The sequence below is a fragment of the Nostoc sp. genome (genome assembly GCF_036917355.1).
Taxonomy (GTDB): domain Bacteria; phylum Cyanobacteriota; class Cyanobacteriia; order Cyanobacteriales; family Nostocaceae; genus Nostoc.
The window spans coordinates 1-57,671 of record NZ_JBALDP010000004.1 but is presented as its reverse complement, the minus strand read 5'-3'; the positions used below and the strand labels follow the sequence as shown (position 1 = coordinate 57,671).

The following is a 57,671-nucleotide window of genomic DNA, read 5'->3' as shown; positions in this document are numbered from 1 at the left end:
AACTTTGGTTAATTAGGCGAATATGATGTTACGCCACTTGCTCTCCTTTTCCAAAAGGAGAGGCTAGCGCCAAAGAAAAAGACTCGCGATGCTTGCTGGTATAAGCATCGCAGTTGCTTTTATAGCAGGTTCTCCAAAAGAGTACAAGTCACAATAGTTTTATATTTGTTGCCTGACTTTGCCTTTCGTATTAAAATTTTGAAGTAATGCTTCATGGTGAATGCAGTCAAACGTTCAATTCGGATATTAAAGATGCGCCCCTGCATGTCTGATTTTCTATATCACCCTACAGAATTTATCTTATTCCATTTCCAACCCCTTTTTGTGGTGGATTGTACTTGGGGTATGTGGGGGCGGGCGATCGCTTAGGTGCGATCGCATCACTGGTTAACTATCTACTGGGTGCAAAGAGTTGGCTCGTATGTCATCCTAGATTTATGAGAGTTAATTCAGCGATGTCTTTGGTTTTAGTATTGAAAGGCTTTTTCCTTTTAGTATTTACAGACTTCTGAGAGAAATTAAAATCTCTACACAGTGATGATTTTGGAGAGAATCGATGTCAATTTATGTAGGTAACCTCTCTTATGATGTTACACAAGAAGATTTAAGTGGTATTTTTGCAGAATATGGTACTGTAAAGCGCGTTCAAGTACCTACTGACCGTGAAACAGGTCGTCCGCGCGGCTTTGCTTTTGTGGAAATGGGAACTGAAGCTGAAGAAACCGCTGCTATTGAAGCTCTAGACGGTGCTGAGTGGATGGGTCGTGACCTAAAAGTGAATAAGGCTAAACCCAAGGAAGACAGAGGTGATAGAGGTTCCTTTGGTGGTGGTAACAGAGGAGGATACGGCAACCGCGGCGGTGGCGGTGGCGGTGGCGGACGATACTAACCTTGGAAATAAAAACTTACCAAGAGTCTTAAGGTCAGACAAACAAGAGTCTGTCTTTTTTTTGTAATGTTACCGCCTGCATAACCATTAGACCTCTTGCAAAAAGCACTTTTGCAAGAGGTGGGAAAAGGGTAAAGGTTAAGGGGGAAGGGCAAAATACAGAACCTTTCCCTTTCCCCCTTCCCCTTTTCCCGACTTCTGCAAGAAGTCTATTGATGAAGTCAACTTAGTAGGAGAAATAATGACCCAAGTAATTGTAGGTGACAATGAACACATTGAGTCAGCCTTACGACGATTTAAACGAGAAGTTTCCAAGGCGGGAATTTTCCCAGACATGAGAAAGCATCGTCATTTTGAAACACCCTTAGAAAAACGCAAGCGCAAAGAAGTTGCCAAGCACAGACAAAGTAAGAGAAGTTTTCGTAATTAAGGGCTGAGATACAGCAGAATTCAGAATTCTGAAGTCAAACAAGCTTTATACCTTGCTTTGAGACTTAGCTTGTGTACTTCACCTTCCTTGAAATCCGCTGTAAATATGAATGAATTCCCTCATAGATTCTATGAGGGTTTTCCTTTTGTCTATTTTAAAATCAGGAAACCTAAAGAAACGCTAAAATCAAGTCAGCCTTTGTATTGTAGCGGTTGTGTCCCACATCACTCAGAGTGCGGTTCACTGCATAAATCCTGATTGTCAACGTCCTTATCCTCAGCCTTGGGGAAACAAATTTTGCAACAGCTGTGGCGCACCGCTAGAGTTGTTAGACCGCTATGTTCCACTTCAGCCATTAGGATCGGGAGGATTTGCTCAAATTTACACAGTTTGGGATGAAAAAACTCAAACTGAGAAAGTGTTAAAAGTGTTGGTAGAAGATTCGCCCAAGGCACTGGAATTATTTACCCAAGAGGCAGCAGTTTTATCCAGTTTGCACCATCCAGGTGTCCCCAGAGTCGATGCCGAAGGATATTTTCAGGTACAACTGTTTAACCCCAAACCGCACCAACTGCCTTGTTTGGTAATGGAAAAAATCAATGGGCGGACTTTAGAGGAAATATTAAAAAAGTTTCCCCAAGGCTGTCCAGAGAGTTTGGTTTTAAACTGGTTTGCCCAAGCTGTGCAAATTTTACAAGAATTACACAAACGTCAGATTCTTCACCGGGATATTAAACCTTCTAATTTAATGCTGGGTACATCTTCGCCATCTTTAACCCCATCTCCAGGGCAAACAGAGGGCGATCGCTTGGTGTTAATTGATTTTGGCGGGGCGAAACAATTTAGTGCCTCTAAACTGCGTTCTAAGTCTAGTTCCACACGATTATTTTCTTCTGGCTACAGTCCGCCAGAACAAGTAACTGGAAGTATTGTCGGGCCAAGTGCCGATTTTTATGCTCTTGGTCGAACGGTGATTGAACTACTAACAGGCAAATACCCGCTAGACTTGGAAGATCGGCAGACGGGGAAATTGCGCTGGCGAAATGCGGTGAATGTAAACCCGCAACTAGCAGATTTACTGGATGAGATGGTGCAGGAAGATGTGCGATCGCGTCCAGCAAATGCAGCTATAATTCAAAAACGTTTGGCGAAGATTTCTCAACCATTACCGCCGCCAGGGTTATTTGCCCAACTGCGAGACAAGATTAAGCAAGCCTCAACGCAAGTTTCCCAGAGATTTACACTGATAACACAAACTATTGAACAAGTTTTAGCTAACTTTAGCCTAGCTGTCACCAAAACCGTTATTTTTATTGCTCAGACAATCATTAAAATTTTCCGAGCTTGTTTGGCGACAATTTGGGCGATCGCACTCAGTACTATCGGCGCTTGTTTTGGTGCGATCGCTGGTTTTATTTTGGCCTATCGTACCAGCTTGGGGCCTCAGGTTGTGGAATTGATTGGGAGTCAGCTAAATCAATTAGTGCCAAATACTCAACCCGTCTTCGGGGCAGATATTTTGGTGTTCGTCGCCGCAGGCTGGGGAACCGCATGGGGACTGACAGTATCTGGGTGTTTTGGTCAACGGCGGCGGTTTTTAGTGGCTTCCTTGATGGGCATAATTAGCTATGGCTTCGGCTGGTTAATTTTGCAATTAATCACCCCAAAAGATAGCGGCGAGGGCTTAATGGCAGTGATTTTAGTGGCAGTTTGCCTACTCACCTTGAGTTTAGGACTTCGCAGCCATCATGTAGTGTACGCTGTGTTCGCGGCCTTTGGCAGTGCGATCGCCTATGCATTTTTGATTCTTTTGAAGTTAGCACCTCCGATCTTCCAATTTTCTAGTCAACCAGCCTGGTCAGAGTTACAGTTACCTCTGATTTTTTTTGGTTCTGTGGGCTTCTTTATCAGCTTCTGGTTAGGAGTGAGTTACTACCTAATTGTCCCTGGATTGCGCTTTTTAGGGTGGCGATGAAAGAGGCGGGGGAGCAAGGAGAGCAAGGGGAGCAGAGGGGCAGGGGAGACAAGGAAGACAAGGGGGAATTATTGAACAAGTCTCTCCCTTGTCTCCCCCCCTTTTCCTGGTCTACCTTGTCTCTTCTCGATGCCCCATGCCCAATGCCTAAAAACAACGTGAGTTCGACAAGTCTTATTTAACCTCTCCCCCAACCCCTCTCCGACACGGAGAGGGAAGCAAAAAGCAGAATTTTTCGTTGCTCCTCCCTTTTCGTTTCGGAGAGGGAGGCTGGGAAGGAGAGGTTCATCGAACTCACGTTAAAAACAAGATCCCCCTAGTCGTATTTTTATCGAGCTAGGGGGATCACATATTTGGTAGTCTATAATTGGTTCGGTATAGTTCCTTACGATTTGATTCTATAGCCTATATTCCCGTTTGAGTAGTCTTACTACTAGAATTTATAGTATTTTTACAGCTTCTTAATCAATGCTTCATCCCTGTACTTCCTTAGAGAAGCAGTATATGTAAGGATGACAGTACGTGATGTTCGTAACTTGTCATTTTTGTAAATATCAGTAAAAAATATGAAACTTAAGATTGTTGCCACCGTCGTCCTGTTAGCTTGTTTAGGGTTTGCAGAGCAGGCTCTTGCATTAAATCAGCTAGACTTGGATCAGTTGAAGGCAACAAGTGCCTGTCCTCGGTGTAATTTGAGTGGCGCTGACCTAAGTAAGCTGAATCTAACTGGAGCAAATTTGCGAGGGGCTGACTTGAGCGGCGCTACATTATCTCAAGCTAATCTCACAAATGCCGATCTCACCGGTGCAAATTTAGAAAGTGCGGTTCTAAATTCGGCGAATCTCAATGGTGCTTCTTTAACAGGAGCAAATTTAAAATCAGCATCCTTGGAAAATGCCGATCTGTCTTTTGCCGGCTTCATCAGTGCCAATTTAGAAGCAGCAAACTTAAAAGATGCCAAATTGCAATTTACTAATTTTCGGGGTGCTAACTACCGATTAACAACTTTAAATAATGGTGTCGTCACCTCTGACAAACCTTATGGCTGGTCGTTAGAGCGTCAAAATCCCAGAGAATGTAACGAGTACAAACCCGAAAATACTCCAGGCACAACCTGCTACTCAAAATAAACTGGGCATTGGGCACAAGGGGCAGAAGGGGCAGAGGGGCAGAGGGGCAGAGGGGCAGAGGGGAAAACTTACTGCAACTTCTCCCCTGCTCCTCTGCCTCCTTCAACCCCTATCCTTGTATAGCAAAAGCATTTTGTTTGTTAACAGTTCTTTATCATGGGAAAAAAGCCTATAGATTAATTGAATCGATGCTTACCCATATAAAAGACTTAGCAGCAAAACTAGCGCCTCGCTTAATTGAAATTCGCCGCCACATCCACTCTCACCCAGAACTCAGCGGTCAGGAGTACCAAACAGCAGCTTTCGTAGCTGGTGTTTTGTCTTCCAGTGGACTGCACGTACAAGAGGGAGTTGGCAAAACCGGCGTGGTTGGAGAACTCCAAGGCACTGGACAAAATGACCGTTTATTGGCAATTCGCACTGATATGGATGCCTTGCCAATTCAAGAGAGCACAAATTTGGAATATGCCTCTCGTGCAGATGGGATTATGCACGCTTGCGGTCACGATGTCCACACCACTGTAGGGTTAGGAACGGCAATGGTGCTGTCCCAAATGGCTGAGGAGTTGGGTGGAAAAGTGCGGTTTTTATTTCAGCCAGCCGAGGAAATTGCTCAAGGGGCAAGCTGGATGGTGAAAGATGGAGCGATGGAAAACGTTTCAGCTTTATTAGGGGTTCATGTTTTCCCTTCTATACCCGCAGGATCTATTGGGGTGCGTTACGGGGCATTGACAGCCGCCGCTGATGATTTAGAGATTCTGATTATGGGAGAATCTGGACATGGGGCGCGTCCCCATGAGGCAATTGATGCGATTTGGATTGCTTGCCAAGTGATTACTGCACTGCAACAAGCCATCAGCCGGACACAAAATCCTTTGCGTCCTGTAGTATTGAGTATCGGGAAGATTAATGGTGGCAGAGCGCCGAATATAATTGCGGATAAAGTGCAGTTATTGGGAACTGTGCGATCGCTCCATCCTGAAACTCGTGCCCATCTCCCAAACTGGATTGAAAACATTGTATCTAATGTTTGCCATACCTACGGAGCAAAATATCAAGTCCATTATCGCCAAGGTGTACCCAGCGTCCAAAATGATTACGCCCTGACGCAATTGTTACAATCAGCCGCGGAAGAAGCTTGGAGTAGCGATCGCGTTCAAGTCTTACCCGAACCCTCCCTTGGTGCTGAAGATTTTTCGATGTATTTGGAACACGTCCCCGGTTCTATGTTTCGCTTGGGTGTCGGCTACAAAGAAAGAATCATTAATCACCCTTTACACCATCCCCAATTTGAAGTCGATGAATCTGCAATTATAACTGGGGTTGTAACTATGGCATACACAGCTTATAAATACTGTCAGCAAAATTTGTAAACAAAAACTCCCAGCAGATAAACGCTGGGAGTTTTTGTTTAATTAAGCTTTTTTAGCGGATATAGAAAGTCCGAAAGCATCCTATACATTCGATTCAGTTACAACACCCAGCTTTTGTTGAATTCGCGTCTTAGCGGCTTTGAATTCAGTCGCCAGTTGTTCGGTTTCCTCAGTGCTTAAGTTGTTGCGAATGGCAGCAAACATTGTGCTTTCTTCTTGACGAATATGGTCGCCAATAGCATCCATCAACTGTTTAACTTTTTCTTTGAATTGAGGTGAAGATGGGCTAAGAGCCTTAATTTCCTCTAGCGCCTGCTTGGCATGAGCTTGTTCATCAAACAATTCTTGGGTGTTATCTTGACCGTAGAAAGGACGTACTCTTGGGTAGACTACTTCCTCTTCAGCTTCAGCGTGGGCACTTAAATCCTTGTAAATTTGACCGAAGTACTCTTGGATCTTTTGTGGATCGTTGCTTTGTAGTAGTTCGGTGAACAGGGTATTTACCTTGTTGTGATCGAGGCGGATGACATCTTGGATGTTTAGATCCTTTTTGTCGCTGTTTTGGGTTACAGCACTACCTACCACACCACTGACTGCGGCCAAAGCGTCTTGAACACGTGCCCAAATTCCTTGATCTGCATCTTGTCCAGTGAGTTCGCGGACACCTAGAATTTCCAGAATACCTTTGAGTTGCTCTTGGTGAGCGCGGTTCTCAAAGTTAATGGTATTCAAAGGTGCGATCGCTAGTAGAATGTCAGCACCAACTTTTTGAGCAGCTTTGTGAACTATCAAGCCACTCATTACTAGTTGATGTTTCAGCAATTCATGCTGAGAGATTTTTTCATACAGACTCAACTCAGAACCTTTGAACAATTCGCGAGCTTTTTCAATGAATTGTGTAACATTTTTTTTGGGTTCTGCCTGAATCCCATACTGACCAATTACGGTTTCTAAAACACCAAGGTTTTTTTCATCATCATTTATGAAATTTCGGATGCGATCGGCAATTTCAGCATCAAGCCCTTGCGTTAAAAGCGATTGTTCATTTTCAATGACCAACTGTTGGAGTGCTTTAAGACTTGCAAGTTTTACAGCAATAGCATTGCGTTTCGTATCATCTAAAGTAGTTACCATCTGCGTTCTCCGTCGGCAAAGTGTTCGTAATTCTTACTGATATAACCTTGACACAGAGGTTAGAGAGATTCCATCTTTCTTTTGAGCGATCGCTCTCACAACTCTGGGTAGAGAAAAAAACTTTTCGTTAGAGAAAAATCGAAGCGATCGCTTCAATTCATGGTTGCAATCAAATGAAGCAGTTTAGTATGACATTCAAATTAAATAGATTACCTATTTGAAAGTAATCTATATCTTTAGAATGATAATTAACATCAAAAAAACTACTTCTTATTCAAGAGGGCAAAATCGTAACCAGTCCCACTAGAACAAGATTCACAACGCTCAATTTTGACAAGCATTGCTTCTCCTTGACGCTCCCCGGATGGCGAAAACTGAATCATTCCGGTTGCTCCAGATGTTGAAAAATTGGGATTAGACAATACCCTTTGTAATCCTTCGCGGGTACTATCTTCTTTTAAGCCAGCAATAATTGCTTGGAGTGCATCATAAGCTCCCGCTGTTCTCTGATTTACTTGGGCATTCCAAAGCTGAAAGGCATTTTTTGCAAAAGGGTTATCTTTATTAGCATCACGATGCCAATACACAGGTAATACCATTCCTTCGAGATCCTTGCCATTTTGTAAAGTTGTAGCACTGTACATAGTTTCAGAAGCAAACAGTGGCTTTCTACCTTTAACCTCTTGTGCTACTTTGGTGGCAAAGTAGATATTTCTGATTGAAGGCATTAGTAAAAAGCCACTTGCATTTTCTGTTTCGATGGCTTTATCTACAAAAGCTTTAGGGTCAAAATTCTTATCGGCTAAATTGCAAGGCGTAGTAATAACGTTGCTGCCATAATTTTTGATAGCTTGAGTGTACTTTTCTACAAGTATCTGATTTGATGAAGAGGTTGAATTATCTCTTGAACTACGAACATCGCCACAAATAGCAACATTCCTTGCTTGTCGAGCAATGTAGCGAGAATGAGTGTCTACTAAATTATCATATAACGGATTTACATGAAACAAGTAGTTAGTTGTGGAACTATTAGGCTGACTATTTAATGTATTATTATCTAATCTTTCAGGATTTTCTGCTTGATTTGGTAGCTCGACAGGCAAAACTAAAACCAAACCTTTCTCCTTATATATTTCTGCCTTACGTCTAACACCCACGGCAGCTACAAGGCTTTGATCTTGAGCTAATTCATTATCTAGGCGTGCAGAATCTTCCCTATTCTCAGCACTTGCAATTAAAATTTGCAATTTTTTACCATTAATTCCTCCTTGGTTATTAACTTCATTTTGAGCTTGAGCTACACCGCGTAAAATCTCTTCTGCTAAACTAGGATCGAAGCTAATTGGTGCGACGATCGCAACTTTTATAGCTGACAAATTATCTCGCGCTATTTTGGCATTGTTTAAATAAATTAAAGTTTCTGGGTCATTGCGATTATTTTTTAGTGAAGCAGTAAACTTTTGAACAGCAGTAGTAAAATCTTTCTCAGCAAAAGCTTTCACTCCATCTGTTTTTTCAGGGGATGTTTGAACTTTCACCAAAATCCTTGTACCCAAATTCATTAATGACGGCTTATTTGTAAATGAAGATGAAGTTTGCGTGGGGTTTGATGATGTTGTGACGATAGTAGAAGAAACTTTGCTAATTAACCATAAAATAGCTGCTACCATTACCCCTGCCAGACCAAGAGAAATAAGCAGTCTCAAGTTTTCTTTTTTATTTGTCATGAATAATTACCAAGATTTTACAAAATTTATCTGAAATAAAGAGATTTATGACAATTGAACAAAACCAAAAAACTAAAGATATTTAGCAATCAGTTTGTTGATTATTTCAGACACACCCACAATAATAACTGTCAATAAACCTGCCAGAATAACTAGCAATCCTACTAGCAGCAATCCATTTAAACCAGCGTTGAGAAGATTATTAGTTAGGAGATTTCTGAAAATAAATACAACGAGTAAATTTGCGATGATAGCAATAACAATTAAATAAGCTTTTTCCAGAAGCGGGTGAGATTGAATAAAGACTAATCCTCCTAAAATTAGCAACCACAATCCAGAGCTAATCCAAGTCGTTCCGAGAAAACTTATAAGTGCGATCGCTAAAAATGAACTACCCGATCCAGCTATTATTGCTCCAGACAATAATCGACTGTTAGAGAATTGTGGTAGATATCGAGTTGATGTATGTTGATTTTGTGGTTGCGATCTCGATCGCAGAGTAGGTGGAATAACTGTAGGAACTGATGTATACCTTAACGGTGGCAACTTATTTAAATCTTGTAAGACAGCCTGTGCAGATTGATAACGCTGTTCGTGATTTTCTTGTAGTGACTTATTAAGAATCATCTCTAATTCTTGACTTATGGGTTGCGTTAAATGCTGCCGCCAACTAGAAGTCCAACCATAGCCTTGTTTCATCCACAAACTTGAAGGAGAGATATTGGTCAGCAGATGAAAGCAAGTTATTCCTAAACTGTAAATATCACTGGAAGGAAAAACTTTACCCGCTTGCATTTGCTCAATCGGTGCGTAACCTAATGAACCAATAATTGTCCCCACTGCGGTGTTTGTAGGTTCCGTTTTTTGCTTTGCCACCCCAAAATCAATTAGTACTAGTTTTCCATCATTTTGACGGCGAATAATATTTTCTGGTTTAAGATCGCGGTGAATTACTTGTTGTTGATGTATGTCTACCAGTACAGATAATAAATCTTTTAAAAAATCTCGAATCTTGGCTTCGTCAAAAACTCCCTGCTGTTTTAACTCTTGCAACAGATTTTGCCCTTCGATAAACTGCTGCACTAAATACAGATATTCAGCTTCCTTAAAATATGCATACAAATTTGGAATTTGAAGATGTTCTCCTAGTTCTTTGAGACGTTTGGCCTCTCGTTCAAACAACTCAGTCGCTTTTTTATGTGCCTGACTACCCTGGCTGCCATAAAATTGACTTAGAACCAGCTGCTTGACAACACATCGTTCATTGAGCTTGTCTATATCTTCTGCGATATATGTGCGTGCAAACCCTCCTCTTCCTAATGGTGCGATGATTCGGTAACGATTTCTCAATAGCGATACCAACTCTGTGCCACAGCTGAGGCAGAAATTTGCCCCGTCAGGATTTTGGGGATTCTCACAATTAGGATTTAGGCAGCAGACCATAGAATTATCGCTGTCATTTTATTAGTTTTTAGAATATACCTTAAATTCTCTACAGGTGTTACATTGTAAAGTCTCTACATAGACAATGACGAGCGCTTCTTGCTCTCCTAAACAATTGACTTAACTCTACATTGTAAGAATTTTGTGTAAGTTGAATATTTTTGTAGAAATACCTACTTCATTTTAGTCAATAGAAACCAGGCTTAGCGATCGCTTCTCTTCGATCCCAAACAGGAAATAACCTGACTTTTAGCAGCCAGTAACTTCATCTCTCTTGGTCAAAGATCGCACTTTTCACCAAAGCATTTCAATGACTAAATTCCTCTATGTGAATCAACCGCAATTTTCAAAAGCAATACTGCCCTTCAGGTAACACCTGTTTGCCACAGATGCTTTTTTTTATCCCACCAATGCCGTAATTACCACACATCTCCATTATGGGGTTTACAAAACTCCCCGCAATTGTGACGATTACGCTAGAATTATTAAAGGTTCTTTACAGAATTTGCCGATCGTTCCCAATTCTGTTAAAACAGCCTAGCATTCAAATGTAAATCTTATAAACACCCTCTAGAGTTCACCAAAAGCTTCTATGACGCTCCCAATTCGCAACGTCGCCATTATCGCCCACGTTGACCACGGCAAAACGACCCTGGTTGACGCACTCCTCAAACAATCCGGCATTTTCCGCGAAGGCGAAGACGTTCCGGATTGCGTTATGGACTCTAACGCCCTAGAACGGGAACGGGGTATTACTATCCTGTCTAAAAATACGGCAGTTCGCTACAAAGAAACACTAATCAATATTGTTGATACTCCTGGACACGCTGACTTTGGTGGCGAAGTTGAACGCGTACTCGGCATGGTTGACGGATGTCTTCTGATTGTCGATGCCAATGAAGGCCCCATGCCCCAAACACGCTTTGTTCTCAAAAAAGCCTTAGAAAAAGGGCTGCGCCCCATTGTTATCATCAACAAAATCGACCGTGGTCAAACTGACCCTCACGTTGCTGTTGATAAAGTTTTGGATCTGTTCTTGGAATTAGGGGCAGATGAAGACCAGTGTGATTTTACCTATCTGTTTGCTTCCGGTATGGCAGGTTTCGCCAAGGAAAGCTTGGAAGCAGAATCGGTAGATATGCAACCCCTGTTTAATGCGATTCTGCAACACGTTCCACCACCAGTAGGCGACAGCAAGAAACCTCTGCAATTGCAAGTTACAACCCTAGATTATTCTGAATATCTGGGACGGATTGTAATTGGCAGAATTCACAACGGTACTATCCGCTCAGGACAGCAAGCTGCTTTGGTAACAGAAAATGGCACCATTGTCAAAGGGAAAATTACCAAATTGATGGGCTTTGATGGACTGAAGCGCGTAGAGATGGAAGAAGCAACCGCAGGTTATATTGTGGCGGTGGCTGGTTTCGCTGATGCTTATATTGGGGAAACAATTACTGACCCCAATGAACCGCAAGCTTTACCACTAATTAAAGTGGATGAACCAACGTTGCAAATGGCCTTTTGGGTGAATGATTCGCCCTTCGCTGGTCAAGAAGGGAAGTTGGTAACATCAAGACAAATACGCGATCGCTTATTCCGCGAACTTGAAACCAACGTTGCTTTACGTGTCGAAGAAACCGATTCTCCCGATAAATTCCTCGTTTCCGGTCGTGGTGAACTCCACCTGGGTATCTTAATTGAAACCATGCGCCGGGAAGGCTTCGAGTTTCAGGTATCTCAGCCACAGGTAATTTACCGCGAAATCAACGGTCAGCCTTGCGAACCTTACGAACTCTTGGTGTTAGACATTCCTGCTGATGGTGTGGGTAGCTGTATTGAACGCCTGGGACAACGCAAAGGCGAAATGCAAGATATGCAACCAGGTAGTGGCGATCGCACCCAGCTAGAGTTTGTCATTCCCGCCCGTGGATTAATTGGTTTCCGGGGTGAATTCATGCGGATGACTCGTGGCGAAGGCATCATGAACCACAGCTTCTTAGACTACCGTCCAATCAGTGGCGATATTGAAGCCCGTAACAAAGGTGTTTTAATCTCCTTTGAAGAAGGCGTTTCTACCTTCTACGCCATGAGAAACGCTGAAGATAGAGGAGCATTCTTTATTACTCCTGGCACAAAGGTTTACAGAGGCATGATCGTGGGAGAACACAATCGTTCCCAAGATTTGGAATTGAATATCTGTAAGACCAAGCAGTTAACTAACCACCGGGCTGCTGGTGGCGATGAATTGGTGCAACTGCAAGCACCAATAGACATGAGTCTAGAGCGTGCTTTGGAATACATTGGCCCCGATGAATTGGTGGAAGTTACACCCCAATCTATTCGTCTGCGGAAGATGTCGAAAAAGTTGGCGAAACGGTAAGTAAAGCAATAACTTAATTGATTTAGAAAGCTCACATCAGTGGGCTTTTTATTTTGTTGCTTACATCTGTCCATGTCTTTTTTAGGTTGCTCAACTCCTCGAAACTCTCTAGTGTTGTTTGTCGTAGTTATATCCAAAAAGACAAATTTGTTTTCTATGAAGATTTATACAAATGTTCGTTATGTTCATTAGAGTAATGAGGTTTTTTCTGGTATAAAGAAATATAATTGTCAGTCTTTATAAAAAAACTAACTAAACTTTTATTAGTCACAGTATGACCGCAAATAGCATTAAATTTACGATCGCTTTCAATGACCCTGATTTGGACGCGGAAGAAAAGGACGAGCAGGTTCAACGACTAATTACTGAACTCAAGCAAATTGACGAGGTAGATGCAGTTGGTCGTATTCTTGATCCCAGCCCACCAGAAGGCAACAAAGCATTAGGCGGATTTCTGGTGGGTTTATTAATGGCTGAGGTAAATACAGCCAATGCGAAAAAGTTGATTGGATTTCTGGGCGATCGCCTCGGTGGTAAACCCATTGAACTGTCGGTAGAAGCCAACGGCAAGAAGCTAACAGTGAAAGCCCACAGCCGGGAAGAACTAGAAGCCGCCATCAAAGCAGCCCAAGATTTTATTGCAGCATAGACAAGAAAACATGGCAAAGGTAGCGTTACTGATTGGGGTCAGTGAGTATGAGCCGGGGCTAAATCCATTACCTGCGGCTGTGAAAGATATTGAGGCGCTGCAACGGGTCTTGAAAGATTCGGAAATGGGCGGATTTGATGAAGTGAAAGCACTTCCTAATCCTGACCGCCAGACGATGGAATCTGAAATTGAAACCTTGTTTTCGGGTCGTGATAAAGAGGATTTGGTGTTGCTATTTTTCTCTGGACACGGCATTAAAGATGATGGTAACAAGCTGTATTTTGCCACTAGGATCACTCGTAAGAATTCCAAAGGGGAGTTAATTAGGTCAACTGCTGTACCCGCCAACTTTGTTCAGGAAATTATGAACAATAGCCGTGCTAGACGGCAGACAATTATCTTAGACTGTTGCTTTAGCGGAGCCTTCGATCCAGCATTACACGCGAAAGATGATGGCTCGGTTGACTTGCAGACACAACTTGGGGCTGAAGGGCGAGTGGTACTGACTTCTTCCAGTTCAACTCAATATTCCTTTGAGCAGCAGGGATCAGACTTATCGATTTACACCCGATATCTAGTCGAGGGGATTGAAACCGGAGCAGGTGATCGCAATGAGGATGGGTTGATTTCGGTGCTGGAATTGCATGAGTATGCTGTTAGCAAGGTGCAGGAAACTGCCCCCAAGATGACCCCAAAGATCATCGTTCTTAAAGACAAGGGGTTTGAAATTGTTCTCTCCAAAGCACGAGTTACTGACCCTAAGTTGAGATATCGGAAAGCTGCTTCACGTTATGCCAATGCTGGAACGATTCGTCCAGCAGGTCGCGCTGTTTTGAATACACTGAGGCAGCAGTTAGGTTTGACCTCTCAAGAAGCCGCTGAAATTGATGCTGAGGTATTACGCCCTTATCAGGAGCGATTAGCGAATCTACAAAGTTACCGAGAAACTTTAATTGCAGAAGCAGAATATGAATATCCTCTAAGTGGAGAAGCCTGTAAAGAAATGAATATGCTTCAAGAGCTTCTGGGGTTAAGAGACACTGATATCTTGCCAATTAAGCAAGAAGCTGAGACACAGTTTGCCCAGAAGTCGGAGTTATATCAACAGAATTTAACTCAGTATAAGCAGTTATTAACAGAAACAATTCAACGAGAATTTCCTTTAAACCAGCAAGCTCATCAAAACTTAGAGAATTTGCAGAAGTCTTTAGGGCTGAGAAATGAAGATATTACAGTTCTTGAACAACCTCTTCTTCAGCAAGCAGAAATTAGATATCAGGAAAAGCTAAGACAAGAAGCAGAACGGCAGCGACAAGAACAGGAAAAAGTAGAATACAATGATAAACTTCAACGCTATGAGCAGGAATTTTCTAGAGCAATCCAGGCAGGATATCCTCTGAATCAAGACGTTTTGGATGGACTGAAGACTTTTCAACAGCAATTGAAACTTAAGTATGAGGATGTTGCACGCATTGAGCGACTGATTGCTGAACCAGCAGAGGCAAAATATCAAGAAAAGCTCAGGCAACAAGAGGAAGCAGAACAGCAGCGACAGGCAGAACTGGAACAGAAGCGTCAAAAAGCCGAGTATGAAAATAAACTGCGTCGTTATGAGCAAGATTTTACAAAGGCAATTCAGACCGATTCACAAGGTATGACAAAAGAGTCATTAGGGGTTGAAACTATTGGCGGTGTAATGACTGTGATAATTCCAAGTAATACATCACTTCCAGCGAAAGTCAGCGAAATTTTTAGCACAGCTGTAGATGGACAAAATAATGTAGAGATTCATGTTCTTAAAGGAAACAGCGAGTTGGCAAAAGACAACGTGAGCTTAGGGACTTTTCTCATAAATGACTTTCTATTTGCCCCTAAAGGTGTGCCTCAGATTGAAGTGACCTTCAGTATTGATTTAAATGGAGTTCTATCTGTTTCAGCTAAAGATAAAGGGACTGGCAAAGAGGCATCGGTAACTCTAAAGCCTGATGCGTAAATAATTCTGAAAGCAAACTATGAATTACAGTGCGATCGCCCTTTAATTCCATTACGACACAAGCCAAGCACAATCTCTAGCCAGCAGATATTTTTACACAAAGCGATCGCCAATTGCAGTATAGATTTAGAGTGCGATTGCCCTTTAATTCCATCACGGCACAAGCCAAGGGCGTAGGCGTAGCCCGTCGTAGACATCGCTAGCCAGCAAACATTATTACACAAAGCGATCGCCAAATTGCAGCATAGATTTACAGTGCGATGCCCATTAATTTCATCACGACACAAGCCAAGGGCGTAGGCGTAGCCCGTCGTAGACATCGCTCCTTTGAATATTTTCACACAAAGCGATCGCAGGTTAAAAATTATCAATAGATTTTCTTAGAAACACTAATTGATTAGATAAGACTGATATATTTAAGATAAATAATTGTCATCTAATAATTGAAAAAGAGTGTAAGGGCACTTTTCTAGAAAAATATTTAAATCGGTTTTAATTTTCACAAACTCAACCGCACTTTGATAAATATTCTCTAAATCATCCTGTAATTTTTTTGTTAAATTCGTTGTTAAATGATTATTTAAGTCATATCTAAAGGTTTTAATTTCTCCAATCCAATGACGAGAGTTTCTTTCATATTCCACCTGCCAATATTGGAGTAATAATATATGTATAATAATTTGCCTTAAAAGACCTTTGGCTTTAGCTAAATCTCTTTTCCCCAAAGTGATTAATTCCTCAATTAAGTTTTCTAAATCAAGTTGGTTAAACTGTTTCCGTTTTAATAAGTCAATAGTTTTTTCTAACCATAAATTCTCATCGGTTTCATAGAGTTGTTTTAAGTTGGTAGTAATTGTCATATTTTTACCTTCTACCTACATTCATAATTTAATCATATACAATTATAAATTTATAGATGCAAACGATCAAAATCCAGATAAATTGTATGGTACTTGTTCCAACAACTGACCCGCTTCCACTTGTAAGCAAATCATGAAAAATATTGGGTTGACGCAAGGAAAAATTACAGTTCCAGAAAGCACGACTCTACAAGAGTTCTTAAAACTTCCATATATTGAAGAGTCACCAGCTTGGGAATATATTAACGGAGAGGCAATTCAGAAACCTATGGGAGGAGGTAAACACAGCTTATTGCAAAAACGTTTAGTTGCAGTAATTGATGCGTTGGGCAGTAACTACGAAGCTTTTCCTGAATTACGCTGTACCTGTGGTAATCGTTCAGTAGTTCCTGATGTGGTTGTTATCTCTACCAATCAACTACCACTGGATGAAAACGGTGAAATTATCAGCAACGGCATTGATTTTGCACCCGCTTGGGTCATCGAAATTCTTTCTCCTGCTCAAAGTCAAACGAAAGTAACTGGCAATATTTTACACTGTTTGAGAAATGGCAGTCAGTTAGGATGGTTGATTGATCCAAGTGAACGCTGTATTTTAGTTTATCAACCTAATTCTTTACCAGATTTGTTAGCAGGACAAGATATATTACCAGTGTTAGAAGATTTGAATTTGGCGCTCTCTGTTAATGAAGTCTTTGCTTGGTTACAGCGTAAAGTTTAACAGTAAATCGCAACAATCAAAAATCTGCATCTTGCGTGAATATAACTTACTGTATTTCCTGAATAAACTCTAACTGAATGAAAAAGCAGGGTGAGTTTTTTAACTTAAAATGGTGAATAATCTGAATAGAGGTTTTCTATGAGCATCAGTCTCACGCCCGATCAAGAACGCTTTATTCAAACCAAGCTCCAGGCTGGGAAATATCGCACCGCAGAGGAAGCCCTTGAAATTGCCTTACGGTTGCTTGATGAATACGATTGCGCCGATGCTGAATGGGTCGAGGATGTGCGAGAAAAAATTGATGCGGCGATTTTAGCTTCAGACCAAACGCCACCCATTGATGGAGAGACATTCGTAAACCAAATTTTAGAGCGGTTTCGACAAGGACATCAGGCGCAAGCATAAGTCGCTACGTTATCAACATTCTTGCCAGCCGAGATATCAATCGAAATTGCCGACTACTTTGCTGAAACTAGCGTTGAAGCAGGAGAGCGATTTTTCAGTGAATTCAACCGCAAGTGCCAACAAATTGTTGCCTTTCCAAACAGTGGTAAAAGTTACGCAAAAATTCGTCCAGACCTCCGAGGTGTATCCTTGCAAGGCTATATCATTTTCTACAGAGTGTTAGATGATGGTATCGAAATTCTACGGGTTGTAAGTGGTCGTCGCAACTTTCCATTTCTTTTCGAGGAATCCAACTAAAAGCTTTTCTGGCGAATCCCTGAGACACTGTGAATTTGGGGTGGTGTTGGGTTAAAAAAGAAACATGAAAATCATAAAACCCATCACCAATTGGTTAGAAACTCGCGCCAGTGCCCCTGCTTATGGCGGTTGGGTACTAGCAGCAACGGCTATTTGTTTTTTTGGCGCAGGTATTAATACGATGGCTGGTTGGCTGTACGCCATTAGCGGCATCAGTTTTGCCCTTTTGGGTGTAGCAGCCATCTTACCGCCGCGATCGCTCACAGGTCTATCCATCACCCGCCATCCCATGCAACCTGTGTCAGCAGGCGACGATCTAACGGTGGAATTAGAAATCTGCAATCAGACACAGCAGCCTGTAAGCTTATTGCAAGTTGAAGATATACTGCCCTTCGTCTTAGGCAAACCAGTACAAAAGGCAATCGAAACAATTCCTAGCCAAGGTAGTTACCGTTGGGTATATTATCACCCAACTCAGCGCCGGGGTGTTTATCGCTGGCACACAGTTGAACTTGGTTCTGGTGCGCCTTTGGGATTGTTCTGGTGTCGCCGTCAGCGTGATTGTGCTGCCACAGCGATCGTTTATCCCACAGTGTTACCCTTGGCTACCTGTCCCCTAGTAGACGAAATGGGGCAAGAAGAGAGCAAAAGGGGCGATCCTCGTGGTAGACCATTGCAGACAGCTACAACCGGGCTGGTACGATCGCTCCGTCCATATCGTCTAGGAGATCCCACCCGTCTGATTCACTGGCGGACTAGTGCCCGCTATGGCGAATTAAGGGTGCGGGAGTTAGAAATGGTAACAGGTGGACAAGAAATAGTTATTGCCCTTGACAGTGCTAGCAGTTGGGAAGAAGAAAACTTTGAACAAGCAGTAATTGCCGCAGCATCTCTGTACTTTTATGCACAGCAACAAGAATTACAGGTGCAACTGTGGACAGCATCAACAAGTTTAATTAAAGGCGATCGCTTTGTTCTAGAAACCTTAGCAGCAACCGCAGCCTTAGAAGATGCCAGTTCAGTAATTCCTAAAAGCTACCCTTTGATTTGGCTGACTCAGAATCCTCTGAGCCTTGCTACTCTTCCTCAAGGCAGTCGCTGGGTCTTGTGGCCAAATTTTTCCTTACCAGCAGAACCAGAAGTAATCAATTGGGAACACCCTGGTATAGTTTTGCAAAGCGATGGCTCACTGCAACCCCAGCTACAAAAAACATTACATTCATAAATCAATTCAAATTTTATAATTTCAAAGACTGCTGACAAGTTCAGCTTCTGCGATTTCTGAGATTTTCTCCAATCCCAGTACACCGGATATATCAGCCTTCGAGCAAAGGTAAGATAATTTGAGCAGGTAAGGTTGGGGAAATACACCCAGTAATCCCTTAGTGAGGCTGAGGTACAATGCAAAGAAATATTTAAATTATGAACGACATGATCGCATCAGAACATAACACAAAATCCAGCGATAAAAGCCTAGAGGCAATGCGGCATTTTTCCGAACAATACGCCAAGCGTACTGGAACATACTTCTGTTCTGAACCTTCTGTCACCGCAGTTGTGATTGAAGGACTAGCCAAACATAAAGACGATCTGGGTGCGCCTTTATGTCCTTGTCGCCATTACGAAGATAAAGAAGCTGAGATTCACGCCACATATTGGAACTGTCCTTGCGTGCCAATGAGAGAACGCAAAGAGTGCCATTGCATGTTATTCCTCACCCCTGACAACGAGTTTGCTGGAGACAAACAAGAAATCTCTCTAGAAACAATCAAAGAAGTACGAGACAGTATGGGATGAGCAAAACCATCCCCCAAGAGTTTTGGCAAGGCGTAGAACAGTTCAATTCTGGACAGTTTTACGCTTGTCATGACACTTTAGAGGCTTTGTGGATTGAAGCTGGCGAACCAGAAAAAAGCTTTTATCAAGGCATTCTCCAAATTGCAGTAGCACTATATCATTTGGAAAATCGGAACTGGCGAGGTGCTGTAATTCTATTGGGAGAAGGCAGTAATCGCCTACGTCGTTACCCATCTAGTTACAGCGGCATTGACGTAGATGAGTTATTGAGCGAGAGCGCAGTGTTGTTGACTAATTTACAACAAATAGGGCCAGATAAAATTGCCGCTGGCGATCTGGGCACAAATCAAGTCTTATCTTTGCCTAGAATTGTGCTAAGTACTGATTAGACATTTAGTTAAATTATGCGCTGCCCAAAATCCTTAATAGGCAAAATTTATCTAGCCAAAAGTTTTCCGTACCACTACGTGGAAGCAAGCTACGCGTCGCGTCTCCGTTAAAAAAAGAGTATTGTGTCTACGTCATTTTCACTCAGATGTCAATTAGCTGAAACCTTGAGGTTAGGGGTAGCGTCACTATTTCAGCCAGTAGTTATCGTAAATCACTCCAGATTGTATATTTCATAATCTGGATAAAGTACTTGAGATAATTAGAATGCAAGCTGAAATCCTAAATCCCCAATTGCTATGATGCCCTGCTATCAATTGCCCATATCCCAGATACGTCGCTTTGGATTAGCTTTAATGCTGCCAGCTGCACTTTTGGGCGCTTTTGCCTTCCCTACCCAAGTGCAAACCGCTACTGCACAAACATCTCAGGCAAATCGCCCCCTGACTATCCGCGCTGATGTGCAAGAATATGACGCGAAAAATCAAGTAATCACCGCTCGCGGTAATGTGCAAATGTTGTATCCGGCTCGCCAACTTCAGGCAACATCTGCCCAAGCACAGTATTTTAGTAAAGAACGCCGAATTGATTTCAGTGGCAATGTCTATATTTTGCAACAGGGCGGTAACAGTATCCGAGCAGAGAAAGTAACCTATTTAATTGATGAAGGGCGATTTGTTGCTTTACCACAATCCAACCGTCAGGTAGAGTCCATCTACATGATCGAGGAATCAAATAATAGCGGACAAACTGCCACACCTGCCCCACAAACACCACCTTTGAAGCCTTCTAATTAGCATTTACCACCAAGAAAGGGTGCTTCCAGCGTGAAAATTGTTTTAGAGAATATTCACAAATCTTACGGAAAGCGAGTAATTGTCAATCGTGTTAATCTTTCTGTTGCTCAGGGCGAAATTGTTGGTTTACTAGGCCCCAATGGGGCTGGTAAAACGACGACTTTTTACATTGCCACAGGTTTAGAAAAACCCAATCAAGGAAAAGTTTGGCTGGGTAATGTAGACGTGACGGGAATGCCAATGCATAAAAGGGCACGACTGGGTATTGGTTATCTAGCACAAGAACCAAGTGTTTTTCGCCAACTCTCGGTAGAGGATAATATTCTGTTAGTGCTAGAGCAAACTCATGTGCCACGTTGGGAGTGGGCAATCCGACTTAGAACTTTACTGCGGGAGTTTCGGTTGGAAAAATTAGCTAAAAGTAAAGGAATTCAACTTTCTGGTGGTGAGCGACGGCGGACAGAATTAGCAAGGTCTTTAGCTGCCGGACGAGAAGGGCCAAAATTTTTACTTTTGGATGAACCATTTGCGGGAGTCGATCCGATCGCAGTCTCAGAAATTCAGCAAATCGTCGCCCAACTGCGCGATCGCGGCATGGGAATCTTAATTACAGATCATAATGTTCGCGAAACCCTTGCCATCACCGATCGCGCCTACATCATGCGTGAGGGACAAATCCTCGCTTTTGGCGCTGCTGACGAACTCTACAGCAATCCCCTTGTGCGGCAATATTATTTAGGGGATAATTTTCAAGTCTAAATTAATAATAATTTAGTTAAAAATTTCCAAGGATATTTTGATTTTTGATTCTTCAGCATAAATTTATTAGTTAATGTTTAGCCATTAACTATTTAATTTTGATCTTAAATACAGTAGAGATGCTTTGCTTTTCCAGGGTTGCTAATATTTAAATTTTCAAGTTGCTTATGATATCAAAGAAGCTCACGTCTTTTAATAGTCTCTATTCGCTGCTGCCTTTTACGATCATGGATCGCTACCTTGCCAGCGAATTGTTAGCGCCGTTTTTCTTTGGTGTCGGAGCTTTTTCATCAATTGGCGTCACCATTGATGCTGTATTCGATCTCGTCAGAAAAATTGTCGAATCTGGGCTACCTATAGACATTGCTATTCAAGTTTTTTTGTTAAAATTTCCCAACTTTATCGTTTTAGCCTTCCCTATGTCTACGCTGCTGGCTACTTTGATGACCTACAGTCGTCTTTCTAGCGAGAGCGAACTAATTGCTCTACGTGGTTGTGGCGTCAGTGTCTATCGCATGGTGCTAACTGCTGTGATGTTAAGTCTTGTGGTTACAGGAATGACATTTGTGTTTAACGAAGAAATTGCACCAGCAGCCAATTATCAAGCAGCGATGACTTTAGAGAAAGCCCTGAAATCAGACAAGCCAACTTTTAAACAGCAAAATATTTTCTATCCAGAGTACCAGGATGTTGTCCAGCCAGATGGCTCTAAGAATCGGATATTGACACGCTTGTTTTACGCCGACCAATTTGATGGTAAGCGGATGAAAGGGTTGACAATTATAGATCGCTCAACAAAAAATCTGAATCAAATTGTGGTATCAGAATCTGCTCAGTGGAATCCTTCTCAAAATGTCTGGGATTTTTACAACGGTACAATCTATTTTGTTGCTGCCGATCGCTCTTATCGTAACATCGTCAAATTTGAACACCAACAACTGCAACTACCGCGCACGCCATTAAGTCTGGCAGAAAAAAGCCGCGATTATGGTGAAATGAATATTTCTGAAGCACTACAGCAACTAGATGTGGAAAATCTTGGTGGCGATCGCCAAAAAATTCGTAAACTTGAAGTGCGGATTCAACAAAAAATCTCTTTGCCCTTTGTATGCGTGGTTTTTGGCTTGGTAGGTGCAGCGATGGGAAGCATACCGCAACGGACGGGAAGAGGTACAAGCTTTGGGATTAGTGTCCTAGTTATATTTTCGTACTACTTAATTTTCTTTATTAGTGGAGCGATGGCACAAGCAGGTGTCCTTTCTCCCTTTATGGGGGCTTGGTTGCCCAACTTTCTTTTTTTGGGAATAGGTCTATTCTTATTGATGCGAGTTGCCAGACGGTAATAAATTGAGGGGGATGCGGAAGTAGATAAAGAATATTAAACATCTGGTGAAATTAAATATGCGCTATCCATAACCCCTGTAGAAACATCGCAGTCGTAAATTTTTATATTCTTTTTCACCAGATGTCTATTAGTCATTAGTCATTTGTGTTTACCAAGGACAAAGGACAAATGACAACCTCACCTGTTGATGTGCAACTTAAATGCGTAACAGCTTATTATTCTCCCACTTCAATTACGGGTGATAATTTCGACATTCTGGTGCATTGGGGTTTTCCTTGCAGTATTCTTCAAAAGAGACTTTAGCTGATATCATACCCTCAGCTTTTTGATGAGCTGCTTCTGCTTGAAGTTCTTCTACCTCATCCCAAGCAGCTGCACAGGCTTTAGAATAAGCACCTTGTTCAGTGCAAATAGCACGAGCCTGCTCAATTGCTTTTTGAATTCTCTCCTCCAGCAGTAGCGCTTTTGGCGCTTCCACAAAGTCGCTTTTAGTCAAAATGTCGGTAATCGAGATGATGCCCAACAACTTGCCTTGAATCACAGGTGCGCGATGAATACCAGTGTTAGCAAATAACCGCGCTACATATTCCACACCCAAATCAGGATTGACTACAATGCAGGGCTTGCTCATAATTTCATAAACCCGCACTTGCTTTGGATCTTTACCGTAGGCTGTTATCTTATAAACAATATCTGTTTCTGTGACAATGCCATAAGCATCATTGTCATAGCGACGATCCACAACCAGTGCCCGCAATCCTTTATCCTTCATCAGCCCCACCGCTTCAGCAACAGTTGCCGAACCGCGAATGGTAACTACATCTTTGGTCATGATATCTTCAGCTTTCATCATTGCTGTAGTCTCCTGGTTAATAGTCCGGTGTAGCACTGCGCCCTCATGGACGTATCGAAGCATTGCAGCGCACAGTTTGCTCTAACTAGAAAGTCAAAAAAGTTGAACTTTTGCCCAGCTACAACAATAAATTAGACCAGTTGTCAACTTATGATGTTATCCAATGTAACCAATGCCCAAAAACAAAGCATAAATTGTGATAATATTTTGCCGATTAACAAATATTTATTTTTTAATTGCCGAAAATTGCCGCATTTTCCAGAAATAGCTAGAAATCAAATTGGTAATAATATGAGCGACAATGGGCACTAACAAGTTGCCAGTGAGCAGGGCGCTATATGCCAATATCATCCCGACAATTGTTGCCCAAATTACATAAGGCCATTGTTGGGAACCGCTAAAATGCAAGATGCCAAAGCAAAGACTGGATACAATTACAGCTGTAAGATCGGAGCCTAAAGCTGGTAGCATCACACCTCTAAATAACAATTCTTCACTCAACCCTGGTAGCAACCCCAGCCAAATTAAATCTAGTAAAGCTAAAGGCTTCAATACTATTTCTAGGTAATAATCTGCACTCTTACGATAGGCAGTCCATAGGCGGTAAGTTAAGCCACTTAATGCGGTGAGTACAAACCCCAACCCTACACCTAACAGCAACTCTCTTTGATTCAAGTCCCAAGAAAATAGCGAAAAGTTGCCAAAGTATAACGAAAGTTTGGCGACTATCAACAAAATGATTGCAGTCGCTCCCATAGCCCCAAGTACTTGGATGCGCGTCAGGTATGGAATTTCTGGCTCTTGCTTTTGTTGTTCAATCACAGGTTTTAGGGGGAGAAGGGCAGGGGAGCAGGGGAGCAGGGGGAGAAAACTAATGACTAATGACTAATAACCAATGACTAATGACTAATTGACTGCAAAGGTAATAATTTGGGACGGAGAGCGGAGGGATTGATGCCTGCTTTGTGTGCTACCAATACACCTACTGCTTCTAAATATGAGTTTACCTGTATAGATTTGATCCCCAAAGGTTGGGCAGGAACTTTTATCAGAGTTTTATTTTCTTCTACTGTAATTATTTGGCATCGTCTTTGGCTTAAACTCAGTAAGGCACTGCTACCACAAGCATTTGCAGGTGCGATCGCAGCATCCACTTCATCTGCCCAAATATCTCCTTTCTCTGATGCAATCGCTCCTTTATCTATTATAAATTGTGGGGCACGACTTAACCCGACAAGGACGCAGGGCAAAAAGGTATAACCTAATTCTTCGGCGGCGGAACGTGGAGATAAATCAGGTTGTGGAGGTTCGCTCAAAAGGGCGGGAGAATGGGCGCAAGGAATTTGAAAGGTTCGTACTAGCAAATGGCTAATTACGGCTTCTGCACCCGCTAAAGAATCAACGCCTTCACCGTGGCGATATTTCTGTACTGCTTCTTCATCCATATCATCGGGGAAACGGGCAACAACTGCGATCGCTTCTGCCCCCGCTTTTTTAATTAATATCTCAGCTGCTCGTAATAAACTATCTGGGTTGCCAATTGTTCCCCAACTTGCTCTCGATGCTGTAGTCCGTAATTCTACATTTAATGGCGCATCCGTAATTACATAATCTGTTAAGGTCAATCCCAGAGTTGCTCTGACTGCATCTGCTGCTTGTATATGTCGTAGCCGCAACTCTGGCTCAATGGCTTGATCTAAAAGTAAACCTACTTTGTTACTGCGGACTGGACGCAAACCCCAGCATCCAGAGGCAAATTTATCAAGCCCGTAACCTTCAACATAGAAAGCGTTTGGAAGATTCCAATACAAGCTTGCGCCATTCAGGACATTGGGGTGAGTAATTAGGCGATCGCAAACCTGTGCTATAACTTTGGCAACAGGTAAAGCATCTCCTGCATAACCCCCAATGGCAGCCCCTACGCCTGTTGGTACGATTAAGATAGCGGTATATGGACGCATATTGAGTTAGGAGTTATGAGTTATGAGTTATGAATCAAAAGCCATCAAATACTAACTCTTGTACAGACGCTATTAATCGCATCTCTCTTAATCGCGTCTCTTTTTCTAACTCTTGACTGTAGTCACCACAGCTTCAACTGTAGCTTTTTGTTCATCAGTATCCACAGAAGTAACTGCCCAACGCAGAGGTTCACCTTGTTTCTTTAACTCTGTTTCAATTACTTCTAGTAACTCTGCGGGAGTTTCTTGTAAATCAATTTCTGCGGTAATAAAATGAGTTGTCATTTTGGTAAATCCTGTTGATTTGTAGTTTCTAGAATAGCTGATTTCATCTGCAATGAAATACTTGCGTAATTTATCAGATTTGGTAATCTCCGCGAACAGTTATTCAGTTATGATAATCACCCGATATACTTATAACTGTTCGCTGATTATTTGCCTTTGCCAAATTGTAACTGATAAACTACATCTTCTTTTTCCGTCTGAAGTTTCAAATCAGAAAGGGGTTTGGCAACACAAAGCAATACGTAACCTTGCTTTTGTAAATCTGGACTAACGCCCATGCCATCAGTTTGATCCACAGTTCCCTCAGATAGTTGACCGGCGCAAGTTGTGCAAACACCTGCATTACAAGAACTCGGCAGTTCCAAACCAGCAGCATCGGCAACTGATAAGATCGTTTCATCTTCGGGAACTTGCAAAGTATGAATTTTGCCTTGGTGATCAATTTCTACGGTGTAAGTTTTGGGCATATACAAAAGAAGCGTGATGCAACGGACAAATGTATTAGTTTATCTGAATTAGTTAAAAATATCCAGATGTTACTATAAAAATTTAGGTTAAAGAGGAAAAATTATAGCAACTAATTCTGAATACGTTATAGATTAGTAACATTATTTACTATACAATACACAAATAAATTAGTTAAATTTGCTTACTATAAATCAATACGGTTCAGTTAAGGCTAAAAAATAAAACTAGTGTAGGTTGGGTTGAGGAACGAAACCCAACATTATCAAGGCAATTAGCAAAAGCAATTTGGGCATCTGATGTATTTTTGTATATTGATTCTTTCCATGCACGTTCATCAAAATGGGTAAATTTTGAATTAATTTTAGCTCAGATTTGGTCTAAGTTAATTCAAGTTGTTAATGTTCCCTCCCCAGATGAACGGTAGAATCAAGATTTCCGAATTCCGATACCTGGCACTGCTGGGTAGGGTTATTGAAATTTTTAAGAATGTATCTCTGTTAATCTATCACAGACTAGTACAGCTATGCAAAAGCCAAAAGGCTTATAGAATAAACTTTTTAGTTTTATTAAAATTTTTTCCAACTCTGCGATCGCTGTAAATCAACAATATACACTATGTAGCGATGGTTGCACTCACCAAGAAACTTTGGTCATCAATGTTATAAGGTTGACTCTAAGGTTACGACATTAAGCCTTAAAGCTAGAACATAAAGGCTTAAGGTTACAACATTAAGGCTTAAAGTTAGAGCGATTGCTGTTGACATAGAATACAGACCATTTGTAGAGGTATAGCAATGCTCATAGGTGTCAACTTAACGTAAAAACCATGTCCCGCAAGGAACTTCAGTTCCTTGCTAATAGCTCAAATCATCTTTAGATGACTAAATAATCCGAAAAATCTTTAGTCTACTTGAGTAGACTTTAGCTATTAGCCTGAAACTTTAGTTCCAGGCGGGTAAGTCAGCTAACAGTTAAGCTACCTTTAGCTTAAATTGATCCCAATAAACAATGCTGTACCCTATTGTCTATTGCTATTGTTTTGCCGAAAATCAACCTTTGATGATTAAATTCCGAGAAATCACAGGCATAAATAAAAACTTTTACTCAAAAAATGCGCTTTTTGCTGAACCATAATCCAGTTTAGTTGAGACAAAATAGCTCTAAAAAGCTTTTAAAAATGTAAAATTATGACTCGAAGAAAACGCAGTACCCGAATTCTAGAAAAAGCTGAATTTAGAGTCGCCGGGTTGAAAGCTGTCGATCCAAATATCAGTTTTGATGATACTCACAACTTGCAAAACCTGACTCAATTAATAGACAATTTTCACAATATGTTTGATGAGTATAACGCTGCTATAGCTATGATTGACTCTTCTAGAAAAAAGCTGGATTAAATGGAAAAAACCTTAAGTCAGGTTTCAGACAAAATGCTTACTGGGGTTGGTTTTAAGTACGGCAAAAACAGCAGTGTGCAGTCACAAGCGATTATCGAGTTGCAAGCGTTACCATTAGATTATCCATACCAAAAAGCAACTATTGAATTAGTTTACAACTTGCGCGAAAACTTGAGAGTAAACCAAGAATTAGAAGCAGATGATAGGGAGTTAATTATGCGACTAGAACCACTTTATCAAAGAGACAGAGAACAAGCTGTACAAGAAGGAAATAAACAAGGAGAACAACGTCTAGTTCTACGCTTACTCAATCGCCGTATTGGTGAGATTGATACGTCATTAATCGAGCGAATTAAAGGTTTATCGATTGAACAGTTAGAGAATTTAGGAGAGGCATTGCTAGATTTTTCTAGTGTTACTGATTTAGAAACTTGGTTAAACCAACAATCAATCTAATTCATTTCATAAAATTCTAGTCGCTTCTACCCGAAAAATCAAAGATAAAATTAAGGGCAACTTATCTAGTTAATTGCGAATTGCGTTAGCGTAGCGGGGCGTTCGCTTTTAGCGTCTCGCAGAGAAGCGCATTGCGAATTGCGAATTGGTATGATTTAATTATAAGCCTAGATTCGCGCAATACCAGCGGCGGGCTATGCGTAAGCACACCACAGATTTAGCTGAAGAGGCGAGAAACATCAACGAAACCATTATGAAGACTTACAATATTTGAAACTTCTGAATACATACTTCCGACTTTACCTGATTGATGGGTAAATAAATTATGACAACCCACAATTATTAGTAGTTCTTGAGCGCGGGAAAATGCAACATTTACTCGTTCTGGCTTCTTAGCAAATCCCACATCTCCTTTACTATTGTTGCGAACCATACTTACAATTACAACTGGTCTTTCCATACCTTGAAATCTGTCTACAGTACCAGTACGAATTTCTAGTGAAGGGAAAAGTTCAGATTGCAGACGTTCATCAATTTTTCTTAATTGAGCGCCATAAAATGTAATTACGGCAATTTCTTTTTTGGGTTCACCATTAGCAACTCTAAAAGCCCAAGTATTCTCAAACTGATGACACAAACGTTCAATCGCATCAATTTCTGGAGTATTAAAGTAAGAAGTTCCATTTTTTTGCTCTAAAAACTGATGCTCAATAGGCGTTTTTATCCAGATAAGATGCTGAGATTCTTGGATAATTTCGTCTGCTAGATGATGTGCGCGTTTTGTATCCGGTTCCAAAATACCAGATTCTAATTTTCCGTCATAAAACTGATTAATTGCACCCATAATAAATGGATGCATTCGATATTGTGTAGTTAGCATTTGTTTAATGCTTTCATCAGCAGATTCAAACTGACTTTTAAACAGTGATTCTTCTAAAAATTGTAGTTCGTCTCTTGTATTACCAATTGTTTGAACAACTTCTTCTAAAGTGTTGGTATCAAGCATGGGTGGTAATTGCCGATGATCGCCTACCATGACTAGCTTTTTCCCTTTCAATGCAGGGATTAGTAACTCTGGTGGAGTACACTTACTAACTTCATCAACAATCACGACATCAAAGGATTTAAATTCTTCCGAAAAACCTCTATTTGCAGCCTGAACACAGGTGATTCCGACGACGTTGGCATTATCTAGATAGATACGCCTTAAATCGTCGCGATCGCGCTCATTTGGCTCTCTTAATTTTCCTATCCAATCTTGTACAAAATTTTGATATCTATTGAGATAAACTTCATCTTTGTGTAGTTGCTGTTGCCAAGATTCAAAGCTAATATTTATACTACGTAATAATTCTATATTAAACAAGTCATTAGCAAATTTTTCTGGTTTAAATTTATCCGGTATTCTTTGCCATTCTGTCAACCACCAGCTTCTTTCTTCTATTAAATTTTCTGATGGCTGTGGTTGTAATTTATGTTCTATTTCGCGTAGACTAATTTGTAATTTTTGAAGCTGCGCTAGAGAGTTTTCAGTTTCTTCTTGTAGCTTTAAGAAATGCTCGTTTAGATAATTTTTAATTATCTCTAGCACAGCAAAAGGTTCCAATGATGAGATTAAGGTTTCAAGCTGACTAATGGAAGTTGCCCAATAATTAACTTGATTTGCAAATTCTTGGGGTTGCTCCCAAATATTTGATTGTGTTGCAAGATATTTTTCAACTATAATACGTAATTGATCGGGGATATTTTTTTGATTAAGTTCTTGCAATTTATTAATAACTATTCCAAGTTGGAAATTAGCATCTTGCTGTGCTTTTTCCACCTCAGCTTGAGTAATGGATATTTGCTGTTCACTAACTTCATTTTTCTGAAGTTCATTTAATTGTCGTTGCAGATGGTGAAGTTGTTGTTCAGTTTCAGTTTTGACTTTTAAAACGCATTGACGCGCATTTGCAAGGATAGTATCTAGCAACTCTTGTGTAATGCGGGTGAGAGTAGAGTCGATATTATTCCATTCCCATGATGTACCATAAGTCCGTTGCATTCTAACTAAGAAAACCTGGGTATTTTCAACTAGTAATTTTCGCTGTTTGGGGTTGAGTAGCTGATAATTGCTAAACTGTTGATAGGTTTCTTGCCATTGAGTGCGATCGCTCTTTGATAGCAGCATTGGAATCTGACTAAAATTTTCTTGTAAAAAATAGCTAAAATTATGCTGTTTACCCCGCCTGTCAGTAAAACCTCCATCTATTTCATAAGCGATCGCTTTTGTCAATAACTCCCATTCAGGTAGGTTAATTTTATAAGTTTTTGGTACTATTGGTAGTTTTAATGTGTTAGCAAACATCAACAAACCTAGCGGCAAGTCAACTAAATTTTCTGTGAGTGGTAAGCCTGATTGATGACATTCTTTTAAAGTTTGATAGAGATGAGAAAGTGCTGTAGATTTCCATTCTTTAACTGCTGAGATAATGTAATCTATTTCCCGTTGGCGATTTTGCCATATCTGGATTGTTTGCTGTATATTTTGCAGTTTGGCAAGATATTGCTGATAATCTGGTTGTAACTGATTCAACGAGGCGAAATTTTGTTTGACAACCTCTACTGATACTGCAACTTCTAAGATGCCTTTACTCACCTCTTGAGCATAAGTCAAAGAAGTTTTAAATCCAGAAATTTCTATTGCTACAGTTTCACGCAACCAAGCCGCTAAACCAAAAGCACCAAGCGCCGGACGCACAAAGCCAAGTTCATCAGTATATTTGATGGTTTGACGAACATTTGTTAAAAATTCTTCTACTAAACTGTTACCTTCTGTGTAGGGTTTAAGAAGTGGCAAAAAATCTGTAACTTCTGAAGCTTCCCAGTTGATATTTGGTGCAGCATTTAATATACTTTTTAATTTTGCAATTAGTGATTCAACCTCATTCTGTTTTTCTACAGTTTCGTTGTAATATTTTTCTTGATTTTGAAAGTTTACCTCTAGCTTTATCTTATTTTTATTGAATTTAGTTTGTTGCTGATTAAATTCTTCCTCTGCTTGGAAGTAAGCGGTAAATCTTTGTGATGATGCTAGTAATTGACTGAAGATTTTGATATTTTCCAGTCGTTGAGTCAGATTATTTTCACAGTCAATTGCAGTATTTTCTAGCCATCTGCCAATCACTTGTTCTTCTAAAAATGGCTGTCCTTCTTCCCCAACTTTTTCGGCTCTCCCCTTGCGTACAGCCCGAATTACTGGGTTGTGAACTAATCGACTCAGGGCGTTATCTACTGCTAAATTGGCTTGAGATGCAATTAGAGTGCGTCCACCGCGAAGGGCAATTTGATAGCAAATCTCGGCAATTACGGTAGTTTTCCCAGTACCTGGTGGCCCTTGGATGAGAACAAGATCCTTCGCAGCAAGTACCTTTTCCACTGCTGCTTTCTGACCAGGATTAGCAGAAGATAATAATAAATCTTGTGGTTGAAGTTCAACAGTTGTTTTGATTTGTCTAGCCTGAGAAGCATCGAATAAAAAGTTACCCAAATAGGGATTTTGGGTGTAACCGTTATTCAAATCATCTAAAGCTTTTTTCTTGCGCTGAATCTGCTGAATATCACCAACTGCCTCAAAACACAAAAATCCTGTATCTGGTAACTTATAACGCTCTGCTGCCATGAATTCAGCTAAGTCGCGTTCTAGTCGGAGGCTGATAATACAACGGTTGGGGTCAACTTCTTCAACAGTCCCTAATTGACGACCACTAATCCAATTTTTGCCGACGGGAGCAGTTTCAAAAAGCTTTAAATCTTCGTTTTTTGTGCGTCTTGCTCGTTCCCAAAAGTTTTCTAATTCAAGGGTATTTTGATAAAAGCCGTCAAGGGTGGCTGAGGCTACATCTATTTCAAAACTAATTCGTCTTTTTAAGTTATAGTTATGACTTACGTAACGCACGCAAAACTGACGCGCTTTAGCGATTTTTTCTTCAATTTGCAAAAACGCTTTCCAAGCTTTCAGTTGATCTTCTGTAGGCACATTTTCGCCACAAACTGGCGCGGTAGCGATGCGTTTCAATGTTGCAGACGGAATATCGAGATGATGCTGATGATTAGGTAGCAAACGTAAGCGACAAGGTATCGCATAGCTATCGGCATGTCCCCGTGAGATATGTAATAACTGAGCCGATAATATTTTTAAACCTCCGCGTCCATCTTTTGGTACAGCCGCTCTAAATCCTAATGTTTTTCTGAGCTTCTCAAGTCTTGCAGGTAACTGAAAATCATCGGAGTCTGTTGCTATTGTCAAATCCCAGATTTCCTCTCTTGCCTCTTTCCCCGCGCCTTTGCGACGCACGTAAAATAGAGAGGGCTTTTTACCGACACATTCAGACATTAACTCATTGGCGCGATCGCGCCGCTCTCTAAATTCGGGATAAGATTTCAAGGCAGCCTCACCTTCAAGATGGCGGATAAAGCTATCAATTGCTGAAGCTATAAACGTATAGCCCCAATCTTCAGAGTTTATTTTAGTTTTCGAGGATTTTGCTGTTAGTTTATTTGCTATTGCACGAATACGTTCTGCATCGGATTCTAAGATTGTACTGGTATGGCTTTTGACTACAATTTTGAGCTTTTCGCAAATTAATAATAGCTTCTTGCTATCCAAATTTAATTCTTTTGCTAGTTCGTAGATTCTGAGTTTGCCGTTGTTCATCCAGTACTGCCTTTGCCAACAAAATTTTCAAGGACAATTGAGGGTTTAAAAACTCTACAATTTCGGTTACTATTACCCGTTAAATGACTATAGTTTGTACTGATGGTAAACTTCGCTAGCGGCCCGATGCAACAGGGAATGCCGCCATACTAAAGATTTCATATCATCAGCATAACCGCCGCCAATGACGCAGGCGACGGGATAACCGCTATTCACACAGGTACTTAAAACCTGCATTTCCCGGCGAAAAATGCCAGCATCGGTAAGGGCTAATTTGCCCAAGCGATCGCCTATATGAGGGTCAACACCAGCATCATAAAATACTAAGTCTGGCTTGACTTTAGACAATAAATCTGATAGATAACTCGCCAAGGTTTGTAAATAAGCGTCATCTTCCATTCCTATCGGCAAAGGAACATCCAAATCGCTGTTTTGTTTCGTACCGGGGAAATTGACTTCGCAGTGCATAGAGAAAGTAAAAACGCTGTCGTCGTTTTGGAAAATAAAAGCTGTGCCGTCTCCTTGATGGACATCCAAATCGACAATGAGGATTTTTTGGACGAGTCCAAATTTTTGTAAAACGCGACAGGCGATCGCTAAATCGTTGAAAATACAAAAACCAGATCCATAACTAGGAAAAGCATGATGAGTTCCACCAGCCGTATTACAAGCTAAACCCTGACTGAGTGCCAGTTTCGCAGTCAGTATCGTACCACCTACCGCTACACAAGTACGATTTGCTAATGCTGGACTCCAAGGCAAACCAATGCGTCGCTGTGCTTTGATATCTAGGGTTCCTTCGCAATAAGCTTGAACATAGTTTGGGGTGTGGACTAACTCTATCAATTCGAGTGGCGGACTTTCAGGGGTGTGAAATTGTTCTTGATTTGCTACACCATCGGCTAACAGCAATTCGTAGAGTTGTCGGAACTTTAACATCGGGAAACGATGTCCTTCAGGTAGGGGAGCAATGTAATCTGGGTGGTAAATAATTGGCAAATCCATAAGGAAAGAAAATCTCAAGCAGCTAATCCGAGAACAAGGTAAAATTTAGCCATAATCACAGTAAAAATGCTGTTCTTGTAAATCTAAACTTCCAAATTTAAATTAATATGATGGAATGGATTCCGCCCATAGCATTTATTCTAGCTGGCTTACTAGCTGGAATAATTGGTGAAAAAGTTATCTTCAAAAAGCTAGAAATATTCGTTAATAATAAACGAATTGCTGGGGGTAATATTATATTTTACTCTCTGCACCGCATGACATTTATTTGGTTTGTCATTGCCGGTTTTTTTTGGGCAGTTTTGAGCGCACCCCTGAAACCAGATATTGCGATCGTACTACAAAAAGTTTTGACGATCGCACTGCTGTATTCAGTAACCCTAGTTTTAGCAAGATTGAGTGCTGGTTTTGTTAATTTATTTATTCGCAGAACAGAAGGGGTTCCCACATCACTAATTTCTAACCTTGCGAAGATTACTGTTTTAGTTTTGGGAACATTAATCATATTGCAAACAGTGGGTGTTCAGATTACACCGATAATCACGACTTTAGGGATTGGTGGTCTGGCAGTTGGTTTGGCACTTCAAGATACCTTAGCAAATTTGTTTTCTGGCTTTTACTTAATTATTTCTAAGCAAGTTAGAACCGGAGACTATGTAAAATTAGATGCTGGTCATGAGGGATATGTTATAGATATTTCTTGGCGGAATACAACAATTAAAGAAATTTCCAATAATATAGTCATTGTTCCTAACTCTAAGTTGTCTTCTGCAATTTTCACAAACTATCATTTACCTGCAAAGGAAATTACTTTAACAATGGATGTTGGCGTAAGTTATGATAGCGATTTGGAAGAAGTTGAAAAAGTGACTGTAGAAGTTGCCAAAGAAGTTATGCAAGAAATTGCACCAGAATTAAAAGAAAATGAACCATATATCAGATTTCATACTTTTAATGATTTTAGTATAGATTTTACGCTTTATATGCGGGTCAGTGAATACTTCGATCAGCGGATTGGTAAACATCTATTTGTCAAAAAATTACACAAACGCTATCAGCAAGCAGGAATTCAAATTCCTTTTCCGATTAGAGAAGTCTATATGCAAGATAATTCAGCTATGGAAAAAAATTAGTAGTTGCCATGTTAGTTTAATAACATGGCAATTCGCATTTTTTCTCTAACTTAGATAGCTAATGCTCGTTTTTCTAATGGTAGTTCAAAGCGATCGCCTGGTTTTGGTTCAAGTACCCGCGTCGAAAGATTGTTCTCTTTTAGTAACGAACGAAATTCTTCACTACTTCCTTTAGTCTGAATAAGTTTCATCAACAATCCCTCAAAGAATATATCCCCACCAGCCGCAGTAGGTAATATTACTTGAGGTTTTAACGACTTTACTACTTCTAATGAACTATTTTTCCCTTTAATAATCGGCCCAAGCAAAGGTAGGGTCATATCAATAAACGGTGTAATCACTACATCGATAGGTGCAGCCTGCTGAATTTCTGGGGAATGATACCCATGAGGTTCGTAGTATACACTTAAACCACTCTCAAAATCTTTGAGGAGATAACTGTTTTCTATCAGAGTCGGGCCAATGGGCGAGCCGGGGAAAGCCTTGATTTCAACTTGATTATCTAAAGTGAAACTTTCACCATGAGCCAATACCGTTACCTGGGTGTAACCTAATTGCTGTACTACCTTGGCTGCATTGGGAGAAGCTACAACCTTGATGCTGTGGTCGAGTTGCTTAAGTGTTGGTGGGTGAGTATGGTCTTCTAAACCCTGAGATAAAAGGATTAAATCGATATTATCTGGGATTGGACGATTTTGCGATCGCGACCCTTTAAATAACCAATCCAAATTGCTGAAAATTAACGAACCAACCAGCCAAGGGTCAATTAGTATTCGTTTCCCGCCAATTTCTAGTAACCAAGAGTTGCTGTCGAACCAAGTTAAAAACATAAATTTTGTGAAGATAACGCCTACCTTCATTATCAATGGTGTCACCTTTCTTAGTAAGCACTAAGTCCAACACCTACATTCGTGCGGTCAAGTCTACCACGGAGTTTTTTTATGTCTGATCTTGGTTTTACTCACATTGCACTTGCAGTCAGTGATGTTGATGCCAGTATCTCATTTTATGCAAAGTATGCCCAGATGACAGTCGTGCATCATCGCATCGATCGAGCGACTCAATCAGATGTTGCTTGGATTAGTGACCTGACTAGACCTTTTGTAATTGTCCTCATTAAAGTACCTAAAGTAGAAGGCGCACTCTTACAACAATCTCATCTTGGGGTAGCTTATCAGAATCGCGGGGAAATCGATCGCCTGTGCAATGAGGCACGCAATGAGGGAATACTGCTAGCTGGGCCAAATGACTGGGGCCATCCGGTTGGTTACTGGGCTTATCTTCAAGACCCAGATGGTCATACATTAGAAATTTCCTATGGTCAGGAAATTAGTTTTACAGTCGAGCAAGCTAGAGACGCGATTAATCGCGTCTCTTAAAAGAAAATATTATTTATTACCAGGGGTACGTCCACCTTCATCGTTACTACCACCGTGAGGACGAGAATTACCTGGGTCACAGCCCTCAGAACCATTACCAATTCCTTGGTTGCAATGGCGACGCGGTTTGATGCGCGCCCTTGAAGTTTCAGTCTGCTGCTCTACTGCAACTTGTTGCTGTCCAACGACGTACTGCGAGGAGATGTTTGCTACCTGTCCAGTGCTAGACAGGGCTTGGTATAGCAAAGCAGACACTTCAGACCTGGTTGCTACCCGTTCAGCATTTAGCAAGTTCACGTTGGGATAGTTGACGACTATACCGCGTTGTGTCAAAGCTGCAATCAGACTGCGATATTCACTACGAATAGTATTTGCATCACTATAAACAGATAAGATCGTATCCGTGGAACCACTGCTTTGATAATTTAATCCCCGCGCTAATGCTACCAAAATATCAAGGCGGGAAAGCCTTTGAGTGGGGTTGAAATCCTTGCCAATAACAGCGTTTAAAAAGCCCATTTGATAAACTTCGCTGATGGCATTGTAAGCCCAATATTGAGTTGAGACATCTTTAAATGCGATCGCTTGGCGAATTTTCCCCTTGTCAAACGCTTTCCGCACCATTGCCGCAAATTGGGCACGAGTTACTGGTGCATCTGGGCGGAAAGTCCCATCAGGAAAACCTTCGAGAATTTCCATTGAGGCTAATTCAGCAATAAAATCTTTAGCCCAGTAGTCTGTGGAAACATCAGAAAACTCAACCTTGAGAGGGCGAGACAGTCTGACTTGGCGATAATTCATTAGCATTTGGCTAATGTCGTAGCTAGAGTTATCGCTGACTTCAATCACCTGTACCAAGCTGCCAGGAGTAGTTTGCAAAACCTTTGCCAAGTTGGAATTAAAGACATTCACGAAGGACTGACGCACTAAAGCATAATCACCCTGAGTAAAAGAGACGGGATAAACGCTGGTTCCGGCAATTTTTGACAAACCTTCTACTTGGAACTGACTACCTTGAAAAGTTTGGGAACTGCTCAGGAAAATAACACGTTGGTTCCTGAGTTGGGTAAAGTAGTCGTAAGTGTTAGTACCTGCGTCAATAGTGCCGTTTTGGTTAGCATCAACACCATAAACAGTGCGAACGACTTGGTATTCTCTAGGTTTGGCTGACAAAATCAGGTTAACTGTGGTATTTGCTGGCAAACATTCAAATTCGCTGTAGCCAATAAAGCGGTTTTGAACATCATACAATCGCACGACGATGCGATCGCTAGCTTTTAACCCCTTAACAAATTTTGCTTTTTGCTTAATCTTGTACTTGTAATCACCCAAAAACTGCTCTTTTAAATAGCCCTGACCACTTTTACTTTTAACAGAAATGCGAGCAATTACTTCTGAAAAGTTACCAGATGGTTGCCAAATGGCAAGGCTAAAACCTGTTTTTTTCGCTTTTACCGAAACGTTACGGCTTTCTGTAGTCACAGTTTGCCGTTGGATAGTGGTGTGATTCCTTGTTTCTACTTCCTTATGGGCTAAAAGTTGTTGTTCTGTGGAATTATCTGTTATTTGAGCGACGATGGTAGAGAACCCTAAAGCTGCATAGGCAGAATATATTGGCGAAAATATTGCTACAGAGGTTGCAGCAATAACAAATTTGCTCATTTGAGCAAAGTTACTTTGAGTTATGTATTTCATCCCACACTACCATTCGTCTAAAAAGTCACAGGGCTATTTGCTATCCCTCGACTTATTAATCCCTTGGGGTGGATGGAACTAACATCTCATCAGTGCTGAGTTAGGAGTTCAGGAGTGTGATTATTGCTTTTTATACTCAGCACAGGCTAAACCTTAGCTATCCGCTAACAGCACTCGTTACTCAGAACTATTTCGGTCAGAGAACATTACTATATATATTAAAGAAACACTTTATTAATCTTAATAATGACTGTAACTACACAACAGCTTGCAACCCAAGATGCCTTTGAAAAATTCTTTTGGACTTGGCAGGGTTACAAAATTCAGTACACTGTCATGGGTACAGGACGCCCTTTGGTACTGGTTCACGGCTTCGGTGCTTCCATTGGACACTGGCGCAAAAATATCCCAGTTTTAGCTGATGCTGGCTACCAGATATTTGCTATAGACCTTTTAGGTTTTGGCGGTTCTGAGAAAGCGCCCATTGATTACAGTGTAGAAGTTTGGGTGGAACTGTTGAAAGATTTCTGCACAGCACACATCCAAGAACCTGCTGTATTTATTGGCAACTCCATCGGCGCACTTTTGAGCTTGATTGTACTGGTAGAACATCCAGAAATTGCTGCTGGTGGTATTTTAATTAACTCTGCGGGTGGGTTGAGTCATCGTCCTCACGAATTGAACCCGCCGCTACGGATGGTGATGGCAGCTTTTAATCGGTTTGTGCGATCGCCAATTACAGGTAAATTTGTCTATAACCGCATCCGTCAAAAAGCCCAGATTCGCCGCACCCTCTACCAAGTTTACCGGAACCGTGAAGCTGTCACCGATGAATTAGTTGATTTACTTTATACTCCCTCTTGCGACCCAGGAGCGCAACAAGTCTTTGCATCTATTCTCACAGCCCCTCCTGGCCCCAGTCCAGAGGAACTTTTGCCCAAAGTAGAACGTCCTTTATTAGTAATTTGGGGTGCTGACGACCCTTGGACACCAATTACCGGGGCCAAGATTTACGAAAAGGTGCGGGAGAATGGCAAAGATATCAAAATTGTTCCCATTCCCAATGCCGGTCATTGTCCTCACGATGAGGTTCCAGATGTTGTCAATGCCCAGATTGTCGATTGGCTAGCGCAAAGGTAATAATTTCGCCTTTCTGCCGATATGTATTAGCCCAAGCAAGGTAAAAATGGGGCTAACAATCTGGGTGAGTGGATCTTAATCTTTGAATTGCGCCTTGACATAATCAAACTCGTATGGTGTGTGAAGAAATGGAGCTTGATGTGCGTAATGGAGATAAAAGGGTAATACCCTTAAATCACCATCCAGATTTTTCAGAACTTGGCTATCAAGTCATCAGCGAACTAGGACGCAACCGAGAAGGGGGACGGATTACTTATCTAGCTAATGTTTTCAAATCTAATCAGCAGGTGGTAATTAAAGAGTTTTGTTTTGCTCGTGCAGGTGCTGATTTATCAGGTGTGAAAGCATATCAGCGCGAAATAGAAATTTTGCAACAACTCAATCATCCCCGCATTCCTCGCTATATAGATTCCTTTGAAATGCCAGGAGCTTTTTATCTCGTACAAGAATATAAAAATGCCCCATCATTGGGATTAAAACGTAGCTTCAATCCTGAAGAAATTAAGCAAATTGCTCTGTCAATCTTAGAAATTTTGGTTTATCTGCAAAAGCAACTTCCCGCAATTATTCATCGGGATATTAAGCCAGAGAATATTTTGGTTGACGAAGAACTAAATGCTTACCTGGTTGATTTTGGGTTGGCTAGAAGACAGGGTGCGAAAGTAGCTCTGAGCAGCTTTATAGCCGGAACTCCAGGTTTTATGCCACCAGAAGAACAGTTTGGTCATTCTCTGACTGAGGCATCAGATTTATACAGTTTAGGAGCAACGCTGATTTGCTTACTTACTAATACCCGTTCTGTTGAGATTGGCAAATTAATTGATGATAACTATCGCTTTAATTTCCAGCAATTAGTTCCTCAAATAAGTCCGCGTTTTCGGTGGTGGTTGATGAAAATGGTGGAACGTAACCGAAAACGCCGTTATGCTAATGCGGCTATTGCTTTAAAAGCACTTGGAACAATTGAGGTTGTTGGTAGTGCGACGACTGGGTTAGATAATTTCATCAGTACAATCAAATCTAGAAAACGAGCCGCTTTGTTGGGACTAGCTACTGTTGTTACACTGGCTGCGGTTGCCGGAACTTTGATAAGTTATCAGTCTGGTAATACGGTTAGGGAATTGTCGGAAGCTAGAGAATGTCAAAGTTTTGATTTAAGCTCAGATTGCCAAGATAAAATCGGAAATTAAGATTAATTAGGTTGCATCTGGCTAAGGATTGCAGCGATTTTCAATTGAATAGACTACACGCTAAGGGGCACAATATATTGTGCCCCTACAATTATGTATATTCCACGCTTGTGAAAATTGCTGGAATTTGCATGAGTATCCAATACTCGTTAACGGAGTTCAGAGGTGTATGAATCCAGTTCAAACACTCGTTAACGGAGATAAAAGGTGGATTCATCCAGTTCAAATACTCGTCAACGGAGATAAAAGGTGGATTCATCCAGTTCAAACACTCGTTAACGGAGATAAAAGGTGGATTCATCCAGTTCAGATACTCGTTAACGGAGATAAAAGGTGGATTCATCCAGTTCAGATACTCGTTAACGGAGATAAAAGGTGGATTCATCCAGTTCAAATACTCGCTGACGGAGATAAAAGGTGGATTCATCCAGTTCAAACACTCGTTAACGGTAATGCACTATCAGTAATTGTGTAGTTATCTGCTGTAGTAAACTACATCTAAGCCAGAAGCCTGCATTCAATAGTTGATAGCGCTGTGAAAAAAATCCTGATTGTGTCAGCTAATCCCACGACGACAGATAAACTTCGCTTGGACGAGGAAGTAAGGGAAATTCAGGAAGGGTTGCAACGCTCTCGCAGCCGAGATAAGTTTGAACTGATTACTAAATGGGCGGTGCGGCCTGACGATTTGCGGCGTGCGCTTTTAGATCATAATCCTCATATTATCCATTTTTCTGGACATGGTGGAGGAAATCAAGGTTTAGCCTTGGAAAATAATACAGGGGAAATGCAGCTGGTGAGTACAGAGTCACTGGCAAGGTTATTTAAGTTATTTAAGGACAAAATTGAGTGTGTATTATTAAATGCCTGTTATAGCGAAGTGCAAGCTGAGTCTATTTCTCAACACATTAACTGTGTAGTTGGGATGAATCGGGCAATTGGGGACAGGGCGGCAATTAAATTCGCGGTAGGCTTTTATGATGCACTAGGCGCTGATAGGTCTTATGAGGATGCTTATGAGTTTGGCTGTAGCGCTATTGATTTAGAAAGTATTCCAGAGTCTTCCACCCCAGTGCTGAAAAGTCGGAACAATCCCCAAGGTGCTATCTCTGCTAAAGAAACGATTCTAGATACCGAGATAAAACCAGCAGTCACCTTAGAAAATCCAGAAGGGCAGGTATCTTTAAACTCTGCGTTCTATGTCGAGCGATCGCCTATTGAGGTAGACTGTTATGAAGCGATTCTTCAACCAGGGGCCTTAATTCGCATCAAAGCTCCCCGGCAGATGGGCAAAACTTCGCTCATGTCGCGGGTTCTCCATCATGCTAGTCAACATAACTATCAGACCGCACCCGTAAATTTCCAGTCAGCTGATGCAGAATTTCTCGCTAATTTAGATCATTTTTTGCAGTGGTTCTGCGCCAGCATTACTTACGAGTTGAATCTATCCGATAAGTTAGACGAGTATTGGAAGGGTGTTTTAGGTAGCAAAAATAAATGTACGAATTATTTTCAACGGTATTTATTACCCGCCATTAATAGCCCCGTAGCTTTGGGTTTGGATGAAGTCGATGAAGTCTTCAAGCATCCCATAATTGCGGCTGATTTTTTTGGATTGCTACGGGCTTGGCATGAGCGGTCAAAGAATGAGACAGTTTGGAAAAATCTCCGGTTGGTAATTGTGCATTCTAAGGAAGTTTATATCCCGCTCAATATTAATCAGTCGCCTTTTAATGTCGGCTTACCCATTGAGTTACTAGACTTAAATCAAACACAAATACAAGATTTAGTACAGCGTCACGGACTCAATTGGTCTGACTCACAAATTGAAGAATTAATGACACTCGTCGGTGGTCATCCTTATTTAGTGCGGGTAGCGCTTTATGAAATTGCCCGTGGTCGGATGACGCTGGAAAATCTGCAAAAAATCGCCGCAACTGAGGAAGGTCCTTACAGTGACCATTTACGCCGCCATTGGCTGAACTTGCAAGAGGATGCAGAATTGCTAGCGGCGGTTAAACAAGTGATGACAGCAAATCGCGCCGTAGATGTAGGCACAACTGAAGCGTTTAAACTCCGCAGTATGGGGTTAGTTAAGTTTCAAGGCAATCAAGTAGTGCCACTGTGTGGATTGTATCGTCAATATTTTGGGCATCGCTTGGGAATTAAAAATTAAAAAAGTACATTAGGAGTGCAATAAGACTTTTATCTGCAATTACCATTTAACAAAAAGGTTTAACAATGGTTCAAGTTATTCAAGGAAAAGATATCACCCTAGCCCAACTCATAGATCAATTTGGGCTACAACGTGCAGACAACGAACAGTTTTTTTCAGAGTGGCAGCAAGATTTACCTGAGTTGAGTGATTTAGAAAAGCAATCTCTCAACCAAGTCAAAGCAGAATATTTGCATTTATCCCGCTACCAAATTTTAGAACCTGTAGTCAAAATGGTGGTGCTATCTCCACTATTGCGTCTAGCAGGTTTTTATCAACCGCCTTTTTACATCGTGTCGGAAGAAGAGGTCAGAATTTCTTCTGAAGACGAAGGCACAATTATTAGAGGACGTATTGATATTTTGGTGTTTCATCCTCCATTTTGGGTTCTCGTAATTGAGGCGAAGCGAGCAGAATATTCTTTGGAGGTAGCAATTTCTCAAGCATTAGCTTATATGTTGGCTAATCCTGGTAATGATAAACCTAAATTTGGTTTTGTAACCAATGGTAGAGAATTTCAATTTATTAAGTTGATGAACCAGGGTACACCAAAATATGAATTATCTTACACACTGTCGCTCAATCGTGGGGATGACCTAAATACTGTGGTAAAAGTGTTAAAACGTCTAGCTTATTTAGTCCGGAATTCGTAGTCTCCGTCCTAACATACCCTACCAAATTTGTATTTCATAATTTTTAATTTTTAATTTTTAATTTTTAATTTTTAATTGTTTATGACCCAGTACCAATATCAAGTCGGTGGTAGTCTGCCTCAAAATGCCTTAACTTATGTTAGACGGCAAGCTGACCATGACCTCTATGAAGGCTTGAAGGCTGGGGATTTTTGTTATGTACTCAATTCCCGGCAGATGGGTAAATCTAGCTTGCGGGTGCAGGTAATGCACCAGTTGCAAACAGAGGGATTTGCTTGTGCTGTTGTTGATATTACAGCTATTGGGACGGCAGATATTACCCCAGAAGAGTGGTATGCCGGGGTGATTGATACTCTGGTGGGAAGTTTTAATATTTATCCAACTTTTGATTTAGATACTTGGTGGACTGATAACGCTTTGCTTTCACCAGTGCAGCGTTTGAGCAAGTTTATTGAAACAATATTACTTCAAACAATTACTGAAAAGATTGTTATTTTTATTGATGAAATTGACAGCGTTCTGAGTCTTTCATTCAACTTAGATGACTTTTTTGCAGTTATCCGCGATTGCTACAACCGACGAGCAGACCATCCTGAATATAATCGCATCACTTTTGCGTTGATTGGCGTGTCTACGCCTTCAGATTTGATTCAAGATAAACAGCGCACACCTTTTAATATTGGACAGGCAATTGATTTAACTGGCTTTCAACTCCAAGAGGCGCAACCCTTGGCACAGGGTTTGGCAGCAGCGGGAAATCCTCAAGAGGCAATGGCGGCGGTGCTGGCTTGGACGGGAGGACAACCGTTTTTGACGCAAAAAGTTTGTAAGTTGTTAATTGAGGAATGCCCTGTAGAGACGCGATTTATCGCGTCTTGTGGAGACGAGGAGAAATCCCAAATTGAGGGGTTGGTAGCAGGGGTGGTAAGAAGGCGGATTATTGAGAATTGGGAAGGACAAGATGAGCCGGAGCATTTGAAGACGATTCGAGACAGAATCATGCGGAGTGGAGAACAAAGGACTGGGCGATTGTTGGGGTTGTATCAGCAGATTTTGCAACCGGGAGAGATAGCAACCGATGATAGTCCTGAACAAACGGAACTGCGGCTGACGGGTTTGGTGGTGAAGCGGGAGGGGAAGCTGCAAATTTATAACCGAATTTATGCAGAGGTATTTAAGCAAGAGTGGTGCGACAAGATTTTAGCAAACTTGCGCCCGTACTCCGATACATTTAATGCCTGGGTTGAGTCGCAACGTCGAGATGAGTCGCGTTTGTTGCTAGGAAAGACTTTGCAACATGCTCAAGAATGGGCAGTCGGTAAAAGTTTGACTGATTTGGATTATCAGTTTTTAGCTGCTAGCCAGGAGTTGGAAAAGCGCGATGTGCAAAAACGACTGGAAACTGAAGAACAGGCAAAGCAAGTTTTAGCAGAAGCGAACCATAAAGCTAATCAACGGATTCGCATTGGCTCTGTGGTGTTAGGTTTTGCTTTGGTGGGGGCGCTAGCATCATTTATAGTTACTCAAAAAAGTCTTCAGGCATCCAAGAATGTTATAGAATTAGCTAAGGCAAAAACAAATAACGCCCAGAGAGAGTTAAAAAACGCGAGGACAGAAACCGCAGCAACCAAGCAAGATAATCAGCGTATATCAGCTGAAAATAAACGGATATCAGAACAGGCAGCACAGGCAAAACAGAATCTTGGTAACGTAACTTCAAAACTGAATGCTGCAAATGTCAAAGTGAATCGGGCAGAGCAAATCCTGAAACTAGCCCAAAACAAAGTGGCAGCAGCTAGCGCAAAGGCTAGTCAAGCTGAAGCACAGGCAAACCAAGCAATTCAACAACGGCAAGAGGCAGTCAATGCCCGTAAAACTTCTCTTGGGGAACTAAAAAAGGTAGATGCAGCCAGAAATGTTGCTTTAACGGCTACGCGATTGGAACAAGACGGAACGAATGCGTTGCAAGTGTTTAATTCATCAGCCGAAATACCTGCAAACGAAACAATTGCTTTGCTATTAGCAATGCAGTCGGCAAAAACATTGAAAAGTCTACTCAAGGATAAACAATCTTTAGCAGACTATCCATCATACAGCCCTTTATTTAGTTTACAGATAATTTTATCTAAAATTGGTGAGCAAAATCCCCTAAAAAACCATAGCGATTCGGTCAACAGCGTTGTCTTCAGCTCGGATGGCAAAACTTTAGCTTCCGCTAGTGATGACAAGACCATCAAACTGTGGAATCTTGACACGCACAAAGAAATTACTACTCTGAGAGGGCATAGCTATTCAGTCAACAGCATCGTCTTCAGCCCAGATGGCAAAACTTTAGCTTCCGCCAGTGGTGACAAGACCATCAAATTGTGGAATCTCGACACACACAAAGAAATTACTACTCTGAGAGGGCATAGCTATTCGGTCAACAGCATCGTCTTCAGCCCAGATGGCAAAACTTTAGCTTCCGCCAGTGGTGACAGCACCATCAAATTGTGGAATCTCGACACGCACAAAGAAATTACCACTCTGAAAGGGCATAGCAGTTGGGTCAACAGCGTCGTCTTCAGCCCGGATGGCAAAACTTTAGCTTCCGCCAGTAGTGACAACACCATCAAATTGTGGAATCTCAACACGGACAAAGAAATTACCACTCTGAGTAGGCATAGCAATTGGGTCAACAGCGTCGTTTTCAGCTCGGATGGCAAAACTTTAGCTTCTGCCAGTGGTGACAACACCATCAAATTGTGGAATCTCAACACGGGCAAAGAAATTACCACTCTGAAAGGGCATAGCGATTCGGTCAACAGCGTCGTTTTCAGCCCAGATGGCAAAACTGTAGCTTCCGCCAGTAGTGACAACACCATCAAATTGTGGAATCTCGACAGGCGCAGACAAATTACTACTCTGAGTGGGCATAGCAGTTGGGTTTACAGCGTCGTCTTCAGCCCGGATGGCAAAACTTTAGCTTCCGCAAGTGGTGACAAGACCATCACATTGTGGAATCTGAATCTTGATGATTTATTAGCACAGGGTTGCAATTTGCTTAAGGTTAATTTGGTTAGCGATCCTGATGTGGCTAGGGTGTGTCCAAGGCAGTAAGGAGAGGGGAAGCACTTCGGCTACGCTCAGTGACCGGGGGGCAGAGGGGTAGAGGAGCAGGGGTGTATGTGATGGGTACCGCAGTTACACCCGTCGTAGATATCGCCTGCTGCAACACTAAGCTTAAATTTAGAGCCAAAAGCGATCGCTCACTAAAAAAGAAATGCGATGTCTACGACGGGCTACACCTACGCAGTTCTGATCTCGGCGTTTCGAGTTCCGAACACGAATGGCCGAGCAAAAAGGCTGAAATTCCGAGTTCCGAACACCAATGACCGAGCAAAAAGGCTGAAGTTCCGAGTTCCGAACACCAATGACTGAGCAAAAAGGCTGAAGTTCCGAGTTCCGAACACCAATGACCGAGTAAAAAGGTCGAACTTCCAAGTTCTGAACACCAATGACCGAGCAAAAAGGCTGAAGTTCCGAGTTCCGAACACCAATGACCGAGCAAAAAGGTCGAAGTTCCGAGTTAAACCTCCGGTTCTACCCCCAGCGCTTTTAACTGAGCGGCCAATCTCTCTGCACGTTGCCGTTCTTTTGCTGCTAACTCCAAACCCCACAGTAATAATTCGCCATTGTCATCCCACCAACGTAACCAATAACCTGTGCGGTTTTCTCGGCTTCCTTGCCATACGCCTAAAAACAAGTTCATTTCCGCAATCCAGTGACGATCGCTTGCATCTGGTGTTTGCAGTTCATAATTTCCTAAATCATCTCGCCGATAAACTTCTAAAACTCCGCCGTCTGGTTCAAAAATGGCATAGTTTGGCACTTGTAAAATCTGCTCATAATAAAACCATTTACCAGGGGGATAGGTCGGTTTACTCGAATACTCACCACCTTCGGTATCTGAGAGAAATTCCATCACAATTACGGGAATATCACCTTGGAGTCGTGGCGTATAACTGCGCTTCACTTCTTCTCGTGAGACTCGAATAGATGGTACATATCCCCAATCTGGTGCTTTGACCACAAATCGATTATTCAAAGTGGCGCAGAGACCGTAGTTAGTGATGGTTAAAGCATCAGTGAGTAATCTGCCAGCAAGTTCCAAGCTTTCTGTTAAAGCAGCAGCCAAGAGTGGCTGATTAATGTTATCCACTGGTTCGTTGTCTAAAACAAAATCATCAGGTAACTTTTCCCAGGTGACATTATGAGTGGCTGCATTGGCTAGCATAATCAGAATATCTTAAGTACAAATTCAATTTCTAATGACCCGATTAAAAAATTGCACACGGCGTTACTCCTGAGCAAGGGTTCGCACTTCTTCCACTGACAATCCCAAAGCTTGGGCAATCTGTTCAATGCTCAAATTCATTTGCAATAATCGGGGTATGGCATCTCTTCTAGCTTGTTCTGCAAGTTCCGCCCGTTGGCGTTCTTGTTCTGCTCGTTGCCGTTCTTGCTCGGCGTTGCGAGAAATTTCTGTATAAGTTAAAAACCGTTCTCCATCAGGGCGATATAACTGTAAACCCTCTGATGATGGAACAAAGCGAATTTTTAACAGAGGACTCACCCAATCTTCCATTTGGGGGATGACATCTAAACCGTCTTCGCTACGCAACCATCCACGCAAATTATTGCGATCGGGATCGTAAATGTAGTACTCTTCTACGCCATAGCGATCGTAGAAAAGTAATTTCTTGTCCATTTCAGTTTGGGTGTTGCTCGGAGAAAGAATTTCAAACACCACTTGCGGTGCAATTCCCTCCTCTTTCCATTGTTGATAGCATAAGCGATCGCCTTTTGGTCTACCCAATACCACCATCACATCTGGGGCGTTAACAATTTTGTTGCGTCCCTCTACCGGATACCAAAACAAATCTCCCGCAACAAATACATTTGGATCGTTGGCAAATAGCCACTCGATATTCTGCTTAATTTCCACAATCCAGCCAAACTGTATGGTATTATTTGCCACTGGTTGTCCATCACTATCTGGGTAGATGACCTCTGGCTGGGTCGGCGGTTGGATTTGCGATACCATAGCTTCGCCCTCAGAAGGATATTTAATCGGGATGCTTCCAAATTAGCAGACTCTTAAGGATGTCTGCGCCATGAATCTAGAAGGATAAGTAACTAAAACAGTACGATTGTTCTACTATAAACTAATTAAAGATAGTATTATTAAGGACTGTTTCATAAGAAACTCCTTCTTCGCCGCCCAATATGTCAGACCAACAGCTAGCAGCATCCTTGAATGGACATCTTCCGTACCCCAGCCACAACAGCCAGAATACCATTCGGATTCGGGGTGCTAGGCAGCATAATCTGAAAAATATTGACTTGGAATTGCCACGCGATCGCCTGATTGTCTTCACTGGCGTTTCTGGTTCTGGTAAGTCTTCCCTAGCCTTTGATACCATTTTCGCTGAAGGGCAACGTCGCTATGTGGAATCCCTCAGCGCCTACGCACGGCAATTTCTAGGACAACTGGATAAGCCGGATGTAGAAGCCATTGAAGGCTTAAGTCCAGCAATTTCTATTGACCAAAAGTCAACCTCTCATAACCCCCGTTCCACTGTCGGTACGGTGACGGAAATTTACGACTATTTGCGGCTGTTGTTTGGTCGGGCTGGCGAACCCCATTGTCCGATATGCGATCGCTGTATTGCACCTCAGACAATCGATGAGATGTGCGATCGCATCATGGAATTACCAGATCGCACCCGCTTCCAAATTCTTGCACCCGTGGTCAGGGGAAAAAAGGGCACACACCGGAAGCTTTTGTCAAGTCTGGCTTCTCAAGGTTTTGTCCGCGTGCGGATCAATGGCGAGATCCGCGAACTGTCAGATTCCATTGAATTGGATAAAAATTTTACCCACACCATCGAAGTGGTAATTGACCGCTTGGTGAAAAAGGCTGATATCCAAGAGCGTTTGGTTGATTCTTTGTCTACGTGTCTCAAGCAATCAGGTGGGATTGCAGCCATTCTGGTGAGTCTGCTTGGTGACGACGGACAAGAAAAAGAAGAAGAATTAGTATTTTCAGAAAATTTTGCTTGTCCAGAACATGGGGCGGTAATGGAGGAACTATCGCCGCGATTGTTCTCCTTTAACTCGCCCTATGGTGCTTGTCCGCACTGTCATGGCATCGGGACTTTAAGGAGATTTGCGCCAGACTTGATCGTACCCGACTGGGAAGCGCCAGTTTATGCTGCGATCGCGCCTTGGTCAGAAAAAGATAATTCTTATTACTTGGAATTACTCTATAGTGTGGGGCAAATTTATGGATTTGAGTTACAGACAAATTGGGGCAAGCTGACAGAAGAACAGCAGCAAATTCTTCTGTATGGAGAGAAAGATGAACGAGCCGCAGAAGCACAGAGAAAGCAGAGTTTTAAAGGTGCGATTCCAATTTTGCAACGGCAATATGAAGGTGGTTCTGAACTAATTAAGCAAAAATTAGAGCAGTATTTAATCGATCAACCGTGTGAAGTTTGTAAGGGAAAACGGTTAAAACCGGAAGCTTTAGCGGTGAAGTTGGGACAATATGGAATTTTAGAGTTGACTACCGTATCGATTCGGGATTGTCGGGAGAGAATTGAGCAATTTAAGTTGAGCGATCGCCAGTTACAAATTGCTGATTTAGTCCTCCGAGAAATCAAAGCAAGATTACAATTTTTGTTGGATGTAGGTTTAGATTACCTCACCCTTGACCGTCCTGCCATGACTCTTTCCGGTGGCGAAGCCCAACGAATTCGCCTAGCAACGCAAATTGGTTCTGGATTAACAGGAGTTCTCTACGTTTTAGATGAACCGAGTATTGGTTTGCATCAACGAGATAATGGCAGGTTGCTCAAAACCTTAACGAAATTGCGCGATTTGGGTAATACATTGATTGTCGTTGAGCACGATGAAGAAACAATTCGCGCAGCCAACCACATTGTTGATATTGGCCCTGGTGCAGGAATTCACGGCGGAAATATTATCGCCCAAGGTGATTTTGAGACGTTATTAGCAGCAGAAGATTCTTTGACGGGTGCATATTTATCAGGAAGACGAGTAATTACTACACCAGCAGAACGCCGAGAAGGGAATGGGCGCAGTTTGGGAATTAAAAATGCCCATCGCAACAATTTACAAAACATAGATGTAGACATTCCGCTAGGTAAACTCGTCTCCATCACTGGTGTGTCTGGTTCTGGCAAATCTACGCTAATTAATGAATTACTCTACCCGTCTCTGCAACACCATTTAACTAAGAAAGTTCCCTTACCCAGACATTTGGATAAAATTCAGGGATTGAATGCGATTGATAAAGCGATCGTTATCGATCAATCTCCCATTGGACGCACACCACGTTCTAACCCTGCAACTTACACAGGAATTTTCGATGCCATTCGGGATGTATTTTCCCAAACAGTAGAAGCCAAAGCTAGAGGCTACAAACCCGGACAATTTTCTTTCAACGTTAAAGGTGGACGTTGCGAAGCTTGTAGCGGCCAGGGTGTGAATGTTATTGAAATGAACTTTCTCCCTGATGTTTACGTGCAATGCGAAATTTGTAAGGGTGCAAGATACAACCGCGAAACTTTGCAAGTGAAGTACAAAGATAAGTCTATATCTGATGTACTGAGAATGACAGTTGAGGAAAGTTTAGACTTTTTCCAGAATATTCCCAAAGCGATCGCGCGTTTGCAAACTTTATTTGATGTCGGGTTGGGTTACGTCCAACTAGGACAACCTGCGACTACCTTATCTGGTGGTGAAGCGCAACGGGTGAAATTGGCAACAGAACTATCTCGACGCGCCACAGGTAAGACACTTTATTTAATCGATGAACCGACAACAGGGTTATCTTTTTATGATGTCCACAAATTATTAGATGTGTTGCAAAGATTGGTAGATAAAGGTAATTCAATATTAGTAATTGAACACAACTTAGATGTAATTCGTTGTTCTGATTGGGTGATAGATTTGGGGCCAGAAGGTGGCGACAAAGGCGGAGAATTGATTGCTGTAGGTACACCAGAGGAAGTTGCAAAAAACCCCAGGTCTTATACTGGACAATATTTGCAGCAGGTGTTGAAACAGTATCCGGCAGTTAAATTTTAGCCTTTTCCAAGTCACTTGCATTACATAAAACTAAAGAATCTTATCTCTATTTTTTATGCCTAGTTTGAGATTTTTAATTTTTGAATGTTGTATTGCAGTATAGGTGAGTTAACTGTGCATTACCTAAATTACCTAAGCCACCATCTTGTTTTCTTGTTTTGTGATCTATAGATATAGAGTGACTGTGAAGATAGCCACCACAGATTTTACATCTTTGAACTTTAGGTAAAGCATCTCTGATAAAAGCTGCTGCTTTGGTTTCTCGTGAAAAAGTTTTACTTTGAGTTTCACTTGTGTTAACTCTAGATTTCATTTTTAAGGAACCAAAAGTTTTTTCGGCTATGATTTCCTTCATAACATTTTTTTTATCTATACCTTGTGTTAATTTATCAATTATTGTCAAATAAAAATCTTTAACCTTTTCTCGTGCCTTGACTGCACTACTTTTACTTACAATTTGTGGAACTATATCATCATGTTGCCAAATCACAAATTCAAAATCTTTCCTGCATTTTATAAATTTATCATAAGAATTATTTTTTCCTAAATATAATACCAAGCTAACAACACCATAAAATGAACCTACTCTATATCGACTATCATAAGTATAGAAATATACGAGCGGATGAAGTCCAAGAGATGAAGGATCATTAGCATTTATTCTTTGGGCTAATTTTTGACAATTCGTTAAGAATTTTACAGTATTTTCTCCTGTTGAATCGTCATTCAAATCAAGTTCATTTTCTACTTCTATATTGTTAACTATATTGACAAATTCTAAGATAAATTCATTTTTCTGTGAAGTCGATAGATTTCCTACCATTGGAACATCTGTAGTTTTTATAGGATTTTTAAGCTTAGGCTCAAAAATCAGTTGATGTATTTCTTGAGCGAGTGTTTCAATTTTGTTTTGTTTATCTTGTGAAAACTCTGACCAATATTTATGACCATTACCACTTCTCATAATTGCACGAGCAGCAACGCCATTAGGTTTATTCCTAGCCTTTAATAAACGCATTTCAGTTGGACTAATAGGTGCTGCTTTTTGATTAATGTTAAAAAATGAATCTGCTGCTTTAGATGCATCACCACCAACCCACTGAAGTTGGATACCCAAACTACCTAAATTTCTTGCTCTCTCAAGTGTTTTTTGATCTATTTTATCTAAGTGCTGTGTTGATAATTCATAATCCTGGTAAGAGCCTATCTTATTCTTAATTAGTGTTCTAACTTCCTGACCAGCATTTTTTTGTTCTTCTGTGATATATGCATCATAAAAATTATTGGAAATATCTTTATCGCCATAATCATCATTTATCCAGGCTATTAAAGCACTTAGCCTATGTGAGCCATCAATTACGAAAAAATAACCACTATTACTTCTCCAAAGAATAACAGCTGGTATTAAATCACCATCTAAAAAACTTTCAATAAAATCACATATTTTCTGAGCATCCCACTCATTGGTTTCTCGTTGAAAATCGGGTTTTCGTAAAAATGGATAGAAAAAATCTTTTTGCTCTAAATTACGAATTTGTATCATAGGAATATTATTGAGTATGATTTGAGATTGCTGTCCTTGAACCTCAAATGCTTCTCTAGGTATAAGTGCATCTAGGCTAACTTTTGGGCTATCTTTTGGCATTTTAGGTGGTTCTATAATTTTTTATACTAACTATAAGTATATACAACATTTTCGTTAAAAACCATACAATAAAAATTGTAATTCATCAATATAATAACCAGAAGTTTTCATAGCAATTCAGTTGGGCAAAATGAATCATGCATAGTGCCGTCTGAACTAGATTTCACTTAAAAAAGCGATCGCTGATTCTAAAATAAACAAACTTGCATCAACATGAAAAAACTTTCCCAAAGCCTCAGCTTGTGTTTTAGTGACTTATAGTCGACAAAATCCCCAACTTATCAAACAAGTTGGGGATCTATGATTTACAATTCTTACAAATAAAATAGGATTGCAATAAATGCTTATCAATTTGTAGCTAAAGCTGGTTCTGCCAAAAAATATTTCAGATTTTCTTGCTGGGTAGCAAATCTCAAATATTGAGATGCCATTTCTGGTGTTAGCAATTCAATCATTAACCTGTTTTCCACCCAGAACTCAATCACATCAAAGAAAGAATCGCGGTTACAGCGCACTACACGCCAACCTTCACGCACACCAATTTTTTCAATTTCTTGCTGACTAATTGGTACAGAGATGGCTGCATGAATATCTGTATACCTGGAAGTAATAGCAGTATGCACAAATACGCATTGTTCATCACCTTCACCAGGTTCTATTTGAGAACCTAAAGGATAAAGTTCAATGGCTGTACCGTATTGATCAAAAGGTATAACCATATAACTTCCTGGATTAGGAGGAAAGGGAACAGCTTGCGCTTTTAAGATTTCCCCCAGAACTTGAGCAACATGGCTAGGGTTTCTAACAGCAATTGAAATATGGTGAATCATAGAATAACCTCAGTTTGATATCTTGTAGATTAGAAAACAATCGGGTAGAACTAGGGGAGGCAGGGGAGAGAAAAAATTCTTAACCTCAGCGTATTGAGTTCTATTTGAGTTCTATGCAAATTGAATGCTCATTAGCTTATTGAGGTCGTCCATAATGAGCGCGACCCTGACCATTAGCAGTCTCAAGTACTAAAACTTGCTGCCCATAATCATTCGTCTCAATCGACCATTTGTAAGTCTCAGGCTTTGCTGTATTGCGGCTGGAGTAGGTACGCCCACTATTGCAGATTTGCCCTTTGGATGTGCTGTCGCTGGGTTGAAAAGTAAGGCGTTGAGCCTCAATCTTAACTTTGCCTTTTTCCTCTATAAAGAGGTTAGACGCACAGTTGTAGGTGTTGATTTGAATCAGTCTATTTCGCTTGTAGTTTCCATTAGATGCAAGTTGAAATTGGTCGCTAGAGCCGTTTGGGGCTGCTGACTGCCCTGTGTAACTGTCTTGGTATTGGATGGACGAGATTCGGCCATATCGCCACTCGCCTTGGAGTTCAGCAGGCACTCCAGTGTCGTTACCCGCCTGACTCGCGCTTGGGTAAAAAACAAGGCTAGCGGTGAAACCCAAACTCACGGCAGTAGCAGCGAAAAAGCAGACAGTTTTTGGTATGGAATAGAGTTGCTTGTTGGTTATTAAGTACATCGAATTTTTGTAGAAATAGATTTATTTATCAACGAAAGCGATTTACAACGCGAACTTTGCGTGTTGTAAATCGCTTTTCCGAATAGGGGCACACAAATGTGCGCCCAAATCCACCCAAACGAAAACTTCATGCAATAAACTGCAATCCATATTTGTTCAAAACAGGCTGTACTTTTTCCATATTTAGCGATGTACTATCTGCTACTTGACCCATTTCTTCATAGAACTTTTTCGCGCCCTTGGGTGAAATTAAAACCAGAAATTTCGCAGTAGCAGAACGAATCTTAAAGCCGTGTGGTGTATTGTGAGGAATGTTAACGAAAAAGCCTGGTGATGCCAAAATTGTTTCTGTAGCAATTTGGATGTCTATTTCACCTTCTAGAATATAAAATGCCTCTTCCCAAGGGTGAGTATGAAGTGGTGGGCCATTTTCTTCTGTATCTGTAATTTCATAAATTGTCCAAGCTTGGTTAGTCTCTTCTCCGGTTACTTTTGTTGTAAACTGTGCCCCAATAACTGAAAATTGATTCCCTTCTCCTGATGCAAGAATAGTTGGTTTTCGGATAGTTGCATTTTGCATACAAGTTACTCCTTGTTGTGTAATTTAGTAAGTGATTTACAAACTTGATTTGATGTTTTTAACATTAGAAGTTAATCGGGGAGAACTAGGGTAGATAAATGGGTAACTGCTATTTTTTCTGTAACTGATTATTAAGACATTGAACTAAGGTTAAAATCTCTAGAAACAATTAGTAGCCTATTGTGGCTAAAGTCGATATTGCCATGCCTAAAGAGTCAGTCAACTTTCCCAAAGCAGACATACTGGTGATTGATGACACGCCAGAAAACCTGAATCTCTTATCTGCTATGCTGACGGAACAGGGATATAAAGTTAGGAGTGTAACTAAAGGTTCTACAGGTTTACGGGGAGCAAATGCAGTTCCCCCCGACTTGATTTTGCTGGATGTGAATATGCCTGAGATGAATGGCTATGAAGTCTGCCAACACCTAAAGGCAAGCGATCGCACCCGTGAAATTCCGGTAATTTTTATCAGTGCTTTGGGTGATGTGCTAGATAAAGTAAAAGCCTTTACAGTTGGTGGGGTAGACTATATTACTAAGCCTTTCCAGCTAGAAGAGGTTTTAGCACGAATTGAAAACCACTTGACCATTTGGAAACTGCAACGACAACTCCAAGCCCAAAATGAGCGGTTGCAGCAGGAAATTTCTGAACGCACCAAAGCAGAAGAGAAGTTTGCTAAAGTTTTTCGCTCTAGTCCCAACCCAATTGCGATCGCCACAGTTTCCGAAGCTCGTTTTATTGATGTCAATCCCAGCTTCTTGAAGATGAGCGGCTATTGTCTAGAAGAAGTAATTGGAGATACTGCTACCGAACTTAATTTAGGTAAAAATACAGTCGCGATCTCTCAAACAATTCAACTTCTGCCAGAAACTGGCTCACTGTACAATCTAGAATTTGAATTTTCTACTAAGTCTGGAGAACTCAAAACCATACTGATATCTCTCGAATTAATTGACTTAGGTGGAGTGCCATGTGCTTTATTAATTGCCAATGACATTACCGAACGCAAACGTCTAGAAAACGAATTTATCTCTTTAGTCAGTCATGAGTTGCGTACACCTTTAACTTCCACAATGGGAGCATTAGATTTATTGAGTTCAGGACAACTGGGAACTCTAACCGAACAAGGACAAAAAGTCCTCAGCATTGCCACAACTAATACTGAACGCTTGATTCGTTTAGTGAACGATATTCTCGATTTAGAGCGGATGAAATCGGGCAAAATCTTCACACGGAAGGCGAAGTGTAACGCCGCAGACTTGCTAATTACGGCAACAGAAGCAATGCAAGCAATGGCAGATAAATTACAAGTTCAACTAATTATAAATCCCGTAGCAGTAGAACTTTGGGCAGATCCCGATCGCCTCCTGCAAACCCTCACCAATTTACTGAGCAACGCGATTAAGTTTTCTGAACCAGGTGACACTGTGTGGATAAGTGCCACTCTCTCAGAATCCAGAGGCGTTGAGTCTGGAGAAAATCAGCCTTCATCACCCAACTTTCTTTTAATTACGATCCAAGATGAAGGGCGAGGAATTCCTGAAGATAAATTGCAAATCATCTTCGAACGTTTTCAGCAGGTAGATGCATCTGACTCCCGCAACAAAGGAGGAACAGGTTTAGGACTTGCTATTTGTCGAGATATCATACAGCAACATAATGGTAAAATCTGGGTTCAGAGCATTTTAGGCAAAGGTAGCACCTTTTATCTACTGTTACCTTTAGCAGACTCTCAATAGCAGCCTTTAATTACCCAAATCTCCCCTACTTCTGCCCGATTGCATTCTAAAATAGCTGAAGACTAATCAAGCTAATCAGCATCACATATCATGCGAGAGTGACAATATGAGCAGAAATATCTTGATTGTTGATGATGAAGAAGATGTGCAGGCGATCGCAAAATTGGGATTAGAAATGGGTGCTGGTTGGAACGTATTGACTGCTTGTTCTGGTCGAGAAGCGTTGAATGTAGCTGCCAACTCTAAACTTGATGTCATTTTACTAGATATGATGATGCCTGATATGGATGGGCGTGCAACTCTGCAACAACTGAAGGCTAACCCCGTCACTAATTCAATTCCCGTAATTTTACTAACTGCCAAAGTCCAGGAGTCCGATCAAGAAAGCTTTGCTGGCTTAGATGTAGCTGCTGTCTTTGCCAAGCCTTTCCGTCCCTTGAAACTAGCAGCACAAATCAGTGAAGCATTAGGTTGGGGCTGATAATCAAATAGATATTTATTTAGTATCCCATCGATAATCGGGGGTAGCAGAGAAAAATATTTAGGATCGGGCCATTCCGAATGCACAGTCTGATATCAATAATATCGCCATACTAAGTATGGTATTACTTCTCTTATACCCACCCACTTGGGATATCAGACCATTTACTCTATCTATATATAATATATTGCGCGTTAGATATCATCTGTTTAGACTGAAGCGCAAAGAAATTGATCTATCAATAATTTAGGCGCTAGTAAAGCGATCGCCCCGCCCAATATCCTCCAACAACCAGCTACGCAACAGGGGGTCTAAAACCAGCCAAGGCGGCAAAACAGTAGAATAGCTCACAAATTTAAAAGCTTCCTAAGAGACTTCAGCAATACTATAGCCTAAAACCCTTGTCCTCCAAGGCTTTGATAGTGATGCAGAAGCGGTCCAAAAGTATTTTGGGAAAAATAGTTGACACAATGAATTGGGTTCGCTATATTGAATAAGTGCTTGAAGCGGAGCGCGAAAGAGCGA

The 57,671-nt window shown here is 41.3% G+C and carries 51 protein-coding genes and 2 pseudogenes (1 of these 53 running past the window's edge); 31 read left to right on the top strand and 22 right to left on the bottom strand.

Annotation, left to right across the window (positions count from 1 at the left end):
* From V7K53_RS00690 to V7K53_RS00665, 6 genes are all read left to right on the top strand, one after another.
* Nucleotides 1–16, top strand: partial view of a tetratricopeptide repeat protein gene (locus V7K53_RS00690; protein ID WP_335195788.1) — the end only. It extends 1,643 nt beyond the left edge of the window; the window shows 16 of its 1,659 coding nt (coding positions 1,644–1,659); its start codon lies off the left edge, out of view; the stop codon is at nt 14–16.
* A 540-nt stretch (nt 17–556) separates the two neighbouring features.
* The gene (locus V7K53_RS00685; protein WP_094351322.1) at nt 557–889 is read left to right on the top strand and encodes an RNA recognition motif domain-containing protein; all 333 of its coding nucleotides are present in this window, start codon (nt 557–559) and stop codon (nt 887–889) included.
* Between the two features lie 241 nt (nt 890–1,130).
* Entirely contained in the window at nt 1,131–1,319 is a 189-nt protein-coding gene (rpsU, locus tag V7K53_RS00680) for a 30S ribosomal protein S21 (protein WP_012407716.1), read from the top strand.
* A 214-nt stretch (nt 1,320–1,533) separates the two neighbouring features.
* Nucleotides 1,534–3,294 carry a serine/threonine protein kinase gene (locus tag V7K53_RS00675; RefSeq protein WP_335195787.1) on the top strand — a complete coding sequence of 587 codons (1,761 nt, stop codon included), beginning with the start codon at nt 1,534–1,536 and terminating at the stop codon, nt 3,292–3,294.
* Between the two features lie 566 nt (nt 3,295–3,860).
* Entirely contained in the window at nt 3,861–4,424 is a 564-nt protein-coding gene (locus V7K53_RS00670; RefSeq protein ID WP_335195786.1) for a pentapeptide repeat-containing protein, read from the top strand.
* Nucleotides 4,425–4,612: 188 nt separating this feature from the next.
* Nucleotides 4,613–5,797, top strand: a complete 1,185-nt coding sequence (locus V7K53_RS00665) for a M20 family metallopeptidase (RefSeq protein WP_335195785.1) — start codon at nt 4,613–4,615, stop codon at nt 5,795–5,797.
* A gap of 81 nt (nt 5,798–5,878) precedes the next feature.
* Here V7K53_RS00665 and V7K53_RS00660 read toward each other — a convergent pair whose 3' ends face one another.
* The 3 genes from V7K53_RS00660 to V7K53_RS00650 form a co-directional block, all read right to left on the bottom strand.
* Nucleotides 5,879–6,931: a hemerythrin domain-containing protein gene (locus V7K53_RS00660; RefSeq protein WP_335195784.1), complete on the bottom strand. Its 1,053-nt coding sequence runs from the start codon at nt 6,929–6,931 to the stop codon at nt 5,879–5,881.
* Between the two features lie 263 nt (nt 6,932–7,194).
* On the bottom strand, nt 7,195–8,658 hold the full coding sequence (locus V7K53_RS00655) for an ABC transporter substrate-binding protein (RefSeq protein ID WP_335195783.1): 1,464 nt from the start codon (nt 8,656–8,658) through the stop codon (nt 7,195–7,197).
* 72 nt (nt 8,659–8,730) lie between these two features.
* The gene (locus V7K53_RS00650) at nt 8,731–10,101 is read right to left on the bottom strand and encodes a serine/threonine-protein kinase (protein ID WP_335195782.1); all 1,371 of its coding nucleotides are present in this window, start codon (nt 10,099–10,101) and stop codon (nt 8,731–8,733) included.
* A 592-nt stretch (nt 10,102–10,693) separates the two neighbouring features.
* On the opposite strand from V7K53_RS00650, the gene typA reads away from it, so the two are divergent.
* From typA to V7K53_RS00635, 3 genes are all read left to right on the top strand, one after another.
* The gene (gene typA, locus V7K53_RS00645; RefSeq protein ID WP_335195781.1) at nt 10,694–12,484 is read left to right on the top strand and encodes a translational GTPase TypA; all 1,791 of its coding nucleotides are present in this window, start codon (nt 10,694–10,696) and stop codon (nt 12,482–12,484) included.
* Between the two features lie 274 nt (nt 12,485–12,758).
* Complete coding sequence (locus V7K53_RS00640; RefSeq protein ID WP_335195780.1) at nt 12,759–13,133, top strand: hypothetical protein; 375 nt, start codon at nt 12,759–12,761, stop codon at nt 13,131–13,133.
* Nucleotides 13,134–13,143: 10 nt separating this feature from the next.
* Nucleotides 13,144–15,126, top strand: a complete 1,983-nt coding sequence (locus V7K53_RS00635; protein ID WP_335195779.1) for a caspase, EACC1-associated type — start codon at nt 13,144–13,146, stop codon at nt 15,124–15,126.
* Nucleotides 15,127–15,143: 17 nt separating this feature from the next.
* Here V7K53_RS00635 and V7K53_RS00630 read toward each other — a convergent pair whose 3' ends face one another.
* Together V7K53_RS00630 and V7K53_RS00625 are read right to left on the bottom strand one after the other, a co-directional pair.
* Nucleotides 15,144–15,497, bottom strand: a complete 354-nt coding sequence (locus V7K53_RS00630) for a hypothetical protein (protein ID WP_335195778.1) — start codon at nt 15,495–15,497, stop codon at nt 15,144–15,146.
* Nucleotides 15,498–15,542: 45 nt separating this feature from the next.
* Nucleotides 15,543–15,986, bottom strand: coding sequence for a DUF29 domain-containing protein (locus tag V7K53_RS00625; protein WP_335195777.1), 444 nt, complete (start codon nt 15,984–15,986; stop codon nt 15,543–15,545).
* 133 nt (nt 15,987–16,119) lie between these two features.
* Between V7K53_RS00625 and V7K53_RS00620 the strand changes: the two genes are divergently transcribed.
* The 9 genes from V7K53_RS00620 (at nt 16,120) to V7K53_RS00580 (ending at nt 22,492) form a co-directional block, all read left to right on the top strand.
* Nucleotides 16,120–16,707 carry a Uma2 family endonuclease gene (locus V7K53_RS00620; RefSeq protein ID WP_335195776.1) on the top strand — a complete coding sequence of 196 codons (588 nt, stop codon included), beginning with the start codon at nt 16,120–16,122 and terminating at the stop codon, nt 16,705–16,707.
* A 138-nt stretch (nt 16,708–16,845) separates the two neighbouring features.
* Complete coding sequence (locus tag V7K53_RS00615) at nt 16,846–17,112, top strand: ribbon-helix-helix domain-containing protein (protein WP_335195775.1); 267 nt, start codon at nt 16,846–16,848, stop codon at nt 17,110–17,112.
* Nucleotides 17,113–17,133: 21 nt separating this feature from the next.
* Nucleotides 17,134–17,409, top strand: a complete 276-nt coding sequence (locus tag V7K53_RS00610) for a type II toxin-antitoxin system RelE/ParE family toxin (RefSeq protein WP_335195774.1) — start codon at nt 17,134–17,136, stop codon at nt 17,407–17,409.
* 64 nt (nt 17,410–17,473) lie between these two features.
* A complete protein-coding gene (locus V7K53_RS00605; RefSeq protein ID WP_335195773.1) occupies nt 17,474–18,634 on the top strand; it encodes a DUF58 domain-containing protein in 1,161 nt (386 codons plus the stop codon).
* A gap of 206 nt (nt 18,635–18,840) precedes the next feature.
* Nucleotides 18,841–19,206: a ferredoxin thioredoxin reductase catalytic beta subunit gene (locus V7K53_RS00600; RefSeq protein ID WP_099100573.1), complete on the top strand. Its 366-nt coding sequence runs from the start codon at nt 18,841–18,843 to the stop codon at nt 19,204–19,206.
* Entirely contained in the window at nt 19,203–19,595 is a 393-nt protein-coding gene (locus V7K53_RS00595) for a DUF309 domain-containing protein (protein ID WP_335195772.1), read from the top strand. The genes V7K53_RS00600 and V7K53_RS00595 overlap by 4 nt, the downstream gene beginning before the upstream one ends.
* A gap of 297 nt (nt 19,596–19,892) precedes the next feature.
* Nucleotides 19,893–20,390 carry an LptA/OstA family protein gene (locus V7K53_RS00590; protein WP_335192514.1) on the top strand — a complete coding sequence of 166 codons (498 nt, stop codon included), beginning with the start codon at nt 19,893–19,895 and terminating at the stop codon, nt 20,388–20,390.
* Between the two features lie 30 nt (nt 20,391–20,420).
* Nucleotides 20,421–21,149: an LPS export ABC transporter ATP-binding protein gene (lptB, locus tag V7K53_RS00585; RefSeq protein WP_335195771.1), complete on the top strand. Its 729-nt coding sequence runs from the start codon at nt 20,421–20,423 to the stop codon at nt 21,147–21,149.
* A gap of 227 nt (nt 21,150–21,376) precedes the next feature.
* A complete protein-coding gene (locus tag V7K53_RS00580) occupies nt 21,377–22,492 on the top strand; it encodes an LptF/LptG family permease (protein ID WP_335195770.1) in 1,116 nt (371 codons plus the stop codon).
* A 234-nt stretch (nt 22,493–22,726) separates the two neighbouring features.
* On the opposite strand, the gene V7K53_RS00575 is transcribed toward V7K53_RS00580, so the two are convergent.
* The 5 genes from V7K53_RS00575 to V7K53_RS00555 form a co-directional block, all read right to left on the bottom strand.
* Nucleotides 22,727–23,347, bottom strand: coding sequence for a CP12 domain-containing protein (locus tag V7K53_RS00575; RefSeq protein WP_335001516.1), 621 nt, complete (start codon nt 23,345–23,347; stop codon nt 22,727–22,729).
* Nucleotides 23,348–23,572: 225 nt separating this feature from the next.
* Nucleotides 23,573–24,169, bottom strand: coding sequence for a CPBP family intramembrane glutamic endopeptidase (locus tag V7K53_RS00570; RefSeq protein WP_335195769.1), 597 nt, complete (start codon nt 24,167–24,169; stop codon nt 23,573–23,575).
* A gap of 77 nt (nt 24,170–24,246) precedes the next feature.
* Nucleotides 24,247–25,308, bottom strand: a complete 1,062-nt coding sequence (locus V7K53_RS00565; protein WP_335195768.1) for a DUF3326 domain-containing protein — start codon at nt 25,306–25,308, stop codon at nt 24,247–24,249.
* Between the two features lie 105 nt (nt 25,309–25,413).
* Complete coding sequence (locus V7K53_RS00560; protein ID WP_012408584.1) at nt 25,414–25,593, bottom strand: hypothetical protein; 180 nt, start codon at nt 25,591–25,593, stop codon at nt 25,414–25,416.
* A 146-nt stretch (nt 25,594–25,739) separates the two neighbouring features.
* Entirely contained in the window at nt 25,740–26,060 is a 321-nt protein-coding gene (locus tag V7K53_RS00555; RefSeq protein WP_335195767.1) for a 2Fe-2S iron-sulfur cluster-binding protein, read from the bottom strand.
* 1,188 nt (nt 26,061–27,248) lie between these two features.
* On the opposite strand from V7K53_RS00555, the gene V7K53_RS00550 reads away from it, so the two are divergent.
* Nucleotides 27,249–27,455, top strand: coding sequence for a hypothetical protein (locus tag V7K53_RS00550; protein ID WP_335195766.1), 207 nt, complete (start codon nt 27,249–27,251; stop codon nt 27,453–27,455).
* A gap of 72 nt (nt 27,456–27,527) precedes the next feature.
* Nucleotides 27,528–27,911, top strand: a pseudogene (locus V7K53_RS00545) (DUF4351 domain-containing protein); the annotation flags it as partial.
* Nucleotides 27,912–28,128: 217 nt separating this feature from the next.
* On the opposite strand, the gene V7K53_RS00540 reads toward V7K53_RS00545, so the two are convergent.
* A complete protein-coding gene (locus V7K53_RS00540; protein WP_335195765.1) occupies nt 28,129–32,607 on the bottom strand; it encodes a translation initiation factor IF-2 N-terminal domain-containing protein in 4,479 nt (1,492 codons plus the stop codon).
* A gap of 87 nt (nt 32,608–32,694) precedes the next feature.
* The gene (locus tag V7K53_RS00535; protein WP_335195764.1) at nt 32,695–33,612 is read right to left on the bottom strand and encodes a histone deacetylase family protein; all 918 of its coding nucleotides are present in this window, start codon (nt 33,610–33,612) and stop codon (nt 32,695–32,697) included.
* Nucleotides 33,613–33,719: 107 nt separating this feature from the next.
* Between V7K53_RS00535 and V7K53_RS00530 the strand changes: the two genes are divergently transcribed.
* Complete coding sequence (locus V7K53_RS00530; RefSeq protein WP_335195763.1) at nt 33,720–34,745, top strand: mechanosensitive ion channel family protein; 1,026 nt, start codon at nt 33,720–33,722, stop codon at nt 34,743–34,745.
* Nucleotides 34,746–34,795: 50 nt separating this feature from the next.
* Here the strand turns inward: V7K53_RS00530 and V7K53_RS00525 are convergent, their stop codons facing one another.
* Nucleotides 34,796–35,575: an MBL fold metallo-hydrolase gene (locus V7K53_RS00525; protein ID WP_335195762.1), complete on the bottom strand. Its 780-nt coding sequence runs from the start codon at nt 35,573–35,575 to the stop codon at nt 34,796–34,798.
* A gap of 111 nt (nt 35,576–35,686) precedes the next feature.
* Here V7K53_RS00525 and V7K53_RS00520 point away from each other — a divergent pair, with 111 nt between their 5' ends.
* On the top strand, nt 35,687–36,124 hold the full coding sequence (locus V7K53_RS00520) for a VOC family protein (protein WP_335195761.1): 438 nt from the start codon (nt 35,687–35,689) through the stop codon (nt 36,122–36,124).
* Between the two features lie 9 nt (nt 36,125–36,133).
* On the opposite strand, the gene V7K53_RS00515 is transcribed toward V7K53_RS00520, so the two are convergent.
* Entirely contained in the window at nt 36,134–37,786 is a 1,653-nt protein-coding gene (locus V7K53_RS00515; protein WP_335195760.1) for an S-layer homology domain-containing protein, read from the bottom strand.
* Nucleotides 37,787–38,065: 279 nt separating this feature from the next.
* Here V7K53_RS00515 and V7K53_RS00510 point away from each other — a divergent pair, with 279 nt between their 5' ends.
* On the top strand, nt 38,066–38,959 hold the full coding sequence (locus V7K53_RS00510) for an alpha/beta fold hydrolase (protein WP_335195759.1): 894 nt from the start codon (nt 38,066–38,068) through the stop codon (nt 38,957–38,959).
* Nucleotides 38,960–39,087: 128 nt separating this feature from the next.
* The gene (locus V7K53_RS00505; protein WP_335195826.1) at nt 39,088–40,149 is read left to right on the top strand and encodes a serine/threonine protein kinase; all 1,062 of its coding nucleotides are present in this window, start codon (nt 39,088–39,090) and stop codon (nt 40,147–40,149) included.
* A 91-nt stretch (nt 40,150–40,240) separates the two neighbouring features.
* Here the strand turns inward: V7K53_RS00505 and V7K53_RS00500 are convergent, their stop codons facing one another.
* On the bottom strand, nt 40,241–40,576 hold the full coding sequence (locus tag V7K53_RS00500) for a hypothetical protein (RefSeq protein WP_335195758.1): 336 nt from the start codon (nt 40,574–40,576) through the stop codon (nt 40,241–40,243).
* Nucleotides 40,577–40,684: 108 nt separating this feature from the next.
* Between V7K53_RS00500 and V7K53_RS00495 the strand changes: the two genes are divergently transcribed.
* The 4 genes from V7K53_RS00495 to V7K53_RS00480 all read left to right on the top strand — a co-directional run bounded on the left by V7K53_RS00495 (nt 40,685) and on the right by V7K53_RS00480 (nt 46,391).
* Nucleotides 40,685–42,325, top strand: a complete 1,641-nt coding sequence (locus V7K53_RS00495; protein ID WP_335195757.1) for an AAA-like domain-containing protein — start codon at nt 40,685–40,687, stop codon at nt 42,323–42,325.
* Between the two features lie 65 nt (nt 42,326–42,390).
* Complete coding sequence (locus V7K53_RS00490; RefSeq protein ID WP_335195756.1) at nt 42,391–43,017, top strand: type I restriction endonuclease; 627 nt, start codon at nt 42,391–42,393, stop codon at nt 43,015–43,017.
* An 81-nt stretch (nt 43,018–43,098) separates the two neighbouring features.
* Nucleotides 43,099–46,116 carry an AAA-like domain-containing protein gene (locus V7K53_RS00485; protein WP_335195755.1) on the top strand — a complete coding sequence of 1,006 codons (3,018 nt, stop codon included), beginning with the start codon at nt 43,099–43,101 and terminating at the stop codon, nt 46,114–46,116.
* A gap of 71 nt (nt 46,117–46,187) precedes the next feature.
* On the top strand, nt 46,188–46,391 hold the full coding sequence (locus V7K53_RS00480) for a hypothetical protein (RefSeq protein WP_335195754.1): 204 nt from the start codon (nt 46,188–46,190) through the stop codon (nt 46,389–46,391).
* 194 nt (nt 46,392–46,585) lie between these two features.
* Here V7K53_RS00480 and V7K53_RS00475 read toward each other — a convergent pair whose 3' ends face one another.
* Nucleotides 46,586–47,293, bottom strand: coding sequence for a Uma2 family endonuclease (locus V7K53_RS00475; protein WP_335195753.1), 708 nt, complete (start codon nt 47,291–47,293; stop codon nt 46,586–46,588).
* Between the two features lie 63 nt (nt 47,294–47,356).
* Nucleotides 47,357–48,103 carry a Uma2 family endonuclease gene (locus tag V7K53_RS00470; protein ID WP_335195752.1) on the bottom strand — a complete coding sequence of 249 codons (747 nt, stop codon included), beginning with the start codon at nt 48,101–48,103 and terminating at the stop codon, nt 47,357–47,359.
* Between the two features lie 182 nt (nt 48,104–48,285).
* Here V7K53_RS00470 and uvrA point away from each other — a divergent pair, with 182 nt between their 5' ends.
* Nucleotides 48,286–51,174 (top strand): excinuclease ABC subunit UvrA, encoded by a 2,889-nt coding sequence (gene uvrA / locus V7K53_RS00465; RefSeq protein WP_335195751.1) that lies wholly within the window; start codon nt 48,286–48,288, stop codon nt 51,172–51,174.
* 73 nt (nt 51,175–51,247) lie between these two features.
* Here uvrA and V7K53_RS00460 read toward each other — a convergent pair whose 3' ends face one another.
* The 4 genes from V7K53_RS00460 to V7K53_RS00445 form a co-directional block, all read right to left on the bottom strand.
* Nucleotides 51,248–52,819 carry an HNH endonuclease family protein gene (locus V7K53_RS00460; protein ID WP_335195750.1) on the bottom strand — a complete coding sequence of 524 codons (1,572 nt, stop codon included), beginning with the start codon at nt 52,817–52,819 and terminating at the stop codon, nt 51,248–51,250.
* A gap of 347 nt (nt 52,820–53,166) precedes the next feature.
* On the bottom strand, nt 53,167–53,649 hold the full coding sequence (locus tag V7K53_RS00455) for a hypothetical protein (RefSeq protein ID WP_335195749.1): 483 nt from the start codon (nt 53,647–53,649) through the stop codon (nt 53,167–53,169).
* 136 nt (nt 53,650–53,785) lie between these two features.
* Complete coding sequence (locus V7K53_RS00450; protein ID WP_335195748.1) at nt 53,786–54,343, bottom strand: hypothetical protein; 558 nt, start codon at nt 54,341–54,343, stop codon at nt 53,786–53,788.
* A 127-nt stretch (nt 54,344–54,470) separates the two neighbouring features.
* Nucleotides 54,471–54,923, bottom strand: a complete 453-nt coding sequence (locus V7K53_RS00445) for a cupin domain-containing protein (protein ID WP_335195747.1) — start codon at nt 54,921–54,923, stop codon at nt 54,471–54,473.
* Between the two features lie 182 nt (nt 54,924–55,105).
* Between V7K53_RS00445 and V7K53_RS00440 the strand changes: the two genes are divergently transcribed.
* Together V7K53_RS00440 and V7K53_RS00435 are read left to right on the top strand one after the other, a co-directional pair.
* Nucleotides 55,106–56,665 (top strand): ATP-binding response regulator, encoded by a 1,560-nt coding sequence (locus V7K53_RS00440; protein ID WP_335195746.1) that lies wholly within the window; start codon nt 55,106–55,108, stop codon nt 56,663–56,665.
* Between the two features lie 106 nt (nt 56,666–56,771).
* Nucleotides 56,772–57,146: a response regulator gene (locus tag V7K53_RS00435; RefSeq protein ID WP_335195745.1), complete on the top strand. Its 375-nt coding sequence runs from the start codon at nt 56,772–56,774 to the stop codon at nt 57,144–57,146.
* A 249-nt stretch (nt 57,147–57,395) separates the two neighbouring features.
* Here V7K53_RS00435 and V7K53_RS00430 read toward each other — a convergent pair.
* Nucleotides 57,396–57,497: pseudogene (locus V7K53_RS00430) on the bottom strand (carboxylating nicotinate-nucleotide diphosphorylase); the annotation flags it as partial.
* Between the last annotated feature and the right edge of the window lie 174 nt (nt 57,498–57,671).

Excerpts from the sequence above, each read along its gene's own strand:
- V7K53_RS00510 (WP_335195759.1), top strand. The coding sequence starts at position 38,066 with ATGACTGTAACTACACAACAGCTTGCAACCCAAGATGCCTTTGAAAAA.
- V7K53_RS00520 (WP_335195761.1), top strand. The coding sequence starts at position 35,687 with ATGTCTGATCTTGGTTTTACTCACATTGCACTTGCAGTCAGTGATGTT.
- V7K53_RS00635 (WP_335195779.1), top strand. The coding sequence starts at position 13,144 with ATGGCAAAGGTAGCGTTACTGATTGGGGTCAGTGAGTATGAGCCGGGG.
- V7K53_RS00600 (WP_099100573.1), top strand. The coding sequence starts at position 18,841 with ATGATCGCATCAGAACATAACACAAAATCCAGCGATAAAAGCCTAGAG.
- V7K53_RS00435 (WP_335195745.1), top strand. The coding sequence starts at position 56,772 with ATGAGCAGAAATATCTTGATTGTTGATGATGAAGAAGATGTGCAGGCG.
- V7K53_RS00565 (WP_335195768.1), bottom strand. The coding sequence starts at position 25,308 with ATGCGTCCATATACCGCTATCTTAATCGTACCAACAGGCGTAGGGGCT.
- V7K53_RS00590 (WP_335192514.1), top strand. The coding sequence starts at position 19,893 with ATGATGCCCTGCTATCAATTGCCCATATCCCAGATACGTCGCTTTGGA.
- V7K53_RS00485 (WP_335195755.1), top strand. The coding sequence starts at position 43,099 with ATGACCCAGTACCAATATCAAGTCGGTGGTAGTCTGCCTCAAAATGCC.
- V7K53_RS00470 (WP_335195752.1), bottom strand. The coding sequence starts at position 48,103 with ATGGTATCGCAAATCCAACCGCCGACCCAGCCAGAGGTCATCTACCCA.
- V7K53_RS00670 (WP_335195786.1), top strand. The coding sequence starts at position 3,861 with ATGAAACTTAAGATTGTTGCCACCGTCGTCCTGTTAGCTTGTTTAGGG.
- V7K53_RS00505 (WP_335195826.1), top strand. The coding sequence starts at position 39,088 with ATGGAGCTTGATGTGCGTAATGGAGATAAAAGGGTAATACCCTTAAAT.
- V7K53_RS00525 (WP_335195762.1), bottom strand. The coding sequence starts at position 35,575 with ATGTTTTTAACTTGGTTCGACAGCAACTCTTGGTTACTAGAAATTGGC.
- V7K53_RS00460 (WP_335195750.1), bottom strand. The coding sequence starts at position 52,819 with ATGCCAAAAGATAGCCCAAAAGTTAGCCTAGATGCACTTATACCTAGA.
- V7K53_RS00455 (WP_335195749.1), bottom strand. The coding sequence starts at position 53,649 with ATGATTCACCATATTTCAATTGCTGTTAGAAACCCTAGCCATGTTGCT.
- rpsU (WP_012407716.1), top strand. The coding sequence starts at position 1,131 with ATGACCCAAGTAATTGTAGGTGACAATGAACACATTGAGTCAGCCTTA.
- V7K53_RS00615 (WP_335195775.1), top strand. The coding sequence starts at position 16,846 with ATGAGCATCAGTCTCACGCCCGATCAAGAACGCTTTATTCAAACCAAG.
- V7K53_RS00445 (WP_335195747.1), bottom strand. The coding sequence starts at position 54,923 with ATGCAAAATGCAACTATCCGAAAACCAACTATTCTTGCATCAGGAGAA.
- V7K53_RS00580 (WP_335195770.1), top strand. The coding sequence starts at position 21,377 with ATGGATCGCTACCTTGCCAGCGAATTGTTAGCGCCGTTTTTCTTTGGT.
- V7K53_RS00450 (WP_335195748.1), bottom strand. The coding sequence starts at position 54,343 with ATGTACTTAATAACCAACAAGCAACTCTATTCCATACCAAAAACTGTC.
- V7K53_RS00685 (WP_094351322.1), top strand. The coding sequence starts at position 557 with ATGTCAATTTATGTAGGTAACCTCTCTTATGATGTTACACAAGAAGAT.
- uvrA (WP_335195751.1), top strand. The coding sequence starts at position 48,286 with ATGTCAGACCAACAGCTAGCAGCATCCTTGAATGGACATCTTCCGTAC.
- V7K53_RS00490 (WP_335195756.1), top strand. The coding sequence starts at position 42,391 with ATGGTTCAAGTTATTCAAGGAAAAGATATCACCCTAGCCCAACTCATA.
- V7K53_RS00515 (WP_335195760.1), bottom strand. The coding sequence starts at position 37,786 with ATGAGCAAATTTGTTATTGCTGCAACCTCTGTAGCAATATTTTCGCCA.
- V7K53_RS00560 (WP_012408584.1), bottom strand. The coding sequence starts at position 25,593 with ATGACAACTCATTTTATTACCGCAGAAATTGATTTACAAGAAACTCCC.
- V7K53_RS00605 (WP_335195773.1), top strand. The coding sequence starts at position 17,474 with ATGAAAATCATAAAACCCATCACCAATTGGTTAGAAACTCGCGCCAGT.
- typA (WP_335195781.1), top strand. The coding sequence starts at position 10,694 with ATGACGCTCCCAATTCGCAACGTCGCCATTATCGCCCACGTTGACCAC.
- V7K53_RS00640 (WP_335195780.1), top strand. The coding sequence starts at position 12,759 with ATGACCGCAAATAGCATTAAATTTACGATCGCTTTCAATGACCCTGAT.
- V7K53_RS00480 (WP_335195754.1), top strand. The coding sequence starts at position 46,188 with ATGGGTACCGCAGTTACACCCGTCGTAGATATCGCCTGCTGCAACACT.
- V7K53_RS00555 (WP_335195767.1), bottom strand. The coding sequence starts at position 26,060 with ATGCCCAAAACTTACACCGTAGAAATTGATCACCAAGGCAAAATTCAT.
- V7K53_RS00665 (WP_335195785.1), top strand. The coding sequence starts at position 4,613 with ATGCTTACCCATATAAAAGACTTAGCAGCAAAACTAGCGCCTCGCTTA.
- V7K53_RS00655 (WP_335195783.1), bottom strand. The coding sequence starts at position 8,658 with ATGACAAATAAAAAAGAAAACTTGAGACTGCTTATTTCTCTTGGTCTG.
- V7K53_RS00475 (WP_335195753.1), bottom strand. The coding sequence starts at position 47,293 with ATGCTAGCCAATGCAGCCACTCATAATGTCACCTGGGAAAAGTTACCT.
- V7K53_RS00595 (WP_335195772.1), top strand. The coding sequence starts at position 19,203 with ATGAGCAAAACCATCCCCCAAGAGTTTTGGCAAGGCGTAGAACAGTTC.
- V7K53_RS00650 (WP_335195782.1), bottom strand. The coding sequence starts at position 10,101 with ATGGTCTGCTGCCTAAATCCTAATTGTGAGAATCCCCAAAATCCTGAC.
- V7K53_RS00535 (WP_335195764.1), bottom strand. The coding sequence starts at position 33,612 with ATGGATTTGCCAATTATTTACCACCCAGATTACATTGCTCCCCTACCT.
- V7K53_RS00625 (WP_335195777.1), bottom strand. The coding sequence starts at position 15,986 with ATGACAATTACTACCAACTTAAAACAACTCTATGAAACCGATGAGAAT.
- V7K53_RS00550 (WP_335195766.1), top strand. The coding sequence starts at position 27,249 with ATGACTCGAAGAAAACGCAGTACCCGAATTCTAGAAAAAGCTGAATTT.
- V7K53_RS00500 (WP_335195758.1), bottom strand. The coding sequence starts at position 40,576 with ATGAATCCACCTTTTATCTCCGTCAGCGAGTATTTGAACTGGATGAAT.
- V7K53_RS00660 (WP_335195784.1), bottom strand. The coding sequence starts at position 6,931 with ATGGTAACTACTTTAGATGATACGAAACGCAATGCTATTGCTGTAAAA.
- V7K53_RS00575 (WP_335001516.1), bottom strand. The coding sequence starts at position 23,347 with ATGATGAAAGCTGAAGATATCATGACCAAAGATGTAGTTACCATTCGC.
- V7K53_RS00620 (WP_335195776.1), top strand. The coding sequence starts at position 16,120 with ATGAAAAATATTGGGTTGACGCAAGGAAAAATTACAGTTCCAGAAAGC.
- V7K53_RS00540 (WP_335195765.1), bottom strand. The coding sequence starts at position 32,607 with ATGAACAACGGCAAACTCAGAATCTACGAACTAGCAAAAGAATTAAAT.
- V7K53_RS00530 (WP_335195763.1), top strand. The coding sequence starts at position 33,720 with ATGATGGAATGGATTCCGCCCATAGCATTTATTCTAGCTGGCTTACTA.